The following is a 56427-nucleotide window of genomic DNA, read 5'->3' on the forward strand; positions in this document are numbered from 1 at the left end:
GGAGCACCGTTGGCGATCGTCCGCCAGTACATCGAGCAGCAAAAACGTCCGCTCTAACGTGCACGTCAGAGCAGTCCTGAGATGCATTCACCCCCGGCGTGAACGCCGGGGCTTTCTGCAAGAATCCCGGTAACTGGTGGAGGTGCCCAGGTAGACGACCTCCCCCACGGTGCCGCGGATACGGCTGGCGCTGTCGGCGTCGCCCGGCCCGGTGGTCAGGGTGATCTTCTCGGGCCGCACGGTGAGTTCGAGGGCCGTCCCCGGCCCCGACCCGCCGGGCAGCGGCACGGTGATGCGCTGGCCGTCGCCGAAGTCGATCACTCCGCTGTCCGCTTCGACGGCGGTCAGGTGCCCGCTGATCACATTGGAGGTGCCGATGAACCCGGCGACGAACGCGGTGGCCGGCCGTTCGTACACCTCGCGGGGCGTGCCGACCTGCTCGACCAGGCCGCCGTTCATCACCGCGATGCGGTCCGACATGGTCAGGGCCTCGGCCTGGTCGTGCGTGACGTAGACGAAGGTGATGCCGACCTCCCGCTGGATGCGTTTGAGCTCCAGCTGCATGGACTGCCGTAGTTTCAGGTCGAGGGCGCCCAGGGGTTCGTCCAGCAGCAGGGCGCGGGGCCGGTTGACCAGGGCGCGGGCCAGAGCCACGCGCTGCTGCTGGCCGCCGGAGAGCTGACGGGGGCGGCGGTCGGCCTTGTCGGCGAGCTCCACGGTGTGCAGGATCCGATCGACCCGGTCGCGTATCTCGCCCTTCGCCACACGCCGGCGGCGCAGTCCGAACGCCACATTGTCGGCGACGCTCAAGTGCGGGAACAGGGCGTAGGACTGGAAGACCATGTTGATGTCGCACTTGTTGGCCGGCACGCCGACCATGTCCCGTCCGTGCAGCAGGATCTGACCGCCGGTCGGTTCCTCGAAGCCGGCGATCATCCGCAAGGTGGTCGTCTTGCCGCAGCCCGAGGGCCCCAGCAGGGAGAAGAACTCCCCTTCCGCGATGGAGAGGTTGACGCCGCGTACGGCCGCGCCGCCGGGGGTGCCGCCGAAGTCCTTGACCACGTCGACGAGGGTGATGGCCGGGCCTGGGTCCGGTGGCGGAGCAAGGGTGTCGGTTGCCATCCGTGGAACCTCCGGTGTTCGGGGCGTGGGCTGAGCGGGCGACCGTGCGGGGATGCGGGACGGGGAGGCGGAGCCTGCCGTAGGACGGCGGGGCGGGCCCGTGGGCAAAGTTGATAACGTTACCAACCGAAGTGGCACGTACCTTACCCACGACCGGGCGTCACCCGTCAATGGTTGAATGGCGCTGAATTTCATCGACCCGTTCCGCAGCGTCCGCCGAGCCGTCACGAAGAGATCCGCCATGCCGAATGAGCCACGACCGCCTCGTCGCGTCACCATCCCGGACGTCGCCCGGCACGCCGGCGTGGGGCAGGCCACCGCCGCCCGGGTCCTGGGCGGCTACGGGTCGGCGAGCGCGGCCACCCGGGAACGGGTGCTGGCCGCCGCCGCCGAGCTCGGCTACAGCACCAACGCCGTGGCCCGCAGCATGATCAGTGGGCGGACGCACACCCTCGGGGTGGTGGTCGCCGACATCGAGAACGCCTACTTCGCCCGTGCGGTGCGCGGCGTCGCCGATGTGGCCGCCAAATCGGGGTTGCAGGTCATCCTGGCCAACAGCGACGAGGACGGCGACAAGGAGAAGGCCGCGGTGCAGCTGTTCATCGAGCGGCGCGTGGACGGACTGGTCGTGGCGCCCGCGGCGGCCGAGCACGAGCATCTCGACCGGGCCGTCTCCGCGGGCATCCCGGTGGTGCTCCTGGACCGGGCGCTGAGCGGCGCCGCGCTGGACACGGTCGTCGTGGACAACCGGGGCGCCGCCAAGGCGGCGGTGGCCCGGTTCACCGACGCGGGGCACACCCGCATCGCGGTCGTCTCGTCGGCCTCACCCGCCGACGACTCCGCGCGGCTGGCGCCGGGTGCCGACATCTGGACCACCACCGAGCGGCTCACCGGCTACCGTCAGGCACTGCGAGCCGCCGGTATCCCGCGCGAGGGGGAGCTGATCCGGCACACCGGCTACGACCGGGCCTGGGCGCGCTCCGCCGTCCTCGAGCTCATGACCTGCGACGACCGGCCCACCGCGCTGTTCACCACCGACAACGTCGCCACGCTCGGCACCCTGGACGCCTTGCTCGACCTGGAGGCCCGCATCCCCGAAGACGTCTCCGTCATCGGCTTCGACGACGCGGAATGGGCCACGCTGATCCGGCCCCGGCTCAGCGTGGTGAGCCAGCCGGTGCAGGAACTGGGCGGCCTGGCGGCGGACATCCTGGTCCGCCGTATCAACGGCGCCTCGCCCCGACCCCGGCGCCACACCCTCCGCACCGCCTACATCGCCCGCGAGTCGACCGGCCCGGTCCCCGCCTCCGTACGGCGGCTGCGGGCACCGCAGAGCTGAGGCGGGCGCCCCAAAGGTCGTTTCTTTTGGTGCTCGTGGTCGTTGCACTGCGCCCGCCGGGTCGCACGGCCGGCTCGACGTACGCCCCCCGGCCATCCAGGCGCTCCCCGCCTGACGACCGGCTCGGCGAACACAGCCGACAGCGCGTCCAGGGCCGGCTCGGTCACCCCGGGCCGGCCTTGGGCGTCGTCGCCACAGAAGCCGAACCGGGTTCGCCTCCGGCGAGTTCGGGTCCGGCCCGACGCCGAGGCGGCACGACACCCGGTGAGCCACATCCAGATCCGGCACTAACGCGCGAGGAACGGGCCCAGGACCGAGACGAGTTCGGCCGGCGCGTCCAGCGCGATGAGGTGGGCGGCGGTGCGGAACTCGACCAAGGTGGCACCGGGGATCCCGGCGGCGTACCGGCGGGCGATGTCCTGGAAGTCGGCGACATCGAGCTTGCCGATCCCGACCAGTGTGGGGACGCAGATGCCGGCGATGTCGCCGGTTGCGCCGCCCCGGGAGTGCTCTCCCACGATCTCCTGGTTCACCAGCGACGTTCGTATCGGGTCCCGGAGCCGGTCGGCCAGCCCGACAGCGACGTCCTCCCACTGCCGAGCCGGCCCGCGCAGCCACATGTCCAGGTTGATACGGACGGCGGCGTCCAGGTCGCCCGAAGCCAGTGCCGCTGTTTCCGCCTCGTCGTACGCGACCATGTCCGAAGACCAGTGGTATCCCCGCCATGGCGGGGCGAGCACTGCCAGGGAGCGCACTCGGGCGGGGTGGGTGAGAGCGAAGTCCAGGGCCACGCGGCCACCCCAGGAGGCGCCGACGAGCCGCACACGTTCGTAGCCGAGGTGGTCCAGGAGGCGGCGCAGATCGTCGGTCTCGCTGAACGGGCCGGCCGGGGGTGCGGACCGACCGAAGCCACGGAGGTCGTAGCGGATGACGGTGTGCCCCTTTGCCAGGTCGGGCACGACGGCGTCCCACATACGGTGGTCCGCGACTCCGGCGTGCACGAGTACGACGGGAGGTCCGTCGCCGGCGACGACGTATGAAAGGTGACCGCGATCATCGGTAAGAGTGAGCATCCGCAGATGTTTGCAGTACAACAGGCCACGTGCCACTCAATAGGGGAAGCCTCCGCTCTCGCCGCCATGTCATCCGACTCGGCTCATGGCCGGAGCCACACCCCTTGGCCCGGCGGGCCTCTTCGTGACAGCACTAGCCTGCTCTCCATGCCCGACAACGCCACGCACGCGCGACGCGACGACAGGCCCGAGGACTCCCGGCGGGTGCGTCTGAGCCGGACCTTCGACGAGGACGCGGAGCTGTACGACCGGGCCAGGCCCGGATATCCGCCGGAGCTGTACGACGACCTCGCGGAACTCGCGGGTGTCCGACCCGGCAGCCGCGTACTGGAAGTGGGCTGCGGCACCGGCCAGGCGACGGTGCCTCTGGCCGAACGGGGCTGCCGGATCACGGCCGTCGAGGCGGGACCGCACATGGCCGTGGTCGCCCGCCGCAACCTGGCCGGGGCCCCGGAGGTGGAGGTGGTGACGGCGGACTTCGAGAGCTGGCCGCTGCCCCGGGAGCCGTTCGACGCGGTCCTCTCGGCGACGGCGTTCCACTGGATCGACCCGGCGGTGCGGACGGCCAAGGCCGCCGACGCCCTGCGTCCCGGCGGGGCGCTCGCCGTGGTGCGCAACCAGCATGTGAGGGGCGGCACCGAGGAGTTCTTCGTCGAGGTCCAGCGCTGCTACGAGCGCTTCGACCCGGACACGCCGCCCGGGCTGCGGCCCCCTGCGGCCGCCGACATCGACGGCTCGGACCATGCGGAGGAGGTCGCGCGAAGCGGCCGGTTCGGCCCCACGGTCTTCCGCCGCTACGAGCGGGACCTCACGTACACCACGTCGGACTATCTGGAACTGCTGCGGACCTACTCCGGCCACCGGGCTCTTCCGGAAGCCGCCAGGAACGGCCTGCTGGAGTGCATCGCGGGCCTGATCGACGGGCGGTACGGCGGCCGGGTGACCAAGCGTCATCTCATCGAGTTGGGAGTGTCGCACAGGCGGTGACGCCGGCACAGGCGCCGCGGTACGCCGCGGCGCCTGTGCCGGCTTCGTCACCCCCGCAAGCGGTGCGGGTGCCGGTTGTCAGGCGCGCACTTGCGCCGGTCAGACCGGTGCGGCGGCGGGCTCGTCGGTGTCGGACAGCCGGTCCATGAGCGTGGCCCGGGCCCGCGCCACCCGCGAGCGAACCGTGCCCACCGGGCAGTGGCTCACCTCGGCGGCCTCCGCGTACGGCAGACCGAGCAGCTGGGTGAGGATGAACGCCTCCCGGCGCTCGTCCGGCAGCGAGGAGAGCAGGTCCAGCAGGACGATCCCGTCGTCGAAGCCGGGCAGGCCCTGCGGCTGGGCCAGTTCGACGGCCAGCTGCCAGTCCGCCGTATCGGACAGGCGCGGCCGGGCGGCGGCGTACCGATGGCTGTCGATCACCGCGCGGCGGGCGATGGACAGCAGCCACGCTCGAGCCGACGACCGCCCTTCGAAGCGGTGCAGACTGCCGAGGGCGCGCAGGAACGTGTCCTGCGCCAGGTCGTCGACCGCCTGCGGATCGCCGCACAGGTGGGCGACGTAGCGCAGGACGTCGCGGTGCAGAGCGCGCACGAAGCGCTCCACGGCGTCCGTGTCGCCGCTCCGGGCGGCCAGAGCCCAGGCAGTCGTCGACTCGTCGTCCGATACCGCTCTGTCACTGTCGTCCCGCGAGGTGGGCAGGGCAGGAGTAATCACCTGGAGTCCTTCTCGGTTCATCCGGGGTCCGGACCGCGGACCGCGAGAGTGCGGGCGGTCCGGCGGGTTCCGGCGATTCCGGCGAGTGGGGAGACGGCCCTGCAGCCCTACGGCGCTTTGGCGCTTCGGCGCGTCGGCACTTCGGCACTTCGGCGCTCAGGCGCACGGCTGGGCGTACGGCCGTGACCCGAGGCGCGTACGGCGGCCTCGGGAAACCAACTGTCTTTAGCCGACAGCCGTCCCCACAGGGGGGCCTCGATGGGTGATCGCGTGGACGAGAAGGAGGAGGCGCGGCGCCCGGTGCGAGCGACGGCGACGCACCCTGACGCGCGGGCGGTCCGGGGTGAGGGGCAGGGCGAGCAACAGCCGCAGCGGCGCGGCCAGTCGTCCGGCGACGGCCCGCAGGATGCGGAACGCGGCCTTCTCCCCGCACGCCAGCCACAGACCGCACAGCAGCGCGGCGAGCAGGTGGGCGGCCAGCATGCCCAAGGACGAGGTGCCGCCCGAGGAGTGGCCCAGGTGAGCCATGGGGCTCATGCCCATGGCCCGCATGTCCATCGAGTCCATGGGCATCGAGCCCATGTCCATGGACCCCATGTCGTCACCCGTGGAAGCCAGGGAACCCATGTCGAGGGAGGCCATACCTCCGAACTCCGGTCCCACACCCCCCGGCTGGGCGAGCGAGAACGCGGAGTGCAGCATGGCCTGGGCGGCGACCACGACGGCCACGATCAGGGGCAGCCCGCGCTCCCGGCCGGCCAGGCACCAGCCGACGGCGCCGGTCACGGCAGCACCCGCGGCCAGCGCCCACGCCGGGACGGGGCTGCCGGACATCGTGACGTGCCCAAGGGCGGCGAGCAGCACGCAGACGGCCGCGAACACCGCGGCCCGTATCGCGCGAGAACACCACCCGACCGTCATGGCGCCTCATCCTCGCATCCGGACATGGTTCGTCAGGCGTGGGTACGGAAAACGCCCCGGCTCTCCACTCAAGCAGAAGCGCGTGATCCAGGACACGGCGCGGGGCCGGGAACTGGCTTACGAGTCGGACGCGGACACCGTTCGGTTCCCGGCCCGCTCGCCGGAATCGAGGCACCGGAGGGGGCACAAGAGCACGCCTGCGGCCTCCGCGCCTCCACACGCACCCGGGTCGCGCGTCCCCGCCGTCTGTGCCGGGTATCCCCTGGACAATCCCCCCCGCGGCGGCTGGTGCCGGACACCCGGATGCCGAGGCGCCGCGATCCCACACACCGGAAGGTGGAGCACCATGTCCGAGATCAACGGCCTGGAACCCGTGGCGACGTTCTGCGGGAACTGCAAGTGCGGCTGTCCCCAACTGTTCGTCGACCCCAGCGCCACTGCCGACCGCCGGATCGTCCTGACCGACGACTTCGGTCAGCGCGTCCAGATGAGCGCCGACCAGTTCTCCTCACTCGTCGACGACGCCAAGGCGGGGAAGCTGGACGGCATCGCCCTGCCCTGACCCACCACCGCTGCCGCGCACCGCGGTCGCCCGGCATCGCAACGGATCGCTTCGGGTCGGTTCCCCTGCTCCGGAGGAGCCGCCCGTCGCCGCCTCTGCGGGCGCACCTGTCGTGTCCGATCACCTGTCCGGCCCGCTCGGGCCAGAGACCGCCGCAGCTCCGCGCCTGCGTACCCTGTTCCCCGTGTCAGCCTCCCGTCTGCGTCGTGTCGCCGTCCTGGTGCTCGAGGGCGCGAAGCCGCTTGACGTCGGTATCCCCGCACAGGTGTTCACGACCCGGGCGAGCATGCCGTACGAGGTGCGGGTGTGCGGCGCGGCACCAGGTCTCGTGACCGGCGGGGACGGTCTGTCGTACCACGTCGCCCACGGCCTCGACACGCTGGCGTGGGCCGACATCGTCTTCATCCCCGGTTACCGGTTCCCGGACCGCGAGGACCCTCCGAAGGCCGTCGTCGACGCGCTGATCAACGCCCACGCTCGGGGAACGCGGCTCGCCGCCATCTCGACGGGCGCCTTCGCGCTCGCCGCCACGGGCCTGCTCGACGGCAAGCGTGCCACGACCCACTGGCATTACACGCGGGCGTTCGCGGCGAAGCATCCGCTCGTCCAGGTCGACGAGAACGTCCTGTTCGTCGATGAGGGCAGCGTGCTGACGTCGGCCGGCGCCGCCTCGGGCATCGACCTGTGCCTGCACATTCTGCGCGGGGACCTCGGCGTGGCCGCCTCCAACCACGCCGCCCGGCGCCTGGTCGCGGCCCCCTACCGCAGCGGCGGTCAGGCGCAGTACGTGCCGCGCAGCGTGCCCGAGCCGCTCGGCGAGCGGTTCGCCGCCACCCGGGAATGGGCGCTGCACCGGCTCGACGAGCCCCTCACCCTTCATATGCTCGCCCGGCATGCGGCGGTGTCGCCGCGCACGTTCTCACGGCGCTTCGTCGAAGACACCGGGTACACGCCGATGCAGTGGGTGATGCGCGCCCGCATCGACCTGGCCCGCGAACTGCTCGAGCGTTCGGAGCGCAGCGTCGAGCAGATCGCCGCCGACGTCGGTCTGGGGACCGGCACGAATCTGCGGCTGCACTTCCAGCGCATCCTCGGCACCACGCCGAGCGAATACCGGCGCACCTTCGCCCAGGGCGAGTAGCCCCCCGCGGGTGGCGCGATCCTTGCGAACCGTGGCGATCGCGCCGCTGTCCCGGGCGGCTGTCGCACCGGCAACCTGGTGGCGGACCGAAGGGACACTTTCATGACTCGTATCGCCATCAACGGATTCGGCCGCATCGGACGCAATGTGCTGCGCGCCCTGCTCGAACGCGACAGCGACCTCGAGGTCGTCGCCGTCAACGACCTGACGGAACCCACCACGCTCGCGCGGCTGCTGGCCTACGACACGACGGCCGGCCGGCTCGGTCGACCGGTGACCGTCGACGGGGACGCCCTCGTCGTCGACGGCCGCCGCCTCACGGTGCTCGCCGAGCGGGAACCGGCGCAGCTGCCGTGGGCCGAGCTGGGCGTCGACATCGTGCTCGAGGCGACCGGCCGCTTCACCTCGGCCAAGGCCGCCCGCGCCCACCTGGATGCGGGCGCGAAGAAGGTGCTCGTCAGTGCGCCGTCGGACGGCGCGGACGTCACCCTGGCGTTCGGGGTCAACACCGACGCCTATGACCCGGCCGTACACACGATCGTCTCGAACGCCTCGTGCACGACCAACGCGCTGGCACCGCTCGCCGCGGTGCTGGACGAACTCGCCGGAATCGAGCACGGCTTCATGACGACGGTGCACGCCTATACACAGGAACAGAACCTGCAGGACGGTCCGCACCGCGACGCCCGCCGAGCCCGCGCCGCGGCTGTCAACATCGTGCCGACCACGACGGGCGCCGCCAAGGCGATCGGCCTGGTGCTGCCGAACCTCGACGGCAAGCTGTCCGGCGACTCGATCCGTGTGCCGGTCCCCGTCGGCTCGATCGTCGAACTCAACACGACCGTCGCCCGCGACGTGACGCGCGAGGACGTGCTGGCGGCGTACCGCACCGCGGCCGAGGGGCCGCTCGCCGGGATCCTCGAGTACTCGGAGGACCCGCTGGTGTCGTCCGACATCACGGGCAATCCCGCCTCGTCGATCTTCGACTCGGCCCTCACCCGGGTCGACGGCCGCCATGTCAAGGTCGTCGCCTGGTACGACAACGAGTGGGGCTTCTCCAACCGCGTGATCGACACACTCGAGCTCCTCGCCACCCGCTGACCGCATTCCCGGCGCCGAACCGTCGCTCAGGCCGGGGCGCGCCGCTGTCGACGCGTGCGAGGGCGCGAGTCCGGTGCCAGGCGGCCCCTGGATCGTCTCCGGGACGTTCCAGGGGCCGCTCGTCCGGCGGGGGTTCCGGGGTGCGGGTGTCTCAACTGGTGGTGAGCATGCCTTCGCGCAGCCGGGCGAGCGTGCGGGAGAGCAGGCGGGAGACGTGCATCTGGGAGACGCCGAGGCGCTCGCCGATCTGCGCCTGCGTGAGTTCCTCGACGAACCGCAGGTGAATGATCTGCCGGTCCCGCTCGCCGAGTTCGGCGATCATGGGGGCCAACGCCTGGAAGTCCTCCACCAGTTCCAGCGCCTGGTCGTCGGCGCCGATGAAGTCCGCGAGCGCGGTCTCACCGTCCTCGCTGCTGTTGATGGCGGCGTCCAGCGAGGAGGAGTTGTAGCCGTTGGCCGCCAGACGAGCCTCGATGACCTCCTCCTCGGACAGGCACATCAGCTCCGACAGCTCCTTGACCGTCGGAGCGCGGCCCAGGCGGCTGCGGAGCTCCTCGGTGGCGCGTGCGAGCTGCACCCGGGCCTCCTGCAGGCGCCGTGGCACGTGCACCGCCCAGGAGGTGTCGCGGAAGAACCGCTTGATCTCACCCACGATGTACGGAATCGCGAAGGAGGTGAACTCCACCTCCCGCGAGAGTTCGAACCGGTCGATCGCCTTGATCAGCCCGATCATGCCGACCTGGACGATGTCCTCCATCTCCTCCGGCCCGCGGCTGCGGAACCGGGCCGCCGCGAAGCGGACGAGGGACATGTTCATCTCGATCAGCGTGTTGCGCGCGTACTGATACTCGGGCGTACCTTCCTCCAGCACTGCCAACTGGTCGAAGAACAGCTTCGACAACGCACGGGCGTCCTTGGGTGCGACCCCGGACGGGTCGGCGAGCTGTGGCAGTCCGGCTATGTGCGCGGCCGTTGTCGCCGTGGTCGCTGCCGTCACGTGTTTCCCTCCCAGATCCAAGCAGGCCTCCCTGCCTGCGCGAGCTGACGAGGCCTCGTGTACCCCGGCATCCTCCGCACATGCCTGCGTTTCGACGCACGGCTTCCCACCGCGGCTCCCCCCTCCCGCGGCTTCCTCGTCACGGGAGGGGGAGCCCGGCGGCCGGGGTCGTGGGAGCGGGTCTTGGAGTGGGGTGAAGACAGTGTGGGGGCCGCCGCACCGCCGCGGCCCCCACTGACTGGGCGCACTCTCCGGGGATCACCGCGAGCAACGCGCGTGCGGCGCACTCTTGCGCGCCGCTCGGGCTACCCGGAGCGGCGCCGGGCTCCCGCGCGCCGCTTCAGCGCGCGGCGTTCGGTTTCGCTCGTACCGCCCCACACACCGATGGTCTGATTCGTCTCGAGCGCCCACTGCAGGCACTCCTCCTGCACGGGGCAGCGTCGGCAGACCGCCTTTGCCTGCTGAGTCTGCAGCAGCGCCGGACCCGTGGTGCCGATCGGGAAGAAGAGGTCGGGATCCTCGTGTCGGCACGCGGCGTGGTCTCGCCAGTTGTCCATGAAAAGTCACCTGCGATCGAAAATCGTCCGTGCCCTTGGGAAACGCGCACTTCGTGCATTTCGTGCACTTCATGTACTTCGTGTACTCGCTTCGGGTCACCTGCCGACGTGCGAATGAAACCGGGCGAAAAGCCGTGCACGGGTAAGCTTCGCGGAATCCTCACAAGTGTCCGCCCGGACCAGCCGACGTCGAAGCGACGAGGCGTCAGGGGACCTCACCTAAGGCCGACTTGCTATGACCACTGTCATAAAGCATCCTGACTATGACAGCCGTCATGGTCAACGCCATGAGCACCGGTCCGCCGGAGTGCCGAGAGGCCGGTTGGTGGTCGGCGTCCCTGCGCCTGCGGTTGCGGTCGCCGGCCAGAACGGCCGGAAAGGAGACACTCGGTGATTCTCGACAGCCGCCCTGTCCCCGTCGTCCTCGCTCCACTTGCCGGCGGTCCGTCCACCCCCGAACTCACGGCCGCGGTGTCCGAGGCGGGCGCGCTGGGATTTCTCGCCGGCGGCTATCTGAGTGCCACCTCCCTGGCCGAGCGGCTGACCGTGACGCGCCGTCTCACCAGCGAACCCTTCGGCGTCAACCTCTTCGTGCCGGGACGGCCGGCCCGGCAGGAGGAGGTGGTGCGATATGCCGCATCGCTCGCCGACACGGCCCGTCACGCCGGCGTCGAGCTCGGCGATCCCGTGTTCGAGGACGACGGCTGGGCAGCGAAACTCGCCGTCCTGCTCGACGAACCCGTTCCCGTGGTGTCGTTCACCTTCGGCTGCCCCAGTGCTGAGACCGTGGCCGACCTGCACGGCGTGGGCAGCGAGGTATGGGTGACGGTCGGCTCCCCGGACGAGGCCACCGAAGCCGCCACCGCGGGCGCCGACGTGCTCGTGGCACAGGGCAGCGAGGCGGGCGGCCACCGAGGCGGATCCCACGACGACACCGGCACCGGCCTGCTCAGCCTGCTGCAGCTTCTGGCGGCACACACCGACCTGCCCCTCGTCGCCACCGGCGGCATCGCCACCGGTGGCGCGGTGGCCGCCGCAGTCGCCGCGGGCGCCAAAGCCGCGGCGCTGGGCACCGCTTTCCTGTGCTGCCCCGAGGCCGGCACGGCCCAAGTGCACCGCCGAGCCCTGCACCGGCCCGGCACCACCGCCGTCACCCGGGCCTTCACCGGTCGTGCGGCACGCGGCATCCGCAACGAGTTCCTGGACAGGCACACCACGGATGCTCCCGCCGCCTATCCCGAGGTGCACCATCTGACCGCTCCGCTGCGTCAGGCGGGCCGCGCACGTGGCGAGGCGGACCTGGTCAACCTCTGGGCGGGGCAGACATATCCCTTGGTGCGCGACCTGCCGGCCGCCGAACTGGTCCGCCGCATCGACGCCGAGACCAGAACCGCACTGCGGGCGGCGCTGTCCGCCGTGAACCGCTTCGCCCCTCCGACCGCACAGCCGTAGCACTCAGCGGCGGCCCCCATGCCACCCACGACCACGGGATGCCGGTCACCGCCGCCTCGACGCTCCTGGCGTTCATCGGCGTCTTCGACGTGATGGGCACCATCGCCTCCGGCCGGCTCAGCGACCGCAGCGACGCTCGCCGTCTCCTCGGCGCCTGCTTCTTCCGGCGCGGCCTGGTCCTGGTGAGCCTGCGCTGATCATGACGGCCACGGTCGACCCGCCGATGACGGCCTTCGTCGTCGCCTTCGGCCTGCTCGACCTCGCGACGGTGCGGAGGCGGGGGCCCTAGTCCAACTCCTGATCCACAGTCAGGAGCAGAGCCGTCGGAGAAGGCCAGGAGCGAGCGTCGAAGATCGCTGGGTATAGTGCAGGCGCTTTGCCCCGATGACCCCTGTCGCCGAGGAGGCCGTCCCCATGGACCCCGTCACGCTGATCACCGGTGGCTCGACCGGAATCGGCGCCGCCACCGCCCGCGCCCTGCTCAAGCAGGGCCACCGCGTGGCCGTCACCGGACGCGACGCGGGCAAGCTGGCCGCCTTCGCCACCACCGCGGGGGCGGGCGAGCGGTTGCTGACGATCACCGGCGACGCCAGCGAAGCGGATGACGTCGCCGCTGCCGTCCGCCACGTGCTGGACACCTGGGGCCGGCTGGACAACGTCATAGCCAACGCTGGTTTCTCCCTGCCCGGCAACCTGGAGACCCATGCCCCTGAGGACATGCGCGCCATGATCCTCACCAACGTCCTGGGCCCCGCCCTGCTGATCCAGGAGACCCTGCCCCACCTGAGGACCTCCAAGGGCCGAATCGTGATCATCGGCTCGGTCGCCGGCGTCCGCCACACCCCCGGCAACCTCTACTCCGTCACCAAGTGGGCCGCCCACGCCCTCGCCGAGAACACCCGCCTCCTGGTCGGCCAGGACGGAGTCGGCGTCACCGTTGTCGCCCCCGGCATCGTGGACACCCCCTTCTGGCACGCCCGTGGCGGCACCCCCGAGGCAGCCGCCACGATGACCGCCGAGCAGATCGCGGACACGATTGTGTTCGCCATCAACCAGCCCGCGGGCGTGGACATCAACCACATCACGATGCGGCCGACGGGGCAGGTTGGCTGAGGTAGAGCTCCCAAGGGTCGTACGGGGAGGTGCCTTTGGCTCCGCCAAGCATGGTGTTGCGCGGGCCGGGGGCGCCTTCGGATCTGGGCCGCCACCCCGCGGCGTTCCTAAGCACCGTTACCGCCGTTGCCTTGATCATCTGGCTTTGGACTTGAGGTCATCTCACAACGCAAGGGGACGGTAGGCCAGAGCCTGATCGACCACCTCTGCCGCTGTCGGATTCCGGTTCTTGGGGCAGAAGATCAAGTCGCTCACATATCCGCTGGGACAGGCAAGGGCCCGGTCAAGCGCCTCCAATATGCCGCTGGCCTCGGCATCGTCGGCGTAATCCCCGTCCGTGATCTTCTGCACCATTGCGACGGCGGTTTCGGGTGCCATCACCGCCTCCTTCGAGAAGAAGTGGCAGCTTAACGACTTACGTGATCGACCGGACCCCTAGCGGGCGTTCGCCCTCTGGCGCCGGAAGGGAGTGGACCGGTTCGCGACGGTGGTGCCGCGGGCCGCGGCGCGGGCCGGGCCGTCGGGGACAGTGAAGGCGAAGACCGCGGTCACCGCGGCGATCACGGCCAGGGCCAGATAGGCGTGCTGGTAGACGGTGACGGGCGGGTTCGCCGCGGCCGCCGCGGGGGTGCTCATGACCAGGGCCATGGTCACCACCGCCGGTGCGAGGGCGCCTCCGGTCTGGCGTACGACGGTGTTCAGCGTGGACGCCTGGGCCAGGTCCGGCCGCGCGAGGGTCGCCAGTGAGGCCACCGTGGTCGGCATGAAGACGCCGCCCATGGCGAGCCCGAGCAGGAACATGTAGCCGCGGAAGGTCCACAGGCCGGTGTTCGCGTCGCAGGTGGCGAAGAGCAGCAGGACCGCGCTGACACCGGCCAGGCCGCAGCCGACGATGACGCGGGGGCCGATCCTCGCGTAGAGGGCCCCGGCGACCTGAACCGTCAGCAGGACGCCGAAGGCCTCGGGGAAGGTGCTGGTGCCGGACTCCAGGGCGGTGCGGCCCTGTCCCTGTTGGAGGAAGAGCGGTCCCAGGTACATGGCGCCCAGGATCGGCACCAGACCCACCAGATTGATGAGGTTGGTGTCCCTGAAGAGCCGGTCCGCGAAGAGGCGGAGCTTCAACAGGGGCTCGGCGGTGCGCAGTTCGAAGGCGATGGTGGCGGCGAGCAGGACGGCGCCGAGCACCAGGGCGGTGACCACGCCGGTGGAGGACCAGCCTCGGTTGGGGCCTTCGCTGACGCCGAACATGACGGCGCCCAGGGCCGCCGCGCTCAGCAGCAGTCCGAGCAGGTCGAAGCGGCCGGGCCGGGGGCCGCGGTGCCCGGACAGGAACAGCACCCCGAACAGCACAGCCGGCAGGCCCACCGGCAGGTTGACGTAGAAGACCCAGCGCCAGGACAGGTGGTCCACCAGCAGGCCGCCGAGTATGGGGGCGGCGGCCGGGGCGATCTGCTGGGGGATGATCATGTAGCGGGAGATCCGCACCTGCTCCGAGGAGTTGAAGGTGGAGAACAGCAAGGAGGCCGAGGCGGGGAAGAGGACTCCGGCGGACAGTCCCTGGAGCGCGCGGAAGGCGACGAGTTGACCGAGGCCGGCGGCCGCGCCGCACAGCAGTGAGGAGCCGAGAAAGCCGGTCAGTGCGGTGAGCAGGATGCGTTTGGCGCCGAATCGTTCGACGAGCCAGGCCGAGGCGGGGATGGCCATGGCCAGGCAGACCGGATAGGCCACGACCACTCCGTCCAGGGCGGCGGTGGTCAGCTGGAAGTGGCGGGCGATCGACGGGAGCGCCACCGTGGTGATGGCTCCGTCGACGATCGCGATGAACGTCACGCAGACGCACATGACCGGGACGACCAGGCGCTGGCCGGGACGGAGGGAGAGGCGGGGCAGGGCGGGGCGACGGCGAAGCGGAAGCACATGCTGAGCATACTCACTATGAGCGTGCTCATAGAATGATTATCGCGACGGAGCGGGGAAGCGACATGGCAGTGCAGGGCAGCAGCGACATCCTGATCGACGAGCTCTACGAGACGACGCACCAACTGCGCCGCTTCGTTGAGGCCCGGCTGCGGGCGGGTGGCGCCTCGGTCGCCCGGCTCCGCGCACTGCGGATGCTCGCACGGGCGGAACAGCCTCTGCGGATGCGGGACCTGAGCGAGATGACGGGGGTCGCGGCACGGACCGCGACCAGCATCGTCGACAGCCTGGAGCGCGACGGGCTGGTGGAGCGCTTGCGCCATCCGGAGGACCGCCGGGCCTTCCTGCTCCGCCTCACCGACAAGGGCCGGCGGTGTCACCGCGAAGCGGAGGAGGTGGACCGCCTCGCGCTCGCCGAAGCCACGGCCGCGCTGAGCGCGGAAGACCGCGCCGAACTGCGGGCCCTGCTCGCACGGATTCGCGAGGCCACGGCCTGACACGGGTTCGGCAGCCCCTGCTGCGCGGTGACACGGACCTCGACGTCAGTGCGCGGGATCGTGGTCGTGCGGCTCGTATCCGGGGATCGTTCCGTCCTTCGGCAACAAGGGCGGCGGCGACGAGCTGACCAAGGTCGAGGAGGGACTGCTCGGTAGGTGCTGCTCGAGTGGCCGGTGCAGATCCACAGTTGCTGCCATGCGGGCGGCGGGATGGCCTGGGACTCCAAGGGCGGGCGAGCCGCAACGGCTGGGACCATCCGATCAGCTGGTGCCGGGACTATGACGGCGGACGCATACGGATCCGCCGCAGCCGGGGACGAGTCCCCGGTCGTGAACGCCGGGATCGAGGCCAACGCCGACCTGGGGGCCGGCCAAGTACGACACCTTCGCGGTGATCACCAAGGCGGGCAACCGGGGCTGGCCGTACTGCATGGGCGACAAACAGCCCTACCGTGACCGCAACCTGCCCGATCCCTCCCAGCCGCTGGGCTGGTACGACTGCGACCACCCGAAGAACGAGTCCCCGAACAACGACGGCCTGGTCGACCTGCCACCCGTCACCGGCAACAACATCTGGTACTCGCCGCAGGGCGGAGCACCGGACTACCCGCGCGACGCGAACGGAATCCCCTCCTACAAGCAGGAGGAGGCAACCTACCGGCTGCCCTGGCTCAAGGGCGGCGGCCAGGCCGCGATGAACGGACCGGTGTACCGGTACGACGCAACGAACGCGAGCGAGAAGAAGTGGCCCGCGTACTGGGACGGCAAGTGGTTCGTCGGTGACTTCTACGACGCCGACCAGCCGCGCAACGCGGTGCTCATGGATCCGAGGACACAGGGGGACGGAGGTCTGCCCGTGCACTCGGAGTCGCTGAAGAAGATCGTGCCCACCGGCAACGACGGCATCAAGAACCTCATGGACTGGAAGTTCGGGGACGGCGCGCTGTACGTCCTCGACTACGGCCGCGGCTTCTTCACCTCGGACTCCAAGTCGGCACTGTGGCGCATCACCTACACCGGCGGCGGACCGACGCCAGCCGCCGACCAGCTGGCAAGGAGGACCGAGTGACACGGCAGTCGAGACTCTGGGCCGCGCTGCTGGCCGCACTGCTCACGATGCTCGGCCTGCAGACGACGTCCGCGGCCGGGCAGACGGCAGGTCGATCCGAGGCCCGGGCGGCCGAGCAGGTGCTGACCTGGACGGCCGGCGACGACATCACGAAGTACGCCTCGGCGCCCACGACCGCGTTGGCGGGGCCGGCGACGATCGTCTTCGAGAACAGCGCGGCCACCGGGAACACCACCGGCATGCCGCACACGCTGACGTTCGTGACCAGCGACCCCGAGTACAACAGCGACGTCCAGCTCAACATCCTGGCCAATCCGAACGACGACATGGGCGGCCACCACACCGCGCAGGTCACGCTCACGCCCGGCCGGTACTTCTACCACTGCACGATCCCCGGCCACGGACAGATGCAGGGTGTTCTGGTGGTCACCGAGGGCGGCGGCGCGGACACGACACCGCCCGAGACCTCCGCGCAGGTGACCGGCGCGCGGAACGCGCAGGGCGAGTACGTCGGCTCGGCGACGGTCACGATCGGCGCCACCGACGAGGGCGGCAGCGGCGTCGACCGGATCGAGTACGCGATCGGGGACGCGGGCGCCTGGCAGCCGTACACCGCGCCGGTCGTCGTCGACCAGGTCGGCAGCCACAAGGTCCGCCACCGTGCCCTGGACAAGGCGGGCAACGTCTCGGCCGAGAAGAGCGTCGAGTTCTCCGTCGTCGCGCCGCCTTCCGGCGACACCACACCACCGGAGACCTCGGCCACGGTCAGCGGCGAGCGGAACGCCGACGGGGCGTACATCGACATGGCCACCGTCACCGTCACCGCCTCGGACACCGGCTCCGGGGTCAACGCGATCGAGTACGCCGTCGGATCGGGCGCCTGGCAGCCGTACACCGGTCCCGTGATGGTGCACCAGCTGGGCACCCACGCCGTGCGCTACCGCGCCACCGACAAGGCGGGCAACGTCTCCGCCGAGACGAGCGTGGAGTTCACGGTCGTCGCGGCGCCGCCGCAGGACACCACCCCGCCGGTGACCGGCGTGACCGTCGAGGGCACGAAGAACTCCGACGGAGCCTACGTCGGCAGCGCCAGGGTGACGGTGAGTGCGACGGACGCGGGTGGCTCGGGTGCGGTGAGCGTGGAGTACTCGCTCGACGGCGGGCCCTACCTTGCGTACACCGCTCCCGTGGTGGTCGACCGCGTGGGCGCGCACACCATTGCCTACCGGGCGAGCGACAAGGCGGGCAACACCTCCGAACCGCGGACCGTGAGCTTCACCGTCGTGGCGGGAGGCGGTTCGCCTCCGGCTACATCGGACTGCAGGTGCACAGCACGACGGATGTGATCTCCTACCGGGACATCCGCGTCAAGGAGCTGTAGGCGGCTCCCCGCACGCCCGGTTCGGCTGTACCCGCCCGGGGCCTCGCGGCATCACCGGATGCACGGGCGGGTACGGCAGACCGTGCGTGCGGCCGCACGCGCTTCAGCCGGCGGACGACGACGGGAAGTGCACGGCGAGCAGGGCCCTGTCGTCGGGCATCTCCATGTCGGGCTGCTGATGGAGCAGCAGGGAACAGACGCCCTCGGCGTCGAGGCCCGCGGTCGAGCGCGCCGTCTGGACGAGGTGTGCCAGGCCGACGTCCAGGCTCTGGCCACGCCGCTCGATCAGACCGTCGGTGTAGAACACGAGGGTGGCGCCCGTGGGGACCCTGGTCTCCGCCTGCGGGTAGTCGGTGAACGGGACAGGGCCGAGCGGTGGGGCGAGCGCGCCCTCGAGGTACCGGCTCGATCCGTCGGCGTGGATCAGCAGGGGCGGAGGGTGGCCGGCCCGGGAGTAACGCAGGGTGTGGGTGCGGCGGTCGAAGGCGGCGTAGCAGGCCGTGGCCATCAGGCCGTGGTGGTAGGTGCCCAGGAAGTCGTTGAGCTCCGCCAGGACTGCGGGCGGACGGGTACCGCTGCGCCGGGCGATGCTGCGCAGCACGGTGGTGGTCTGGGCCATGGCGGTGGCCTCGGCGATGCCGTGGCCGGCGATGTCGCCGATGGTGAGGCCCACGGTTTCGTCGTCGAGGATGTGCACGTCGTACCAGTCGCCGCCGACGTCGACGAGCTGGGTACCGGGGGCGTAACCGCCGGCGATGTCCAGTCCCTCGACAGGTGGCAGGTTGGGCAGCAGGCTGCGCTGGAGGCGTTCGGCGAGCCGGTGTTCGTGCTCGAAGAGACCCGCCCTGCGCACCGCCTGGGCGATCTGCTGGCCGATGGCGACGGTGTGCTCGGCGTCCTGCTCGGCTCCTGGCGCGTAGTGGATGACCAGGGTGCCGAGGGTGACACCCTCGGTCTCGAGCGGAAGGCGCTGCTCGGCCTCGTACGACGGCACGGACACCGGTGCCGTGTGCAGCCGGTCGAGGTCCACCCAGGGGGCCGTGGTCACGGGCAGTGTGTCGGCCGGGCCGAGGGACGGCACGATGCGCCGCGGGTGCAGTTCGAGCGTCACGTTTGCGGCGTCGAGGGCCTGGGGTGCGCACTTGTACACGGCGTCGCAGACGTCCGTGAGGGTGGCGGCGGCCGCCAAGGCCGCCGTGAGCCGGTACAGGCGCTGCATCCGCGCCCTGGCCCGTTGTTCGGTGCGCAGCAGCTGGTCCCGCTGCTGGGCGATCGCATGCCGGTAGGCCATCTGCTGGTTCAGCAGGCTGACGCGCTGGCTGAGCGCCACGAAACGGTCGCTGACGTCGAGCCGGGACAGGTGCAGCTGGATGGCCGGCTCGGGGCCTTTCCACCAGGTGGCCCGGCCTCCGTGGCAACGCAGGCGCACCGGGGCGCCGGCACTGTCGCGCACGGTCATGACGCCCGGCAGCGGGGATCCGCTGCGCGCCCACTGTGCGATCCGCCGGTACAGGTCGGCGGGGTCCAGCACCAGGTCCGCGAGTTCCGCTTCGGGACGGAGCGTGTCCACCGTGCGGCTCGTGGCCGGATTGGCGGCCACCACTCGGCCGGAGGCGGTGCAGACCACGACGGCGTGGGGAAGCGCTCTGACGATGGCCTGGAACATCGCCAGGTCCATCTCAGCCACCCGTTCCGGTCCCTGCGTCGACCGCCTCCTCTTCGACGGACGCAGCGTCGCCGAAGTACTCACGGCCCGGTTCCTCGCCCAGGTCGAGGTCGGGTTCGAGGTGCACCACGACGCGGCAGCCGGTGGCGCCGCGGGCGATGGTCTCCTCCAGTTCGACGCGCGCGTATCCCAGGTTCTGCGCCGCGATGGTGCCGAAGACGTTGGACGTCATCATGCACATCGACTCCCGCCCGAGCACCTTCTCCGCGAACGGGCAGCTGCGGCTGCCCAGGACGATCCGGTGCTCGTCCTGGGAGATGAGATAGAAGTCGCCCTCGATGCGCTGTTTGAGGTCGACCAGCACGTCGGCGACCTGTTCGCGGGTCAGCTGCGGCAGGCCCATGGCCTCGGTGTAGGCCTCGTTGATCTGCAGCCCCACCGACTGGCCGACCAGGCTGATGTAGCCGGAGGCCTCCTCGAGTCCGACCACGGACTCCAGGGACGTCGCCAGCTCGCGGACGAGCCCACGCATGAACACGTCCCGGTCCAGAGCCACGTGGGCTTCCTTGGCGAGGTTCACGACGGCCCTCCTTGTCTCGGAGTACCGTGCGCACGGCCGGCGCGGATGTCGACTGACAGGTCCATCTGTCATCACACGGTCTGTTCGCGAGCATAGCGCCCCGATCAGCGGCGCACGATCCCCCGGTTCCGGGCACCACCGTATACCGGCGTTGACGCGGGCATTACGGCGCGGCGGGCCGTACCCGGACCGGTCACAGCAGCCGCCGGATGTCGCCGCGGACCCGGTAGAAGCCGCCGGCCGCAGCGTGCAGGGCGTCCACGACGTAGCGGGCGCCGGGCTCCCGTATCGCACGCGGGAACTGCACGTTCCAGGAGGAGTCGTAGCCCTCGGACACCACATGCACGCGGAGGCGGCCGCTCTCCTGGACGCATTCGACGACGACCGTCCCGGCAGGAGCGTGGGCGACGGTGGCCACCGAGCCCGCGGCCGTGGCCGGAGCGTAGGTCGGCAGCGCGGCGGCGAGCTTGACGTCCCGCGCCACCGGCACCGTCCCCTGCTGCGCCGCGGAGACGGCCGCATCGCTCGCGTCCACGCACACCAGCGAGCCGTCCGTGGTCACCACATACAGCCGCTCGCCGCGGTACTGCATCGACAGTGCCGAGCCGCCGCCCGTGCCGAGCTTCCAAAGGCGCGTGCCGTCGCGGTCGAAGCAGTACACGGACGAGGCGGCGTCACCGGCGAAGACGAACCGCCCGCCGGGCGATGTGGCGCACGAGTACACCGCGCTGTCGCATGCGTAGGTGGCCTCTATGGCGCCGGTCGACTTCGACAGCCGTTGGACCACGCGGTGCGCGGTTCCCGCGTAGACGGTGCCGTCCTCCTGCCAGCCGAACAGGACGCCACCCCGGGTGGGCGTGTGCCACAGCTCGCGGCCGCCGTCGGGCGCGTAGGCGGTGACGCCCCCGTGGTGGCCGTGGTAGACGGCCCGGTCGTCCGCGCGGACCATCCAGGCGTGCTCGCCCTGGCTGCGGCGGGCCCACTGGTGTTCGTCCTCGTGATCGATGACGGTCAGGCGGCCGTCACGGTCGGAGACGTTCAGGACGCCCTCGTGGATGTCCAGCCAGAAGATGTCGACGTCCGGCGCGATCTCGTACGCCGCGAACGGCAGTTTCGAGGACAGGTCGTACACCCTGCCGTCGTCACAGCCCGCGTAGATCCAGAAGTCGTCGGCCACGAGGCACTTGACGCCGTCCGGCAGGCTGAAGCGGGCGAGCACGCCACCGTCGTGGTCCAGGGTGTAGACGTCGCCCGCCTGGTTGCCGACCCAGCAGTGCTCGTCGTCGACATGGATACCGAACGCCGAGGAGCCGGTACGGAACCGCCACAGCACTGGCGCCACGGCGCGGGCGGTGGACGGGGCCGAGGCGACCTGACGCCGGGTCACCGCGCGCGGAGCCCGCTGCCCGGGAACGGCCGGGGCGTATCCCTTGCGGACCTTCTCCCCCACCTTCTTCGCGGCGGCGGCCCGTGCCTTGTCCGCCGTCGGGAAGGTCGTCGTCTGGGTCTGTCCGGCTGCGCCGATTCGTCCGTACCGGACCGTCACCACTTGGCCGTCGACGGCCACTTCGTAGAACTTGTGCGCACCGCCGTCTTCCTGCGACAGCTCCAGATACGTCGTCGACACCGCGGACCCGGCAGACATGACAGACAGACCCCTCCCCAAGAGCGGACCCGCGGCCTTTCCGGCGGGTCCCACTGCTCACACCGTAGGAGGGGCCACTGACAATGGCCCCGCACCGCGACGTGCGGACCGGATACGGCAGCCCGGGGTCAGGGGCCGAGCTCGGTGGAGACAATCGCCGGGCGGCGGGCCGGGAGGAGCGAGGAGTCACGGGATCGCGGCAGCCGTGCGGGCCGGCGTTCCCCTATGCCGCCGGCCCGCACGGACCCTGGTGGGCCACTCGCCATCGACCCCATGAGCCGGATCAGGCACCCCCCGGTCGCCTGATCCACTCCGCCGCAACCGCCCGGCGCCCGTGGGCCGGAGCGCGTCCGGGAACGTCGATGTCGCTTCGGTTGGAGTGTGGATCAGCGAGGGGCCGCACCGGTATGGGTAGAACTGCGTACGACGAACGACCGGATGAGCGGAGAGGGCACATGGCACAGGGGCTGGACGCGGCCTACGAACGCATGCTGTCGCTTGCCACGGCGGCGCTCCACGAACGCGAACCCGGACGGTTGTGGCCCCTGATGGCCGCCACGCTGCCGGATGTGTGCGGCGGCGAGGTCCTGATCTACAAGCTGGACGACTGGAGCGAGAGTGCCGGCACGATCGGTACGGCGCCCGAGGCGGCAGCGGCGTTGGACTTACTCGACGACGAGGCCTTGGGGCTGCTGCGCGCCGGGTTCCCCTTCGCGGCGCATTACGGGAGCGATCGCGAGCGCGCGCCGGTCACAGCCGGCCGGATGCTCGGTGCGGCCTGGTCCGCGAGTGCGACCGCACGTCTGGTCGACGATGCGCTCGACATGGACCATGTGCTGGCGATCCCGCTGCCCGAGGCGACCACTCCCATCACCGGGTGTCTCGTCTACCGCTCGGGATCGGACTTCACCGACGACCAGGTCGGCTTCGCCCGGCGGGTGCAGCCCCTGCTGGCGGCCGTCGACCAGCAGCGGCGACTCCTGGAACGCTGGCAGCGACTCGTTGCTCCTGGTGCTCCGCAGGACATGGCCGCGGACTGTGATCTCACTCCGCGGGAGGCGGCCGTCCTGCTGCTGCTCACGGAAGCGCTGACCGCCGCCGCCATCGGCCGCCGCCTCGGCATATCCGACCGGACGGTGCACAAGCACATCCAGAACGTCTACCGGAAACTGGGCACCCGGGACCGCATCAGCACGGTGCTCCGCGCCCAGCAACTCGGCCTGGTCCCCGCCCCGAACCCGTCCCACCGTCAGCGCGGCTAGCGGCTCTCGTTCGGATCATGCCGGGCTCGCGGGCCCGGCAGGTCCCTCCCGATGCCCGCCCGGGTCCGGCGGCATGCCGCCGGGCCCGGGTGTCGGCGAGGCGATCCGTCAGTCGACGGGGAGAGCGGGTCCCGGAGGGGCCGGCCCTCCGGGCATCGCCCGCGCACCTCCCCAGCCGGCCGTCACCCCTGTCCCGTCGGCAGCAGTCGGGCGATGGCCGGTTCCAGCCGGGGCAGCGCCCGTTGGCCCATCAGCGCGAGAGCGATCGCCGCGGCGACGCCCGCCCAGGCGAACGGTCCGAGCGGAGTGCAGCCGAACAGACGGCTGACGCCGGGCGTCTGGACGAGGGCGACGAGTGCGACGGCGGATCCGAGGGCCGTGACGCGGACCAGCGGGCTGTCGCGGCGGTCGGCCAGGGTCTGGGCCAGCTGGGTGCCGACCACCCCGCACAGCGCCATCGTGCCGGCGCGGCGAGCACTGCCCGGGGTGAAGCGGCCGATCAGCCAGGCCGCCACCGCACCCAGGCAGGTGGTCAGTGCGCGATGGCGGATCTGCCGGATCAGGGGCGCCCCGAGGACCCGTGGCACCCCGTCCACGAATGCGGCGTCGTCCTCCCCCTCCCCGTCCTGCTCCCCCGCCGAGGGCTCCTGCCGCTGCGGCGTCACCGCCACCGCCATGGCCGGGAACAGGTCCGTGAACAGGTTCACCAGCAGCATCTGACGCGTACTCAGCGGCGCGGTCCCCGACAGCAGGGTGCCGATGGCGCCGAAGCCGATCTCGCCCGCGTTCCCGCCGATGAGGATGGCGACGGCGTCGGCGACGCTGCGCCACAGGGCGCGGCCCTCGCGGACCGCCTCGACCAGGACGGAAAGATCGTCGTCGGTGAGCACCAGGTCGGCTGCGTTGCGGGCGGCGGCCGATCCCCGGGCGCTGATCCCCACGCCGACGTCGGCGGCGCGGATCGCCGCGGCGTCGTTCGCGCCGTCGCCCACCATCCCGACCACCTGGCCGGCGTCCCGCAGGGCCTCGACGACCTGGAGCTTCTGCTCCGGCGCGACCCGGGCCACGACGCCCGCGCCGGCCAGCATCCGGATCCTCACCGACCGGTCCGCGGCGGCGAGTTCGTCTCCGGTGACCACGACGGTGTCCTCGGGCCAGCCCAGTTCGGTGGCGATCGCCCGGGCGGTCTGCGGATGGTCACCAGTCAGCATGACCGGCCGCACGCCGGCGTCCCGCAGACCGCGGACCAGGGCCGTGGACGTCTCACGCGGCGCGTCGGAGAGCGCCAGCAGACCGGCGAACTCCAGTCGGTCCAGCGGTCGTTCGATGACGTCGGTCTCCTTCTCGTGCTCGCCCAGGGTGCGCCTGGCCACCGCCAGGACACGCAGGCCCTCGCCGGCGAGCGTCCGGGCCGTGGCGGACGCGTGGTCCGGCAGTGCGGAGCAGGCTGGCAGGACGGTCTCCGGGGCCCCTTTGACCACGAGCGTGCGCGGGCCGTCCGCGGCGCTGCCGACCGCCGCGGCATACCCACGGGCCGCCTCGAACGGCAGGCCCTCGGCCTGCTCCCACTGCGGGTCGGCACCGGCGGCGTCCAGGACGGCGGCGTCGGTGGCGTGCACCGGCCGCTCGGAGTCGCCCTTGAGCCGGGGGCAGGCACGCGCCGCGTCCCGCACGATGCCCGCGACCGCCGCCTCCGTCGCCCCGTGCACCCTGCCGTCGGCGTCGGCGACACGGGTCAGTCGCAGCCGGTTCTGCGTGAGGGTGCCGGTCTTGTCGAAGCAGACGGTGTCCATCCGGCCCAGGGCCTCCAGCGTGCGCGGGGTGCGCTCCAGGACGCCGCGGTGCCCGAGCCGCCGGGCGGCGGCGAGCTGCGCGACCGTGGCCACCAGGGGCAGGCCCTCGGGCACGGCGGCCACGGCGACGGCCACGCCGCCGCTGACCGCCTCCCGAACGGGCGTGCCGCGCAGCAGCGCCAGTCCGGTCACCGCCGCTCCGCCGCCCAGGGTGAGCGGCAGTGCCTTGCGGGTGAGTTCCTGCAGCCTGGCCTGCACCCCGGCGGAGGGCGGGGTGCGCGCGGCGAGCGTCACGGCGCGGGCCGCCTCGGTGCTCTCGCCCGTCTGCACCACGACGGCCCGCGCGTGTCCCGCCACCACGGTGGTGCCCTCGAAGACCATGCATCCGCGGTCGGCGACAGGGGCGCCCGGGGTCGGATCCACCTGCTTCACGACCGGCAGGGACTCCCCGGTCAGCGCCGACTCGTCGACCTCGAGGCCGTCCTGCCGGAGCAGGCGGGCGTCGGCGGGTACGACGTCGTCCGCCTTGAGCTCGATGACGTCGCCGGGCTTGAGCCGGGCGGCGTCCACCGTCCGCACGGGTTCCGCCGCGTCCTTGTGCGCGGGGGCCACGCGTGCCTTCTGCTTCTGCTCGGCGAGCAGGCCGGACAGCGCCCGTTCGGCCCGCAGCCGCTGGATGCCGCCGACCAGCGCGTTGAGGTCGAGCGCGCCGACGACGAGCGCCGCGTCGACGACGGAGCCGAGGATCGCGGAGGCGGCGGAGCCGACCGCCAGGACCGGCGTGAGCGGATCGTCGAGTTCACCTCGCACCGCCCGGGCGAGCTGGAAGGTCCAGCGCGCCGGGGCCAGAACGGGCAACCGTACGACGGCGCGCGTCGCCTTGCGCAGCCGGGAGGTGACCAGGTCGACCGGATCAGGTTCGCGGGCACGTTCGGTCGCCAGCCGGGCCTGCGCCTCCTGGGGCGGCAGTTCGTGCCAGGGCACGCGCGGACGGGGGTGCGGCGCGCGGGCCGCCGCGACGCCCAGCGCCGCCCGCGCTCCGGAAACCAGGGCCGTCGCCGCGCTCACGTCGACCGGAACGTGCCGAAGGCCGGGCAGCAGACCGCGCCGCCCCCGGCCGCCCTTGGACTCGCCCACGGCCACCAGCAGACCGGAGAGCGCGGCACCGGAGCGGGCCAGGGTCTGCGCGCGGCGCCCGACGGCGCGGGCTGCGGGGATCGCGACCAGCAGCCGCCACACGTCGGCGAGGCCGTGCACGGCCAGGACGTCCGCTCCCCATACGACGGCGGCGTCCCGATCCGTGAGGGCGACGGCGACGTCGCCGGCGAGCAGCCCGGCCAGCACGGTGCGTTCGTCGGCCGAGCCGAGCCGGGCGACCGTGACGACGCCGCCGGAGTCGCCGCGCAGCCCGTGGACCACGTCGTCCAGGGGCCGCCGCGCGTCCACGACCTGGTCGGCGAGGCCGGTGAACTCCTCCAGTGCGGGGTCGTCCACGACCACGACGCGCAGCCCGGCCCGGCGCGCCACGTCCAGTACCACCTCGGCCCAGGGATCCGCCTCGCCGCTCTCGGTGCGCAGCGCGCTCGGGTGCAGCACGACCGTGCCGGCCGTCTCCAGCTGCCGCAGCCGCTGCGGGTCGCGCACCAGCACGCCCTCCCGTGACAGCGCGCCGCTCAGGACGGCCTGGAAGGCGCCGGGTCCATAGCGCGCGGCTTTCGGCGATCCCGCCAGCACCGCCTCGGCGGCCTCGTTGACACTGCGCTTGACCAGCAGCGTCACCGCGGCTCCGATCAGGCTTCCGGTGGAGGCACGAGAGGCGTACTCCTGGGCCGGAGTCGTGCGCAGCGGCGGGCGTGGAACCTCGCCGGCGGGCACGCTGACCCGCTCCGGCGTGCAGACCTCGTCGTGGACCGCGTCGAAGGCGGCGGCGCGCGCCACCGTCTCCGCCAACTGGCACGACCGCAGCGCTCCGTCGAGCACCAGGGAAGTGGGTGTCTGGCCGGCGCCGTGTGCGGCCGCGTTCGCCCAGGCCAGCGCCAGGTCCATGCCGGTGCGGCCGAGCCGGGCGCGCAGCAGGTCGCGAACGCGCGGGTTCTCCCGCAGCAGTGTCACGGCCGCGGTCACCAGGCGCGGCGACGGCGGCAGGCGCAGGGCCGACCCGATCACAGCGGCCGCGGTGCCGGCCACGTCGGCCGCCAGCGCGGTCGCGGCGGCCCGTACCCCTGCGGGCCCGGCCGGATGCGGGAACTCCTCCGGCAGGTCGTCCGCCCGGACCAGCCCGTGGCGTTCCGCGAGGCCGGTCGCGTCCTCCACCACACGGTCGGTGACCGCGTCCTCGGTCGCGGCCACCACCAGGCGGGCCAACCCACCGTCCCAGTAAGCGAAGGCCACGTCCGGGTGTTCCGCCAGCGCCGCGGCCACCCGCCGCGCCCTCGTCGCGATTCCGTCCGCCCGCCGCTCCTCCCCCGGAACCGCCTGCCGCAGCGCGAGATGCGCCCGTGTGCCGGACCGCCAGGGACGGGGACGGCCCGGTAGCGCGTGCCGGGCGACACGGGCGACACGGACCGCGGCGTCCGCGCTCCGCACCCCCGCCCGCGCCGTCTGGGCCACGGCTCCCGCGGCCGCGCCCACGGCGGTCGGGGCCGACCGTTCGAACAGGTGGACCGCCGCCGGAACGATACGTCCAGCGGTGGTGGAAGGCCTCGTCAGCAGCGCAAGAACCATGACGCGCCCTCAGCCGGTGGTACGGGCGCGGCGCGTGCCGGAGCCACCGCGTCCGGAGGACGCCGAAGGCTTCTTCGATGGCTCGGGTGCGGGGGCCGAGGCCGTGGGCTTCTTCGCCCGGGACGCCCTTGGCCGGGTCGCGATGGAGGTTGTCCCCTCGCTCCCGGACACCCGGGCCGGAGTCTGCCCGGATGCCTGCGGCCGGGGCTGCGTGAGCCAGGCCACCGCCGCGCCGGTGAGGGCGAGGGGCCACTCGACCACGCCCACGGCGCCGAGCACTCCGGCCCCGGCGTAGACCGCCAGGCGCCGCCCCCGCGGCGACACGGCTCCGACCTTCTCGAGCGTTCCCTCGGCCGCCCTGCCCACCGTCCCGGCGCCGGGAAGCCGGCCCAGGGCCGAGGCCGCGCCGCGCACCGGCCGGGGAACGGCCCTCAGCGGCATCGGCAGGGACGGCGACTTCTGCTCTGCCATGACTCACCTCATCTGTGGTGACATCGCCTTCTTGCGGGGCCCGGGTTCCCGCGTCGACGCCGGCCATCCCCAGGTCTTGGTCATCTGCGATGTGCGCGGCAGCGCCGCGACGGGCCGGGTGAGCAGCAGCCGGCGACGGGTCAGGTGATGTGGCGCAGCAGCGCGGCGACGGCGGGAGGCGTCTGTCCCTGCGGGTGGACGACTCTCACCGTCCACGCCGGTGCCTGTCCGGCGAACGGGCGTACCGGCAGATCGGGGAACCGGGAGGCGAGCGACGGGGGCATGATGCACACGCCCAAGCCGTGCCGGACCAGGTCGGTCGCCGCCAGCACGTCGTTCACCTCGAAGGTGGTGGCGCGTTCGAGCGAGGCCGCCCGGAAGGCCTTGTCGACCTCGTGCCGGATCGCCCAGCCCGGGGGGAAGTCCACCAGCGGCAGGCGGGCTGCTTCGGCCAGGGTCACCGGCCGCCGGGGCAACGGGGCACCGGTGGCCGGCCCTGTCACCAGCACCATGTCCTCCTGGGCCAGCAACCGGGCTGTGAGTCCCCGCAGCCGGGGTGTGTCGAGGGCGACGACGGCAAGGTCCACGCTGCCGTCGCGCAGTGTCTGCGGGATGTCGCCGATGGGGGCCTGGCGCAGCCTGAGCGTCACCGCGGGGTACTCGCGGTGGAAGTCGGCCAGTGCCTGGGCAAGACCGGTGAACAGGCCCTGCATCACACCCACGGTGATCTCGCCGCGCAGTGCGTCCTTGAAGGGATCGACGGCCGTACGGGCCTGTTGGGCCGCTAGCAGGGTGGCGCGCGCGGCCGACAGGAATGCCTCGCCCGCGGGGGTCAGCGACACCCGGTGAGTGGTGCGTTGGAACAGCGGTGTGCCCAACTCGCGCTCCAGGGACTGCACCGTGGTGGACACCGCTGACTGCACCACGTGCAACCGCCGTGCCGCCGCGCTGAACCCTCCTTCTTCGGCGACCGCGACAACGACCTCCATCTGCCGGAGATCCATGGCCGCCTCCTCCCGTGTCAACCCGTTCGGTCAGCCTGTTCGGTCAGCCTCGGGCGTGACCGTCATATCAGGCATCGTGCCGCGCGGGTCGCCATCATCCCGAGCACCGTGGCGTGGCGGCCGCCGAGCGGCTGCCGCCTGGGCCGCGCCCCGGACGCCGGTACAGCATCTTCCCCTCGCCGCAGCGGTGTCGACGCAGGGTCAGGTGGCGGATGCTCGGTGAGCCTCGTGGGCGGACTGCTCGGTGGCGAGATAGATGCGGGTGGTCGTGCCGGCCGGGCCGGTGTGCAGGCGGACCAGGTCGGCGAGGATGTTCACCAGCAGCAGGCCCCGGCCGCCGGGCCGGGCGGAGGGCGGAGGGATGCGCCCGGCCAGCGGATCGGTGTGCACCCCGGCGTCGTTGACCTCGCACACCAACTGCCCGGCCTCCGCCCACAGGCGCAGGGTGCCCCGACCGCCGCCGTGCACCACGCTGTTCGTGGTCAGCTCGGCCACCGCCAGCTCCAGGTCCGCCGTCCGGTGCTTCGCCAGGCCCAGCACTGACGCCTGCTCGGTGGCGAAGTGGCGGGCGGCGGGCAGTGCCGCGGCGTCGAAGGGATACTCGGCGGCGCCGGACGGCGCGGGAGGCAGGGGCTGGTTGTACCGGCTGACGACCTGCTCGGGCGCGTAGGTGCCGCTGGCGCGCTCCTGGCCGCGCTCGATGACCGTCGGGTGGGTGGCGTGCGCGTCGGCGAGCACCGCGGAATCCAGCCGGGAGGTGTCGTACGGGCACAGGATGCTCACGGCCCGGCCGCGGAAGGCCGCGTTGATCAGGGCCTCGTGCTGCACACACGCGGGGTACTCGGTCGCGGTGCGTCCGGCCCAGATGGGCTCCCCGATGATCCGTACCCGGCCCGTGGGGTGGGCGTCCGCGAAGCCGCGCAGCACCCGGGGGATGATCCGTCCCGGATTGCGCCCGGCCTCGGTCATGTCCAGGAACTGGACGGCCTCGCCGCGTTCGCCGAGCGCGTCCCGCAGCAGACGCAGGTTGTCGCCCGGCACGGCCACGGCCACCGGCTCCCCGGCGGCCAGCCCTTCCTGAACGAACGACACGGTGCCGGCCAGGTACTCGTCGCGGCCGGAGTAGAACAGGGCGGGGTGCCAGAAACGGTCGTCCGCCTTCGTGCCAGTCATGACTGCGCCACCTCGATCACCGACAGCCCGGGCCAGAACAACTCCAGCGTTCGCCGCAGACTCGCCGGAGGCTGCCACAGCACGATGCGCCGCCCTTCCCCCAGAGCTTCGGCCGCCGCCGCGAGAGAGGCGGCGCCACGCACATCGATGAAGGTGACCCCGGAGAGCTCCAGATGGCACACCGGCTCGTCCCCGTCCACGAGTTCCTCCAGCAGAAGCTCCCACACCGGCTGCGTCGCCAGGCTGATTTCACCCGTCGCCCGCATCCCGGCCCGGTCCGGTAGCAGGCCGCCCTTCAACTCGGCCGTCGGCAGGAGCTGGGAGGCCGCCTGCCGCCTGCCCTGTGGTGTGTCCATGTCTCCACCTCGCGCGGCTGCTCCGGAACCCGGCCAGTATGGCCTACGGCCCGGCGACGGCACGCGGCGGTATACCGCGGGCGGCACACGGCGCGGGCCAAAACAGCCACGGCGGCGCTTGTCATCGCCCGGCCTCCGTGCCGGGCACGCCGCACGCCCGGGCACCGAGAGGGGCAATCGCCCCTGCGCCCCGCCCGGTGGCGGGCGCCGGTCAGCCGAGTGCCCGGTGGGCGACCGTGCCGGCTGCCCCGGTCGGCGTGTTCCCCGGACGCGGCACGCAAACGCCGCCGGTCGAGTGGCGGCTGATCGGGTGCCGTCCGTGGCCGGGAGACCGCGCGCCGCCGCGGGCTTCAGCGGCGTACGAGGCCTGCGCCGGGCGACCGAGCCGCACGAGCACAGGTGCCGCCGCCTCTCAACCGGGACGAGCGTCGCCGACGGCACCGCAGCGGGGCCCGGCGCGCGGTGGTAAGCGGAATGCATGAGACCCTCGCGTATCGCCGCCCGACTGTGCTCGCTCCTCACCGCCGTCTGCACCCTCACCGCAACTCCCGTGGCACACGCCGCGCCTCGGGGGTACGCCACCGGGTACGTCGCCCTCGGCGACTCCTACTCCGCCGGTGTCGGTGCCGGCAGCTATCTCACCTCCAGCACCGACTGTCTGCGCAGCAGCCACTCCTTCCCCGCGTTGTGGGCCGCGGCCCACGCGCCGTCCAGCTTCGACTTCACCGCCTGCAACGGCGCCCGCGCCCTCGACGTGCTGAGCCGTCAGCTCGGGTCGCTCAACGCCCGCACCGGGCTGGTCACCATCACCGTCGGCGGCAGTGACGCCGGCTTCTCCCATGTGATGACGACCTGTGTGCTGCACGGCTCGGGGACCTGCCTGGACGCCGTCAAGGAAGCGCTCGACCGCATCGACAGCGCCCTCCCCGGCGACCTCGACCGCCTCTACGCCGCCATCCGGGCCAAAGCCCCCCACGCCCATGTCGTCGTCCTCGGCTACCCGCACCTGTACCAGCTCAACGGCAGCTGCAAGGCGGGGCTGGCGGACACCACCCGCTCCGCCCTCAACGGTGCTGTCGACCGCCTCGACAAGGTCATCGACGAACGGGCCACGCACCACGGGTTCACCTACGTCGACGTCACCGGCGCCTTCACCGGCCACGAGATCTGCTCCTCCGCCCCATGGCTCCACAGCGTGAACTGGCTTGCCCCCACCGAGTCGTACCACCCCACCGAAAAGGGGCAGTCCCAGGCCTACCTCCCCGCCCTGAACCGCACCGCGTGAACCTCGCCCGGGCTCGCCCGCCCGGCGGGATCTGCGCGTCATCCGGTGGCCGGAACGTCCTCATCGCGCGGGGCAGCGGCCCGGAGCGCCGCCACGTGGAGGGGTACGGAGACGCCACGACCGCGAATAACGCAAAACTGGGTACATCCACCTGAATGGGGGAACTGTGTATGTAAGGAAAAAATCAATCCTCGTCGAGAGGCACAGCGATGTCGTATCCGCAGCACTCCAGTGGAATGGGCACGCATCCCGAGATAGCGGAGATGCGGGAACGGCTCGAGCGCACGGCGGCCAGCGGCGGGGCGATCGCCCTTGAAGGGATGATCCTCCTGGCGGGTGTCTACGCCGCGATATCACCCTGGGTCGTGCACTTCTCCGGTACGCCCTTCATCACCGTCAACAACCTGATCGTCGGCCTCGCCGTCGGCCTGATCGGGCTCTGTATGACCCTGGTGCCCGAGCGCATGCTCCGCCTGGCTTGGGTGGTCGCCCCGCTCGGTGTGTGGCTCATCATCTCCCCCTGGGTGGTCACCGCCACGCACAGCGCGCGGGCCGGCATCATCGCGAACAACGTCGCGGTGGGTGCGGTGACGGCTGCGCTGGGCCTGGCAGCCATGGGCCTGACCATCGGCGTCGCCCGCCGCGCTCCTCAGTGAGACCGCGGTACGGCACGGCCCACGGTGAGCGTGCCGGTGTACGTGACTCGCGCACCGGCACGCTTCCGGCTGTCTCGGCGCACGGCGCCCCGGTGGACGGCCCGCCTGGGCGCCTCACTCGTGTGAGGCGCCCAGGAGCTCCATCACCCGCGTCAGGACGTCCGCGCGGAACAGCGTGCGGGCGTGAGCGACGCGGCGGTCGCGGTCGGGACCGGGGGTCGTGAGGCGGTTCAGCGCATCGAGCAGCTCGGACTCCGTCGTGGCCACCTCCGTCAGACCGAGCGCGGCCATCCGGTGGACGCCTTCCTCACCGTGGCCCGGAAGTGGGCGGTATCCCACCACCGGCAGGCCCGCAGCGAGAGCCTGCACGGCAGTCTGGCCTGCGGCGTTGTCCACCAGGGCACCGGCCGCACGCATCAGGTCGGGCATGTCGGCGACCCAGCCGAGCGCGAGAACCCCAGGGATCTCGGCGAGGTGCTTGCGGAGCACCTCATTGCGGCCGCACAGCACGACCGGGAGAAAGCCGTGTGCGGCCAGTAGGCCGGCGGTGGAGGAGAGACGTGAGCCCGCCCCCCAGGCACCCGCGGAGAGGATCACCGGGGCCCGCCCCGGAGCAGACCGGGCGAGGCGCCCGGACCACTGTGCGGCGGCCGGAGCCGGACTGAGGAACTCGGGGGCCACGGCCGGTCCGGTCGTCTCGGCGGGGACGGCGATGTCCTCCCGTACCTCACGGGCGGCCTCGTCGGTGAGGCAGAAGTAGCGGTCGTTGCCCGGATGGAGCCACTGCCGGTGCACCGCGAAGTCGATCAGGAAGACGGCGCTCGGCACCCGCAGCCGGCCCCGGGACCTGAGGTGGCCGGTCAGTTGCGCCGCCAGGTGGAAGACAGGGAGGACGACATCCGCGCCCGTGCGGTCCACGAGGTCCGTCAGGCGGCTGCCCGCGAGGCGGGCCAGGGGGACACCGCTGGGGCGGCGGCCGGGGCCCCGACGCAGGAACGTGCGGTAGAGGAAGGCGTACACCCACGGGAAGTGCCGGACCGAGGACTGATAGAAGCGGCGCAGTCCCGCGCCGAGGCCGTACGGCAGGAGAGCGAGGACGTCGACGACGTCCGCCTCATGGCCGCGCCCCCGTGCGCGCCGCGCGAGTTCCCCGGCGACCGTGTCGTGCCCGGCGCCCATACTCGCGCTCACGATCAGGATCCGCCGGGAGCCGCCGGGGGACGGAGGCGGGGCCGCCGGGGCGGTGGCCGATCCCGCCGAACGGGCTACTTCGGCCGCCGGGCGGCGGGCATGCTTCATGGCCGCTCGCGTCGCTCGCCGTCGAGGCACGGGGGAAAATGCACGCACTGGTACTGATTGTCCCAAGCCGCATTTTCCAAACACGCCTTGCGGGTTTCGCGGTGCGGCGAGCGGGATACTCACCGTCCGCTCGTCCGCTTCAACCCTGTCGGCGCAGGAGTGCTCGAAGCCAGGAGCACCCGACCGACAGCCGTCGCCACCCGTTCCGTCCGGTGTTCGCCGTCGCAGCCGAGCCGAGGTCGCCGCCATGTCCCATGCTCCCTCCCCTCCTCGATCCGTCCCCGCCCTCTCCGCGGACGCTCCGTCCCCCTCCGCCGGCACCGCGCCCCGGCACACCGGTGACCGGGCGGCGCACCCTGGCACGGCACTGGTGACCGGCGCCTCCTCCGGTATCGGGGCAGCCGTCGCGCGCCGGCTGGCCGCCGAGGGCGGCTGGCGCCTGGTGCTGAACGGGCGGGACGCGACCCGTCTGGCGCAGGTCGCCGACCGCGCTGCGGCCATCGGCTACCCGGCGGATCTCAGCCGTCCCGGAGCCGGCCGGCAGCTGGCCGAGTTCGCCCTGGAGCGGATGGGCCGCGTGGACCTGCTGGTGGCGTGCGCCGGTATCGGCTGGGCCGGCGAGTTCAGCACCATGCCCCCACGCGCCATCGACGAGGTGATCGACGTCGATCTGCTCGCCACACTGCATCTGGTACGGCAGCTCGTCCCCCATATGGTCCAAGCGGGTTCCGGGCATGTGGTGATCGTCGGATCGCTTGCGGGTGCGGTCGGCGTGCGCGGTGAGGCCGTCTACTCCGCGGCCAAGGCGGCGCTGGCGGCGTTCGCCGACGCCCTGCGCTACGAACTGCGCGGTACCGGGGTGCGGGTCAGCCTCGTGGTCCCCGGTGTGGTGGACACCCCCTTCTTCGAGCGCCGGGGTGTGCCCTACCGCAGGTCCAGGCCGAGGCTGGTGCCGCCCGAGCGGGTGGCGGACGCCGTCTGGTGCGCGGTGAGCCGGGGCCGGGACGAGGTGTACGTGCCCCGCTGGCTGCGGCTGCCCGCCCGGATCCGTGGTGCGGCGCCCGGCCTGTACCGGCGGCTCGCCGCCACGTTCGGATGAGTGGCGGGTGAGCGCTCTCACCGTCGTACTCGCGCTGCTCACGGCGCTGTCCAACGCCTCGGCCTCCGTGCTGCAACGGCGTGCGGCGACGGACTCGCCCGTGGGCGGCCGCGGGGTGCGTCAGGCGGTGCGCTGGCTCGGTCATGTGCTGCGGCGTCCGTACTGGCTGGCGGGGGCCGGGCTGCTGGCACTGTCGACCGTGTTCCAGGCGGCCGCGTTGGCCGTGGGCAGTCTCGCCGTCGTACAGCCTCTGCTGGCCACCGAGTTGCTGTTCACCCTGGCCGTCGGCGGCGTCGTCTTCCGCGCTCGCCCGAGTCGGCGCACCTGGCTGGCGTTCACCGCCCTCGCCGCCGGCCTGGCGCTGTTCCTGGGGGTGGCGGCGCCCTCCTCCGGCCGGACCACGGCCCTGCCGGGGCGCTGGCTTCCGGCGGGGGTCGCCGTGGTGTGCGCCGTGGTGGCTCTGGTCGTCTCGGCCCGCGCGGTTCGGGGCGCACCGCGTGCCACGCTCCTGGGGCTGTCGAGCGCGGTGTCGTTCGCCGCCACGGCAGCGCTGCTGAAGGAGGTCATGGGACGGCTCCCGCAGGGCGTGGGGGCGGTGCTGACGCAGTGGCCGCCGTACGTGACGGCGCTGATCGGCGTGGTCAGCTTCCTGTTGTTGCAGAGCGCGTTCCGGGCCGGGTCGCTGACGGCGTCGCAGCCGGCTCTGACCCTCGGGGACGCGATGGTCGGGGTGGCGCTGGGATCGGCGCTGTTCGACGAGCAGATCGCCCTCGGGGTGCGGGTGCTGCCCGAGGTGCTCGGCTTCGCGCTCATCGGTGCGGGAAGTATCGGACTGGCGGGCGCCCCGTGGGCCGGCGGTGCCTGGGACACGGCACCGAACGGCCGGGACGGGCCGGGTCCCGAGGCCCGGAAGCGGGTGCCGGGGAGGCCGTCGGCCGCCGGCCAGGACCGGACCGGGAGCAGCCCGGCCCCTGACGACGATCCCGTCCCCCACGACGACGGCCCGGAACCCGGCGAAGCCCCGGGTGCCTGACGACAAGGAGGCAGTTGCCCGATGACTCGTCCTCACCGTCCCTCTGCCGGCGGGCGCGCTGCGGCCCTCCTGGCGCCGGTCGCGGCGGTCGCGGCCGCGCACATCGGCCCTGCCGCCACCTGGCTGCCCGGCCTGCGGAACCGCTTCCTCCCCGGGCTCGCCGGGGTGGGCCGCCCCGATCACATCGCTCTCACCTTCGACGACGGGCCCGATCCCGGCTCCACGCCGCACTTCCTCGACGCGCTGGACGACCTCGGCGTCCGGGCGACGTTCTTCGTGCTGGGCGAGAGTGTCGTGCGCTGTCCGGCGCTGACCCGTGAGATCGCGGAGCGGGGGCACGAGCTCGCCGTGCACGGCTGGAGCCACGGCAGGCCCTGGCTGCCGTCTCCGGCCCGTGACACGGCGGACCTGGTCCGGACGGTGGACACGGTCCACGACGCGGCGGACCGTCGGCCCCTGTGGTACCGGCCGCCGTACGGGATCCTCACGTCGGGACGCTGGGCGGCGGCCCGGCGGGCCGGCCTGCGACCGGTGCTGTGGACGGCCTGGGGCAAGGACTGGAGGGCCGACGCCACGCCTGCCTCCGTACGCGCCACGGCCGGTACGGAGTTGCGGGGTGGCGGCACCCTGCTGCTGCACGACTCGGACCACGCCGCAGCGGTCGGCTGCTGGCGTGCGACGCTCGGGGCGCTCCCCGGCATCGTGGACGACTGCCGTGCGGCGGGGCTGTCGGTGGGGCCGCTCCGCGAGCACGCTGTGGGAGCCGGCGCGGAGGAGTCCAGGGCGCGGCAGGCGGCGGGGCGCGTCCGCAGCGCCTGACGCCCGGAGGCCGCCTGCTCCGGGCGTCCGGGGGCATGCTGGAGGAGTGATCCTTCTCGCCGCGCTGTTCGCCGTCATGGGTGCCGCCAGCAATGCGGTCGGTACCGCGTTCCAGCGCAAGGCGGCGTCCACGGTCGCGCGCGGCGGCGGCCTGCGGCTGCTGATCGAGCTGGCCCACCGGCCGGCCTGGGTGATCGGCATCGGCGGTGTCGTCGGCGCCGCGTTGTTCCAGGCGCTCGCCCTGGTCAACGGGCCGATGGCACTGGTGCAGCCGCTGTTCGTGCTGGAGCTGCCGTTCGCACTGATGATCGCCGCTCCCCTGATGCAGCGACGGCTGCCGGCGGCGGCCTGGTGGGCGATCACCGGTGTCGTCATGGGCCTTGCCCTGGTCCTCGGCTCCGCCGCTCCCTCCGGAGTGGTGGACCAGGCGTCCATGGTGCGCTGGATCCCGGTCCTCGCGGCCTGCCTGGGTGCGATGGCCACCGCCGTCGTCATCGCCCGCCCGGGGCGCCCGCCGCTGTTCCGGGCCGCCGTGCTGGCCGCGGCCTCCGCTGTCGGCAACGCCCTGACCGCGGCGCTGCTGAAGTCCGCCACGGGCAGGTTCGCGGACGGCGGCATCGTCGCCTTCCTGCAGTCCTGGCAGACGTACGGCTTCGCGCTCACCGGTGTCAGCGCCATCCTGCTGCTGGAGAACGCGCTCCAGGCGGGCTGGCTGACCGCGTCCCAGCCGGCGCTCACCATCGGGGACGCCACGGTGAGCCTGCTGCTCGGCATCACCCTGTTCGACGAGCGGATCCGGACCGGCTGGTGGCTGCTGCCCGAGGCCATCGGCGTCGCCCTGATCGTATGGGCGGTGGTGAGACTGAGCCGCGTGGTGTCGAGGGTCCAGGCGGCGGAGGCCGACCCCCGGCAGGCGTTTGTGGGCGGGGGCCACGGGGACTCGGAGCCGCAGGAGGACGAGGGCTGGAACAGCCGGGGTCCGCGCACCCGGCCGGGACGGGGGCCCACGGGAGAGCGGCCCGAAAGCGAAGGCTGACCCGGTGGCGGGCCGCTAGGGAGGCATTCGTATGACGGTGGAAGACACGCGCTACGACCAGAGCGGCGACACGCCATTGGCGGGCTACGCGCTCCTCGCGACGACGTTCACGGCGGGTGCCGCGCTGTTCGCCGCGGTGGCACGCCGCCGGGGTCTGCGGCTGCCGCAGCAGGTGCCGCCGTGGGACGTCGCTCTGCTGGGAACGGCGACGTTCAAGGCGTCCCGGCTGCTGACCAAGGACAAGGTGACCAGCTTTCTGCGGGCGCCGTTCACCCGGCGGGAGTCCGACAGCACGGCCAACGAGGTGATGGACGAGGCGCGCGGCAGCGGTGTGCGGCGCGCGGTGGGCGACCTGCTGTCCTGCCCGTTCTGCACGTCCGCGTGGGTGGCCGGGGCGCTGGTGTGCTCCTACACCGCCGCGCCGAGGGCCACCCGGCTGGTGTGCGCGGGCCTCACCGCCGTCACGGTGTCGGACCTGCTGCAGTACGGGTGGAGCGCGACGGCCGAGGCGGCCGAGGGCTGACGCGGGCGCCTGTCCCGGCGTCAGCCGTGCCCCTCGGGATCCTCGGCCAGCCGTGCGGCGGTCTCCAGCAGCAGGGCGTGGACGAACGCCTGGGGGAGGTTGCCGCGCAGCTGCCGCTGGGCGATGTCGAACTCCTCCGCGTACAGGCCGGACGCCCCGCAGGCGGCACGGTTGCGTTCGAACCAGCGGTGGGCGTCGATCAGCCGGCCCTGCTGGTGCTCGGCGAGCGCCATCACGAACCCGCACAGCAGGAACGCCCCCTCGGCCTCCCCGAGGGGGCGTTCGTCGTGCCGGAAGCGGTAGATGTAGTGGTCCTGGGCCAGTCGGCGACGGCAGTCGGCCAGGGTGGCGCGGGTGCGGTCGTCGTCGGGGAGCAGGGCGCCGCGTACGGCCGGCAGCAGCAGGGCGGCGTCGGTCTCCGGGTCGTCGGGGGTGCGCTGCCAGCGGCCGTCGGGGTGCAGGCAGCGCTGCGCGGTGGTGTCGAGGAGGGTGTCGGCGAACCGGGCGCAGTGGTCGGAGAGCGGATGGCGGGGGGCCGCGGCGGCCAGGGCGCGCAGCCCGGCGACGCAGGTCAGTCGGCTGTGGGTCCACCACTGGGAGTCCAGTTCCCAGATCCCGGCGTCCGGCTCCCGCCAGCGCTCGGTGATGGCGCGCACCGCGATCTCGGCGGCCTTCCACCCGTCGGCGTCCAGCCGCTGCCGGCGTTCGGCCGCCGCGAACAGCAGAAGCGCCTCGCCGAAGCAGTCCAGCTGGAACTGTTCCCTGACGTGGTTGCCGACACGGCTGAAACCGCCGGGATAGCCGGGCAGGTCGAGTTCCCTCTGGCCGGGGACGGGGGTGCCGTGCACCGTGTAGGCGGGGGCCAGTCGCGGGCCGTCCTCCCGCAGCCGCTCACCGACGAAGCGCACGGCCCCGTCGAGGAGTTCGGGGGCGCCGGTGGCGGCCGCGGCCTGCCCGGCGTAGCTCTGGTCGCGGATCCACACGTAGCGGTAGTCGTAGTTGCGCCCCGCCTCGGCGCGTTCCGGCAGGCTGGTGGTGGCGGCCGCGACCATGCCGCCGCCGTGGGTGGTCAGGCCGCGCAGGACGGCGTAGGCGCGGCGGGCGTCGCGCGGGGCGATCGTGTGGTCGAGCGCGGGTACGGCCTCGCGCCAGGCCTGTTCCGTCGCGGCCCAGGCCTCGGCGGCCCGCGGCGCGGTGCGGGGCAGGGGTGAGGCGGAGCACTCGAGGACCAGGTCGTGGCGTTCGCCGGGCTTCAGCACGATCTCGGCCGTCAGGCCCTGGCCGCGGGCGACGGCGAACGGGGCGCCCTGCCAGCGCAGACGGTGGGCGCCCGAGGTGAGGTACCACACGCCGTCGTCGGTGCGGTGGGCGGAGGCCAGTGAGGAGCGGCCGTAGTCGCCGTGCGGCTCGAGCAGGACCCGTACGTGGGCCACCGTGTCGACGGCGTGCAGTTGCCGCAGCAGCACGAGGCGGCCGGCTTCGCCGGGAAAGGCGAGGGCCTCCCGGCACTCGACGAGGCCGTCGGTGGTGACCCAGCGGCTGCGCCAGATGAGGGTTCCCTCCTCGTAGTAGCCGCCGAAGACATGGCGGGCCGTGGGCGTGATGGCGTAGACACCGCCGCCGCCGATGAGCGAGGCGAAGACGGCGTCGTTGTGCCAGCCGGGTGAGCACAGCCAGCCGATGTCGCCGCAGGGGCCGATCAGCGCGCCGCGCTCCCCGTCGGCCAGCAACGCGTAGTCGTGCAGCGCGTGCGGCCGGAACAATGTGCTCATGGGTGCTGCCTCCTGGTTCGGCCGACTGTGGGCGCGCGGCCTGCGGGGTCGCAGGGACCTCAGGCCGTACGGCTACCCGGTTTGAGCTGCGGCATTGGCGCCGAGTGTGTGAGAAGCGTCCCCGGACGACGGGAGAAATCCGGTGGTTGGGCTGCGACCAGTGGGGAAACCGGTGCCGCATGTCAACGACCCGGCGACGTCCGCCGTCCCGTCCGGTGCCTCCGCTGCGCCCCGCCGCACCGCCACGGGCGCCCGTGGACGCGGCCACCGTGCCCGTCGGGGCGCGTGCATACCGCGGGTCCTCACCCTGTGTCACTCACTCGGATGACGTACACCACCGAGCCACCGGCGCCGCGGCGACGGACGCTGATCGGGGTACTCGACGGTCTTCCGCGACGTCAGCGGCCCGGCGCCCGGAACAGGTGCCCGACGAGCCGTCGCCGCGTAGGGAGGAGTTCTTCAATGGTCAGCCCTTTGTCACGGCACTGGGACCACGCCGTCGTCACCGGCGGCGCGGGTTTCGTCGGTTCCCACCTGTGCGCCGCCCTGCTGGACGCGGGCGCCTCGGTCACCTGCGTGGACGACTTCAGCACCGGCCGGCCGGAGAACGTGGCGCCCTTGCTCGACCGGCCCGGGTTCACGCTGGTGCGGGGCAATGTGGCGGAGGGGCTGACCGTCGACCGGAAGCCCGATCTCATACTCCACTTCGCCTCGCCCGCGTCGCCCGCGGACTATCTGCGCCTGCCCCTGCACACGATGGACACCGGCAGCCTGGGTACGCGCAACGCCCTCGACCTGGCGCACAGCTCGGGCGCGCGCTTCCTGCTCGCCTCGACCTCCGAGGTCTACGGGGACCCGCAGCAGAACCCGCAGGACGAGCGGTACTGGGGGCATGTGAACCCGGTCGGGCCGCGCAGCGTGTACGACGAGGCCAAGCGGTTCGGTGAGGCCCTGACCACCGCGCACTCCGAGGCGAAGGGCACCGACACCGGCATCGTTCGGCTGTTCAACACCTACGGTCCGCGGATGCGGGGGCACGACGGCCGCGCGGTTCCGACGTTCGTGCGGCAGGCGCTCGCCGGTGAGCCGCTGACGGTCACCGGTGACGGACGCCAGACGCGGTCCCTGTGCTACGTCGACGACACCGTCCGGGGCATTCTCGCGGCGGCGGCGCACGGTATGCGCGGCCCGGTGAACATCGGGAACCCCTCCGAGATCACCATGCTGGAGCTCGCCCGTCTGGTCATCCGCCTCACCGGATCGACGTCGGAGATCCGGTTCATCGAGCGGCCGACGGACGACCCGGCCGTGCGCTGCCCCGACATCACGCTGGCCCGCGACAAGCTCGGCTGGGAGCCGCAGGTGGACGCCGAGGAAGGCCTGCGCCGCACCATCGACTGGTTCCGCGCCACCTCCCGCGGCTGACCCGCGCGCCCGCCTGCCGGCCGCGCCCCGCGACAGCGGACACGCCCCGCCGTTCGAGCCCCGTACCGGACACGCCGCCCCGCGCCCGCCCCCTCACCACCCGCTTCCGTCCGGCTCTACCGCCGAAAGGCCTCGGAACCCCATGCGCATCCTCGGAATCAACGCTCTGTTCCACGACCCCGCCGCCGCCCTGGTGATCGACGGCCGGACCGTCGCCGCCGCCGAGGAGGAGCGGTTCTCCCGGCGCAAGCACGGCAAGCGGCCGGTGCCGTTCTCCGCCTGGGAACTGCCGGAGAAGGCCGCCGCGTGGTGCCTCGGGCGCGCCGGACTGCGCCCCCAGGACCTCGACGCCGTCGTCTACTCCTACGATCCGGATCTCGCCCGCCCGGCCGAGGCGATGGGTCTGGACGACCCCTGGGACCATCTGCGGCAGACGTACGCCCGCGAGGCTCCCGGTTTCCTGAAGGCCGCGCTGCCGGGCCTCGACCCCGGCATCGTCCGTTTCGTGCCGCACCACATGGCGCACGCCGCGTCCAGCGCCTTCGCCGCGCCCGACGCCGGGGACTCCTCCGTACTGGTCCTGGACGGCCGCGGGGAACGCGCCTCGCACCTGGCCGCGCGCCGGGTCGGGGACCGTCTCGAGCCCCTGTACGCGCAGGAACTGCCGCACTCCCTGGGGCTGGTCTACGAGGAGCTGACCGAACACCTCGGGTTCCTCAGGTCGTCCGACGAGTTCAAGGTGATGGCGCTCGCCTCGCACGGCCGTCCGCGCATGCTCGCCGAGTTGCGCCGCCATGTGTACCCCACGGGTGACGGCGGCTTCCACGCCACCGGGGTGCCCTGGCACGAGCTGTGCGCACCGCGCGGCCCGGACGAGCCGTGGACGCAGGACCACGCGGACGTGGCCGCGAGCGCCCAGGCCGTGCTGGAGGAGACGTTGCTCGACCTGGTGCGCTGGCTGCACGGCAGGACGCGCCACAACGTGCTCACGCTCGCCGGGGGCGTCGCGCTGAACTGCGTCGCGAACTCGCGGATCGCCCGCGAGGGGCCCTTCTCGCGGGTGTGGGTGCAGCCCGCGGCCGGTGACGCGGGCACGGCGCTGGGCGGGGCGCTGCTGCTGGCTGCCGGGCAGGGGGACGAGCCGGAGCCGATGCCGGGCGCCGATCTGGGCCGGGACTGGTCGGACGCGGAGCTCGGGGCATGGCTGAAGACGGCGGCGGTGCCCTTCGAGCGGCCTGCGGACATCGCCCGGACCGTCGCCGAGACCCTCGCGGACAACGGGATCGTGGCCTGGTTCCAGGGCCGTTCCGAGTACGGTCCCCGGGCGCTTGGGCACCGTTCGCTGCTGGCCCACCCAGGGCACGCGGGCAACCTGGAGCGGCTCAACGACGTCAAGGGCCGCGAGCAGTTCCGGCCGGTGGCGCCGATGGTGCTCGCCGACCGCGCCTCTGAGATCTTCGACGGTCCGCTGCCCAGCCCGTTCATGCTGTTCGTGCACGACGTGGCCGAGGTGTGGCGGGACCGCATCCCGGCGGTCGTGCACGTCGACGGCACGGCCCGCATCCAGACCGTCGACCCGGCCAAGGAGCCGCTGGTCGCCCGGATGCTCGATGAGTTCGAACGGCTCACCGGGCTGCCCGTGGTGGTCAACACCAGCCTCAACACGGCGGGCCGGCCCATGGTGGACGATCCGCGCGACGCGCTGGAGTGCTTCGGCTCCTCCCCCGTCGATCTCCTCGCCATCGGCCCGTACGCGGTGCGGCGAGGGGACTTCTTCCGCGGCGCCGACGCGAGGAGCACGTGATGGCGGAGCGCGGAGACGACATGGTGACCACCGTCCACGCCGACGACGCGTACGCGGTGGTGATACCGACGCTGGGACGGCCCAGCCTCAGTGCGTGCCTGCGGGCGCTGGCCGAGGCGTCCGGGCCGCGGCCGGTGCGGGTCGTCCTCGTCGACGACCGCCCCGGTGGCGAGGGCGAGCCGCTCACGGTCGACATTCCGGGGCCGCTGCACCCGGTCACCAGTGTGGTGCGCGGCCGTGCCCGGGGGCCGGCCGCGGCCCGCAACGACGGGTGGCGGGCGGCCGGGCGGATCCCCTGGATCGTGTTCCTCGACGACGACGTGGTGCCCGGCCGTACCTGGGGTGACGACCTCGCCCTGGATCTGGCGGAGGCGACGGAACTCACGGGCGCGATCACCGCCCGGATCGATGTGCCGCTGCCGTCCGACCGCCGGCCCACCGACTGGGAACGCAACACCGCCGGCCTCGCCACCGCGCGGTGGATCACCGCCGACATGGCCTACCGGCGTACGGCCCTGGAGGCCGTCGGCGGCTTCGACGAACGGTTCCGCCGGGCCTTCCGGGAGGACGCGGACCTCGCCCTGCGAGTGCAGGCCGCGGGGTGGACGGTGACCTCCGGGTCCCGGACGACCACGCACCCGGTGCGCCCGGCCGACCGCTGGGTCTCGGTGCGCCTGCAGGCGGGGAACACGGACGACGTGCTGATGACCCGGTTGCACGGCCCCGGGTGGTGGAGCAGGGCGGGAGCGCCACGAGGACGGCTGCCCGGTCATCTGGCGGTGACCGGAGCGGCGGTGTCGGCCCTCGCCTGCGCGGCCCTGCGCAGGCCCCGGGCCGCCGCGGTCTGTGCCGCCGGCTGGCTGGCCGGGACCGCCGAGTTCGCCCTGGCACGGATCGGCCCGGGGCCGCGAACCCCGGACGAGGTGGCCACCATGGCGCTGACCAGCGTGCTGATCCCGCCCGCCGCCACCTGGCACTGGCTGCGCGGTCACATCGTCCACCGTGGAGAGCCGCCGCACGACGCACACGACGCCGGCTCGCAACCGCCGGTGCGGAGCCGGTCGTTCGAGGAACGGGTGCACCCATGAGCGAACGCCCGCTGCCGCCGCGTCGCCCCGAGGCCGCCGTGCCGTCGGCGACCGGGCCGTGGCTGTTCGACGGCCCCCAGGGCGGCCGGCCGCGGGCTGGGGGCACCGGCGGCCGACCGCGGGCTGGGGGCACCCTGCCGGCGGCGGTGCTGTTCGACCGGGACGGCACCCTCGTGTCCGATGTGCCCTACAACGGTGACCCGGCACGGGTCGTGCCGATGCCGACGGCGCGGGAGGCGGTCGACGCCGTCCGTGCGCGAGGCATCCCCGTCGGGGTGGTCAGCAACCAGTCCGGCGTGGCCCGCGGTCTGCTGACGCGCACTCAGGTGGAGGCGGTGCGGCGGCGGGTGGAGGAACTGCTCGGCCCGTTCGACGTGTGGGCGGTGTGCCCGCACGGCCCGGGTGACGGCTGCGGCTGCCGCAAGCCGGCGCCGGGCCTGGTGGTGGCCGCCTGCGCACGGCTCCGCGTCCCGGTGGAGCGCGCCGTCGTCATCGGGGACATAGGCGCGGACATGGGGGCCGCCCGGGCGGCGGGCGCCCACGGCGTGCTGGTGCCGACCCCCGTCACCCTCCCGGAGGAGATCGAGGTCGCCGAGACCACGGCCGGCGACCTGCTGGCGGCGGTGCGCCTGGTGCTGGGTCCGGAGGACGGCCCCGGTCACGGGCCGTGCGCCGCCTCGATCGCGGGGGAGGCACGATGACGGACACCCGACGCCTTCCCCGCACCCTGGTGGTGCGCCTCGACAGCGCCGGCGACGTGCTGCTGGCCGGGCCCGCCGTGCGTGCCGTGGCGGCCGGTTCCTCGCACACGGCGATGCTGTGCGGTCCCCGCGGGGTGCAGGCGGCGAAGCTACTGCCGGGCGTGGACGAGGTACTGGAGTACGACGCCCCGTGGGTTGGCCTCGAACCGGCGCCGGTCTCCCGTGCGGCGACGCGGCGGCTCCTTCAGACGCTGACCGCGGGCTGCTTCGACCGCGCTCTGGTGCTCGTCTCGTACCACCAGAGTCCGCTGCCGATCGCGCTGCTGCTGAAGCTGGCCGGGGTCGGCTGGACGGCCGCCGACAGCGAGGACTATCCGGGCGCCCTGCTCGACCTGCGGCACCGCCGGCTGCCGCGGCGGCACGAGGCCCTGGCGACGCTGGACCTGGCGCGGGACGCCGGTTTCGCGCTGCCGCCCGGCGACGAGGGGGCGCTGCGGGTCACCACGCCGCCGGACACCACTCACCTCACCGGGTCGGAGCCGTACGTGGTGCTGCACCCCGGTGCAGCGGTGCCGGCCCGGGCGTGGAGCCCCGAGCGGGCGGCGCGGGCCGCGGCCGCCCTGGCCGCCGAGGGCTATCGGGTGGTGGTCACCGGGGACCGTGGGGAACGGGAGCTGACCGCGAAGGTGGCCGGATCGCACGGGCTGGACCTCGGCGGCCTCACCGATCTGCGGCAGTTGGCGGGTGTGCTGGCCCGGGCGCGGGTGGCGCTGGTCGGCAACACCGGGCCGGCGCATCTGGCGGCCGCGGTGGGCACCCCGGTCGCCTCCCTGTTCGCGCCGGTCGTACCTGCCGAGCGCTGGGCCCCGTACGGCGTCCCGCATGTCCTGCTCGGGGACCAGAGCGCGGCGTGCGCGGCGACCCGCGCCCGGGACTGCCCGGTGCCGGGACACCCGTGTCTCGACGGCGTGAGCGATGCCGAGGTGCTGGCCGCTGTGGCGGCGCTCTGTGAGAGAAGGCCCACGGCGATGCATGACGCGGACCGGACGCGGAAGACGGACCGAGCGGATCTCGCCACGGACGCGTCGCCCGGACCGCGTGACGCGTCCCGCCCGCAGGACGCGTCCGGCTCCGAGGACGTGGCAGGGCCCGGGGACGCGTGCGGCCCGGCGGAGGACGTGTCCGGTCCCGGCCGCGGTCCCGAGACGGAACGAGGAGCGACCGTATGAACATCCTGTTGTGGCATGTGCACGGCTCCTGGACGACGGCGTTCGTCCAGGGTCCCCACACCTACCTCGTTCCGGTGACACCCGGCCGTGACCCCGACGGACTGGGGCGGGCCCGCACGTTCTCCTGGCCGTCCTCGGTGCGCGAGGCGACCCCCGAACAGCTGCGCGACGCGGAGGTGGACCTGGTCGTCCTGCAACGGCCGCACGAACTGGAGCTGGCCGAGCGCTGGCTCGGCGGCCGCCGCCCCGGCCGCGACATACCCGCCGTCTACCTGGAGCACAACGCCCCGGACGGCGACGTGCCGAACACCCGGCACCCCTTCGCCGACCGGGGCGACCTGACGCTGGTTCACGTCACCCATTTCAACCGGCTGTTCTGGGACTGCGGCCGAACGCGCACCGAGGTCATCGAGCACGGCATCGTCGACCCGGGGCACCAGTACACCGGCCGTCTCGCCCGCGGGGCCGTCGTCGTCAACGAGCCGGTGCGGCGCGGCCGTTACACCGGTACGGACCTGCTGCCCGCGCTGGCGGAGGCGGCGCCGCTGGATGTGTTCGGGATGCGCACTGAGGGTCTGGCCGGCCATCTCGGGCTGCCCGAGGAGCAGTGCCGAAGTGCGGACCTGCCGCAGGCCGAGCTGCACCGGGCGATGGCGCAGCGCCGGTTCTATCTCCATCCGGTGCGCTGGACCTCCCTCGGCCTGTCGCTGCTGGAAGCCATGCACCTGGGCATGCCCGTCCTGGCGCTCGCCACCACCGAGGTGGTCGAGGCGGTCCCGCAGGGCGCGGGCGTGCTGTCCACCCGGCCCGACCTCCTGGCCCGGGCAGCCCGGCACTACCTGCACGAACCCGAGGCCGCGGCCGAGGCCGGCTCCCGTGCCCGCCAGGCGGCCCTCGGCCGGTACGGGCTGAAGCGCTTCCTGGACGACTGGGAGCGCGTGATGACGGAGGCGCGCTCATGACCTCATCCCTGCACCCCATCCAGCCCGGCACCGTCGACGCCGACGGCCCCGGTTCCCTGTCGATCGCACTGGTCTCGGAACACGCGAGTCCCCTCGCCACCCTGGGCGGGGTGGACGCCGGCGGGCAGAACGTCCACGTCGCCTGCCTGGCCGGGGCGCTGGCCGACCGGGGTCACCGGGTGACCGTGTACACCCGCCGCGACGACAAGGACCTGCCGGACCGGGTGCCGCTGCGCGAAGGGGTCGAGGTACGCCATGTGCCCGCGGGTCCGCCGGAGCCGCTGCCCAAGGACGAACTGCTGCCCTACATGGCCGACTTCGGGCGCTACCTGGCCGGAGTCTGGCGGGTGCGGGCGCCGGACGTGGTGCACTCGCACTTCTGGATGTCGGGGCTCGCGTCGCTGCGGGCCGTCCGCGAGCTGGGGCTGCCGCTGCTGCACACGTACCACGCGCTCGGCACCGTGAAGCGACGGCACCAGCAGCTGGCGGACACCAGCCCGCCGCGGCGGATCGCGTACGAGACGGAGGTGGGCCTCGGCTGCGACCGGGTGATCGCCACGTGCCGGGACGAGGTCGTCGAGCTGGGCAGGATGGGCATACCCGCCGGGAAGGTCAGCATCGTGCCGTGCGGGGTGGACGCCGAGCTGTTCACGCCGAAGGGTCCTGTCGCGCAGCGCGGCACCCGCCGGCACCGGCTGCTCCAGCTGGGCCGCCTGGTGCCGCGCAAGGGCGCGGCGGTGTCCGTGGCCGCGCTGGCCCTGCTGCCGGAGACGGAACTCGTCGTCGTCGGCGGGCCGTCGGCGGACCGGCTGGACGAGGACCCGGAGGTGCGCCGGCTGCGCCGCATCGCCGAGGAGCACGGCGTCGCCGACCGGGTGATCTTCAAGGGCGGTGTGGCGCCGCGCGATGTGCCGCCGCTGCTGCGCGCGGCCGACGTGGTGGTGTGCCCCGCGGACTACGAGCCGTTCGGCATCGTCCCGCTGGAGGCCATGGCCTGCGGCAGGCCGGTCGTGGCCAGCGCGGTGGGCGGCCAGCTGGACACCGTCTCCGACCCGACCACCGGGCGCCTGGTGCCGCCGCGCGACCCCGAGGCCCTCGCCCGGGCCGTCGGTGAACTCCTCGCCGACCCCGAGAAGCGGGAGGCGTGCGGCGCGGCGGGCCGCCGTCGGGTGCTGCGCAGGTACGGCTGGGGACGGGTCGCCGCGGCCACCGAGGCGACGTACTGCTCCGTCCTGGAGGCCCAGCCCGCCGCCACGGGGGTGGTGTGATCACGCACCGTCCGCCCGGCCCTCGACAGCGTTCCCGACCCACCGCGGAGCTCCGACGTCCGAAGGAGGTGCGGGTCCGGCCGCCGTCCCCGTGACGCGGTACGCCCGATCAGCATGACCGATTCTTCTGCATCCCTTGCACTCGATGCCGCGCACCTGCACTGCCGTTCACTGGAGCAGGCGCTCGTCCGCCTGCGCCGGGACGGCCTGCACCGGATCGCGGAGTGGGGCGGCCGACTCGCGATCGTCCTTCCAGCCGGCGGCCGGCTGCTGGCCGCCGGCAACGGCGGCAGCGCCGCCCAGGCCCAGCATCTGACCGCCGAGCTGGTGGGTCGTTACCGGCAGGAACGGCCGGCCTACTCGGCCATCTCGCTGCACGCGGAGACCTCCAGCGTGACCGCGATCGGCAACGACTACGGATTCGACCAGGTCTACGCCCGGCAGGTGGCCGCACACGGCCGCCCGGGTGACGTACTCGTGCTGCTGTCCACCTCCGGCCGCAGCGCCAACCTGATCAGCGCGGCCGTGACGGGCCGGGCGGCCGGGCTGCGCGTCTGGGCGCTCACCGGGCCCGGCCCGAACCCGCTGGCGGAGGCGGCCGACGAGGCCCTGTGCATCGGCGTCGGCAGCACCGCGACCGTTCAGGAGGCCCATCTGGTGGCCGTGCACCTGCTCTGCGAGAGCTTCGACGCGGCACTCGGCGTCGCCACCCGGCACACCGCCGCGCCACGTGCGGTCGGCGTGCACGGGAGGGCGTCGTGACGGGGCGGGCTCCGCTCGTGGTCGTCGGGGACGCCCTGCTCGACGAGGACATCGAAGGTGTCGCCACCCGGCTGTCCCCGGACGCCCCCGCCCCGGTCGTCGACGTCACCGAGGACCGGCGTCATCCCGGCGGGGCGGGGCTCGCCGCCGCGCTCGCGGCCCGCGGCGGGCGTGAGGTGGTGCTGGTGACCGCGCTCGGCGACGACTCGGCCAGCGAGGCCGTGCGCCGTGATCTGCGCGGCCGGGTGCGGCTGGTGGAGATCCCGCTGAAGGGCAGCCTGCCGGTGAAGACTCGGGTGCTGGCGAGCGGCCGGCCCCTGGTGCGGATCGACCGGGGCGGCGGCACGCCCGGCGAGCCGGACGCCGCGGTGCGGGAGGCGCTCGCGCAGGCGCACGCCGTGCTGGTCGCCGACTACGGACGGCACACCGCCGGTGCCGTGCGGGAGCACCTGAGGGCCGTCGTGCCGCGTACGCCGCTGGTGTGGGACCCCCACCCCCGGGGCGAGACTCCCGTGCCGGGGGCGCGACTCGTCACCCCGAACGCGGCGGAGGCATCCGCCCTGTGCCCCGGCGACGGCGACTCGCTGCGCGCGTACGCCGACCGGGCCGCTCGGCTCGCGGAGCGCTGGCAGGCGGCCGGTGTCGCCGTGACCCTCGGAGACCGCGGGGCGTTGCTGGCCAGGCCGGGCGACGGCACGCCGATGCTGGTGCCGCCGCCGTACCGGGCCAGCGGGGACCCCTGCGGTGCGGGCGACTGCTTCGCGGCCGCGACGGCGGCGGCGCTGGCGGACGGCGCACTGCCGGAGGAGGCCCTGCAGCGGGGCGTCGCGGAGGCCGCCGCGTTCGTCTCGGCGGGCGGGGCCGGGAATCCGGCGCTGTGGCGGACCTCGCCGCCTCCCGCTGCGCAGACTCCCCGCACCGACGCCTTCGCGGTCGCCGAGCGGGTCCGCGCGCGGGGCGGCACCGTGGTGGCCACCGGCGGCTGCTTCGATCTGCTGCACGCGGGGCACGTGGGCCTGCTCGAGAGTGCGCGGCGCATCGGCGACTGCCTGATCGTGTGCCTCAACTCGGACCCCTCGGTCGCCCGTCTGAAGGGGCCGGGGCGCCCGCTGAACACGGTGGCGGACCGGGTGCGGGTCCTCGAGGCGCTCGGCAGCGTGGACGCCGTCGCGGTCTTCGAGGAGGACACCCCGGAGACGGTCCTGAAGCGGCTGCAGCCGGATGTGTGGGTCAAGGGCGGCGACTACTCCGTCCAGGACCTGCCGGAGGCGGAGGCGCTGCGGGCCTGGGGCGGGCAGGCGGTCGTACTGCCCTATCTCGACGGCCGCTCCACGACGCTGCTGGCCCGCCGGGCGGCACGGGCCGCCGTGCCACCGGTGCCGCCGTCGTGATGACGGGCGAGGCGCACTCGCCTCGGGTGCTGGTGCTGCGGGCGCTCGGGCTCGGCGATCTGCTGGCGGCGGTGCCCGCGCTGCGGGCGCTGCGGCGGCATCTGCCCCGCCATGAGATCGTGCTGGCCACGCCCGGGCGGCTGGCGCAGGCAGCTGCGGCGACCGGCCTGGTGGACCGGGTGCTGCCCGCCTCCGCCCCCGGCCGGGCGGTGCCCACCGAGCTGGACTGGACCGGGCCCGCCCCCGATCTGGCCGTCGATCTGCACGGCAACGGCCCGCCGAGCCACCTCCTGCTGCAGCGACTCGGGCCGCGGCGACTGTTCGCCTATGCGCACCCGGACACTCCCGACATCCCCGGTCCGGTGTGGCGGGAGGACGAACACGAGCGGGAACGGTGGTGCCGTCTGCTCGCCTGGTACGGCGTCCGGGCGGACCCGGAGGACGTGTCGATCCCGGCGCCCGCGACGCCCTCCCCCGCACCCGGCGCGGTCGTGGTGCACCCCGGGGCCGACGCGGCCGCGCGGTGCTGGCCACCGGAGCGGTTCGCGGCCGTCGCCCGGGAGGTGCGCCGCTCGGGACACGACGTCGTGGTGACAGCGGGCGCCGGGGAGGGCACGCTGGCGCGGAACGTGGCGGCTCGGGCGGGGCTGCCGCCGGACGCGGTCATGGGAGGCGACGGCGACGTGCCGTTCGACCGGTTGGCCGCGCTGGTGGCCGGGGCCCGCTGCGTGGTGGTCGGCGACACCGGGCTCGCACATCTGGCCACGGCCCTCGGTACTCCCTCGGTGGTCCTGTTCGGCCCGGTCGCCCCTCGGCTGTGGGGGCCGCCGGCCGGCGCGCGGCACCGGGTGCTGTGGCACCCGGGGGACGACGATGGGCCGAGGCCGGGGGACGCGCACGGGAGGGTGCCGGACGAGCGGCTGCTGCGGATCACGGTGGCGGAGGTCGCCGAGGCGGTGCACGGCCTGCTGGAGCCGGGGCCGGGCCGTGGGGTGCGGCGTGAGGGCGCAGGAGCACTCACGACGGGTCTGCGGGCCCACGGCTGACGGAGGGCGGCGCCAGACCCGGTGAAGACCGCCGACCGATACCGCCGACCCTCGATCCCGGCCTTGGCCGGACTGCGACCACCTCGGCAGCACCGGAGCGACGGCCCAGTAACGGCGTGGAGGCCCGGACGGGGGGCGGCCCCGGGGACGGGCGGCGGCTGGGGGCCGTCCCCCACAGCGGGCGGCGGCACGGACGCCGGCCCGGGAAATGGGCGTCGACACGGACGCCAGCCCCGGTGGCCGATCGTCCGCCGTCCGGCGGCTCAGGCCGCGGTGCTCAGGTCCGGTACTCCGCAGCCCCCCGTGCGCAGCACCACCGGGGTGGTGCGGCGCCGGCGCAGGGCGAAGCCCGCTCCGATCGTGCCCGCGATGATCACGCCTCCGCCGACGAGGGCGCCGCGGGCCCCGGCCGTCTGCATGAGGAGGCCGAGTGCAGGCGGGCCGCCGAGGCCCCAGGCCGTGCTGATGGTCCGCCACACGCCGAGCACACGGCCGCGCAGGTGGGCCGGAGGATCGGTCTGCAGGACGGTCGTGCCGGCGGTGTCGGAGACGGACTCCACCACGGCCATGGGCAGGACGAGCACCAGCAGGAACGCGAGCGAGGGCGAGAGCCCCGCCACGACCTGGAGGAGTCCGCCCACGGCGGCCAGCGTGCCCACCACCCGCACGGAGGGCCGGCGCAGCCGGGCACCGAGGACCGCACCGACGATGCCTCCGACAGCGAGGACGGTGGACACCGTGCCGAACGCCCCGGCGCCGCCCGCGAGCGGGCCGGTGACGAGGACGGCCAGGGTGAGGCCGTAGTTGCGTCCGAAGATCGCGCTGATCCCGGTGATGCCCGCGAGGGCGACCAGCCGCGGGCGGCGCGCGAAGAACGCCAGGCCCTGCCGCACGGTCATGTCCCCGCCCGCGGGCCGACCGCCGCGCTGGGCCGGAATGGCCGGCGCACGGCGCACGGGAGCCCGTACGGCGCCGGGTGCCGGGCGGAGGAAGGGGATGACGGAGGCGACGAACAGGAAGGAGACCCCGTTCGCGGCGTACGCGGCGGCCGTGCCGAAGAAGCCGACCGCCACACCGGCGAGCGCCGTACCGGCGAGCCGGCCCGCGCTGTGCACCAGCGAGCCCACGCCTATCGCGGAGGGGACGTCCTCCTCGCGGACGAGGTCGTTGCCCAGCAGGGCGCACGCGGGCCCGTCGACGGTGGCGATCAGGCCGGTGACGGCGGCCAGCACCATCAGCACGGGCACGTCGAGGCGGCCGAGCGCGACGAGGACGGCCGTCGTGAAGGCGACGGCGCCGAGGAGCGCCTGGCTGACAGCAGCGGTCACCTTCCGGGGCAGGCGGTCGACGGCGGCGCCGCCCGCGAGGCTCACGAGGAGAGCGGGGGCAGCCTGGACGGAGATCGACAGACCGGTGGCGGCGGCGGACCCGGTGATCTTCAGGACCAGCAGGTTCTGCACCGTGAGCTGCATCCAGGTGCCGGCGTTAGAGACGAAGTTCGCCAGGGACCACCAGCGCATGCTGCGGTACTTCAGGGATCTCCAGGGCGAGGACGACTCGGCCGCCGGGGCCGCGGAGGCGGCGTCCGGCGCGGCAGCAGCCGGCATGGGGGCAGGAGAGGGCGCGGAAGCGACAGGGGAAGAAGGCACAGTGATCTTCGGGGAGGGGTCCCGGGGGACTCACACGGAACATCGGCGGGAGCTCGGTACACCGGCTGCGCTGCGCGGTCGCTCCCCCGGATCTTGCGGGTGCCGTGCCGCCGGTGAGCCGCGGTGCGAGTCCCGGGAGAACGACGTCGACCATCGTGGCAGACGGGACCGGCCAGTCGTCGTCGCGTGCTCCGGACGGGGTGCCGAACACACACCAAGTCCCCGATCGTGTCGGGGACTTGGTGCTCCTGTGTACTTGCTCACAGCGTTCGTGGCCGGCCGCCGTGACGTCGGTCCTCCGGCTACTCCTGGAGGGGCGTCTTCGGCGCGTCCCGCAAGTGATGCGACAGCCCGGGCGGGCTTGCCGCCCTCACGTGCCTGCTCGGCACCCTGTGCGGCCGTGTGCCCGAGGTCGGAGTCGGGACCCGCCCGCACCGACCGCGCCAGGTCGCCGCGGCTGGTCCACATGTGACACGAGCGCCCGCCTGCCACGGCTCTCCGTACTGGCACGGTCACTGGCCAACATGCCGGAAGGGACGGCCACGGCCTCCGCCCTCTAGGGGGACCCCGCGGCTCCGCCGTCACTGTCGATCGTCATCGGTCGGCCTCGTAGGGCTCCCGGCCACGCAACGATCACGCAGCCCCCACTGCTGCGGCCGGGACGTCTTGCCGCTCGACCGCCAACAGGGCCATGTCGTCCGTCACCACGCCGCCCGTATGCTCCTCCACGTCGGCGAGCAGGCTCTTTCCGGCCACGGCACTAGGCGGCCCCCGGGGGGCCGTCTCCCGCCGCCAGCTCCGCCCAGATGGTTTTCCCATGACGGCTTTGTCGCGTGCCCCAGCGCCGGGCGAGCTGAGCGACGATGAACAGGCCACGGCCGCCCTCGTCGAAGGTTCGCGCTCGTCGCAGATGTGGGGTGGTGGTGCTGCCGTCGGACACTTCGCAGATCACACTGTCGTCTTCGTGGATGAGGGAGAGCCGGACGGGGGGCTGCGCATAGCGGATCGCGTTGGTCACCAGCTCACTGACGATGAGCTCGGTCGTGAACGCCGCGTCGTGCAGCCGCCAGACAGCCAGTTGGCGGGCCGCCTGCTCACGGGCGTCGGCGACGACGGCAGGGTCCGCCGGAAGATCCCACCCGGCGACGTGGTCGGAGTGCAGAACCCGCGTGCGCGCCATGAGAAGGGCCACATCGTCGGTGGGCCGGCCGTCGAGAAGGGTGTCCAGAACGGCCCGGCAGCTCTCCTCCAACGAGGGCTCCGGCGTGCTCAGTGCGTGCAGAAGCTCCTGCAGTCCGCTGTCGGGGTCGCGGTGGTTCCCCCGGATGAGACCGTCGGTGTAGAGGACCAACAGGCTGCCCTCGGGCACCTGCACCTCCATCGCCTCGAAGGGCAGGCCTCCCAGCCCGAGGAGGGGGCCAGGGGGAACGTCGACGATCCGGGTGCTCCCGTCCGGCGCGACCATTGCGGGTGGGGGGTGACCTGCGCTGGCGAGCGTGCAGAGGCCTGCGACAGGATCGTAGATCGCGTACAGGCAGGTTGCTCCGATCTCTCCCTCGGCGTCGCCGACATCGAGGTCCGCCCTGGCGCCCCCGAGTGCGCTCTCGGTGCTCAGCCGTAGGACGACGTCGTCGAGGTGAGTGAGGAGTTCGTCGGGTTGCAGGTCGATGTCGGCCAGTGTGCGCACGGCGGTACGCAGCCGGGTCATGGTCGCCGAAGCGAGCAGCCCGTGCCCGACCACGTCACCGACGACCAGCGCGACACGGGCGCCGGACAGCGGTATCACGTCGAACCAGTCACCGCCCACTCCGGCGCCGTGGTGTGCCGGGAGGTACCGGCTCGCCACCTCCACCGCAGCGAGCTCGGGCATACGCCTGGGCAGGAGGTTCTGCTGCAGGATCCGGGACGTTTCGCGTTCGCGGAAGTACCGTCTGGCGTTCTCCAGGCACACTGCGGCCCTGGACCCCATTTCCTCGGCCAAGACAAGATCATCGCTGTCGAACGGGCGGGGATGCCGATGCCGCAGGAAGATCACCGTCCCTAGGATGCCCCCTCGGGCACACAACGGCACTGCGATCGCCGCGTACCCGTCGCCTCCGCCCGGCGCCAGGGCGGCGAGGCTCGGGTCCTGCGCCAGCCAGCCCTTCACGTCGACGTCATCGACGTATCCGGCTCGCGCAGGCGCACACGCGCTCAGGTAACGGGCCGGGAACGACACCTGTGGGTGCTCACCAGGCTTCAGCGCACCTCGGTGGACCCCCGGGCTTACGGGCTGCAGGGCCACCAGGCGCAACTCGACGGGCTCCCCCGGCGGCTCGGTCGGGGGCTCTCTGCCTCTTAGAACGCTCTCGAACACCCCCACGCTGACGACGTCCGCGAACCGCGGGACGGTGACTTCCGCCAGGTCGCGCGCCGTTTGCGTCACGTCCAGCGTACTGCCGAAGCGCTCGCTGGCGTCGCTGAGCAGGGCCAGCCGACGCCGGGCGATCATGATCCGTAGCCGGACTCGGCAGACCGCCAGGCCGACACCGCCCGCCACCGCCACGCCCACGAGGACCACGACACGACCGCCCGGGAGGACGTCGGGCAATGCGACGCCATAGATGAGGCCGACCGCCACGACGGAGAGCACGCCGACCACCAGGGTGAGACGGAACGACAACAACGCGGCGGCCACCAGCGGGGCGAACACCGCGTAGAGAGCCCACCGGACGTGACCAGCGCCCGAAATCTCGACCACCACGGCGGAGAACAACGCGATGTAGGCGAGGATCAGCACGAAAACACGTTCGCCGAAGCGAAGGGTAGCGGCCATACGCCATCTCCACCCGCTCGGAGCCTCGCCGAGAGCCCGACGGGGCGCAGGAGCGAAGATCCCCGGGATGGCAGCTGCCCCTTCATCCGCTTCCACCGCTGCCGCACGACTCCGCGGGGAGCTGCTGTCGAAGCGGGAACCCACTCTC

47 protein-coding genes and 2 pseudogenes (1 of these 49 only partly in view) are annotated in these 56427 nt (G+C 73.0%); 29 read left to right on the forward strand and 20 right to left on the reverse strand.

Annotated features, from left to right (window positions below; all coding sequences use genetic code 11):
• Positions 1–87: 87 nt before the first annotated feature.
• Complete coding sequence (locus tag ACFYZE_RS22275; protein WP_388996712.1) at positions 88–1122, reverse strand: ABC transporter ATP-binding protein; 1035 nt, start codon at positions 1120–1122, stop codon at positions 88–90.
• 241 nt (positions 1123–1363) lie between these two features.
• Here ACFYZE_RS22275 and ACFYZE_RS22280 point away from each other — a divergent pair, with 241 nt between their 5' ends.
• Complete coding sequence (locus tag ACFYZE_RS22280; protein ID WP_388996715.1) at positions 1364–2461, forward strand: LacI family DNA-binding transcriptional regulator; 1098 nt, start codon at positions 1364–1366, stop codon at positions 2459–2461.
• A gap of 287 nt (positions 2462–2748) precedes the next feature.
• On the opposite strand, the gene ACFYZE_RS22285 is transcribed toward ACFYZE_RS22280, so the two are convergent.
• The gene (locus ACFYZE_RS22285) at positions 2749–3534 is read right to left on the reverse strand and encodes an alpha/beta fold hydrolase (protein WP_388996718.1); all 786 of its coding nucleotides are present in this window, start codon (positions 3532–3534) and stop codon (positions 2749–2751) included.
• A 147-nt stretch (positions 3535–3681) separates the two neighbouring features.
• Between ACFYZE_RS22285 and ACFYZE_RS22290 the strand changes: the two genes are divergently transcribed.
• Positions 3682–4521, forward strand: coding sequence for a class I SAM-dependent methyltransferase (locus ACFYZE_RS22290; protein ID WP_388996721.1), 840 nt, complete (start codon positions 3682–3684; stop codon positions 4519–4521).
• A gap of 99 nt (positions 4522–4620) precedes the next feature.
• Here the strand turns inward: ACFYZE_RS22290 and ACFYZE_RS22295 are convergent, their stop codons facing one another.
• Positions 4621–5235 carry a sigma-70 family RNA polymerase sigma factor gene (locus tag ACFYZE_RS22295; protein ID WP_388996724.1) on the reverse strand — a complete coding sequence of 205 codons (615 nt, stop codon included), beginning with the start codon at positions 5233–5235 and terminating at the stop codon, positions 4621–4623.
• 225 nt (positions 5236–5460) lie between these two features.
• On the reverse strand, positions 5461–6156 hold the full coding sequence (locus ACFYZE_RS22300; protein ID WP_388996727.1) for a hypothetical protein: 696 nt from the start codon (positions 6154–6156) through the stop codon (positions 5461–5463).
• A gap of 346 nt (positions 6157–6502) precedes the next feature.
• On the opposite strand from ACFYZE_RS22300, the gene ACFYZE_RS22305 reads away from it, so the two are divergent.
• The 3 genes from ACFYZE_RS22305 to gap all read left to right on the forward strand — a co-directional run bounded on the left by ACFYZE_RS22305 (position 6503) and on the right by gap (position 8960).
• Positions 6503–6718, forward strand: a complete 216-nt coding sequence (locus ACFYZE_RS22305) for a hypothetical protein (RefSeq protein ID WP_388996729.1) — start codon at positions 6503–6505, stop codon at positions 6716–6718.
• A 184-nt stretch (positions 6719–6902) separates the two neighbouring features.
• Positions 6903–7859 carry a GlxA family transcriptional regulator gene (locus tag ACFYZE_RS22310; RefSeq protein WP_388996732.1) on the forward strand — a complete coding sequence of 319 codons (957 nt, stop codon included), beginning with the start codon at positions 6903–6905 and terminating at the stop codon, positions 7857–7859.
• A 102-nt stretch (positions 7860–7961) separates the two neighbouring features.
• Entirely contained in the window at positions 7962–8960 is a 999-nt protein-coding gene (gap, locus tag ACFYZE_RS22315) for a type I glyceraldehyde-3-phosphate dehydrogenase (protein WP_388996735.1), read from the forward strand.
• Positions 8961–9111: 151 nt separating this feature from the next.
• Here the strand turns inward: gap and ACFYZE_RS22320 are convergent, their stop codons facing one another.
• Both ACFYZE_RS22320 and ACFYZE_RS22325 read right to left on the reverse strand, forming a co-directional pair.
• Positions 9112–9957: an RNA polymerase sigma factor SigF gene (locus ACFYZE_RS22320; protein ID WP_388996738.1), complete on the reverse strand. Its 846-nt coding sequence runs from the start codon at positions 9955–9957 to the stop codon at positions 9112–9114.
• Positions 9958–10262: 305 nt separating this feature from the next.
• The gene (locus tag ACFYZE_RS22325; protein ID WP_103844681.1) at positions 10263–10514 is read right to left on the reverse strand and encodes a WhiB family transcriptional regulator; all 252 of its coding nucleotides are present in this window, start codon (positions 10512–10514) and stop codon (positions 10263–10265) included.
• A gap of 393 nt (positions 10515–10907) precedes the next feature.
• Between ACFYZE_RS22325 and ACFYZE_RS22330 the strand changes: the two genes are divergently transcribed.
• The 3 genes from ACFYZE_RS22330 (at position 10908) to ACFYZE_RS22340 (ending at position 13079) form a co-directional block, all read left to right on the forward strand.
• Positions 10908–11966, forward strand: coding sequence for a nitronate monooxygenase (locus ACFYZE_RS22330; RefSeq protein WP_388997238.1), 1059 nt, complete (start codon positions 10908–10910; stop codon positions 11964–11966).
• 38 nt (positions 11967–12004) lie between these two features.
• Complete coding sequence (locus ACFYZE_RS22335) at positions 12005–12163, forward strand: hypothetical protein (RefSeq protein WP_388996741.1); 159 nt, start codon at positions 12005–12007, stop codon at positions 12161–12163.
• 187 nt (positions 12164–12350) lie between these two features.
• Positions 12351–13079: an SDR family oxidoreductase gene (locus ACFYZE_RS22340; RefSeq protein ID WP_388996744.1), complete on the forward strand. Its 729-nt coding sequence runs from the start codon at positions 12351–12353 to the stop codon at positions 13077–13079.
• Between the two features lie 162 nt (positions 13080–13241).
• On the opposite strand, the gene ACFYZE_RS22345 is transcribed toward ACFYZE_RS22340, so the two are convergent.
• Together ACFYZE_RS22345 and ACFYZE_RS22350 are read right to left on the reverse strand one after the other, a co-directional pair.
• A complete protein-coding gene (locus ACFYZE_RS22345) occupies positions 13242–13457 on the reverse strand; it encodes an e9imm peptide (RefSeq protein WP_388996747.1) in 216 nt (71 codons plus the stop codon).
• A 57-nt stretch (positions 13458–13514) separates the two neighbouring features.
• Positions 13515–14921 (reverse strand): DHA2 family efflux MFS transporter permease subunit, encoded by a 1407-nt coding sequence (locus tag ACFYZE_RS22350; RefSeq protein ID WP_388997241.1) that lies wholly within the window; start codon positions 14919–14921, stop codon positions 13515–13517.
• Between the two features lie 140 nt (positions 14922–15061).
• On the opposite strand from ACFYZE_RS22350, the gene ACFYZE_RS22355 reads away from it, so the two are divergent.
• The 3 genes and pseudogenes from ACFYZE_RS22355 to ACFYZE_RS22365 form a co-directional block, all read left to right on the forward strand.
• Positions 15062–15493 (forward strand): MarR family winged helix-turn-helix transcriptional regulator, encoded by a 432-nt coding sequence (locus tag ACFYZE_RS22355; protein ID WP_388996750.1) that lies wholly within the window; start codon positions 15062–15064, stop codon positions 15491–15493.
• Between the two features lie 82 nt (positions 15494–15575).
• Positions 15576–16562 (forward strand): annotated as a pseudogene (locus ACFYZE_RS22360) (hypothetical protein); the annotation flags it as partial.
• Between the two features lie 47 nt (positions 16563–16609).
• Positions 16610–17866 (forward strand): annotated as a pseudogene (locus ACFYZE_RS22365) (OmpL47-type beta-barrel domain-containing protein); the annotation flags it as partial.
• Positions 17867–18046: 180 nt separating this feature from the next.
• On the opposite strand, the gene ACFYZE_RS22370 reads toward ACFYZE_RS22365, so the two are convergent.
• The 3 genes from ACFYZE_RS22370 to ACFYZE_RS22380 form a co-directional block, all read right to left on the reverse strand.
• Positions 18047–19621 carry a SpoIIE family protein phosphatase gene (locus ACFYZE_RS22370; RefSeq protein ID WP_388997244.1) on the reverse strand — a complete coding sequence of 525 codons (1575 nt, stop codon included), beginning with the start codon at positions 19619–19621 and terminating at the stop codon, positions 18047–18049.
• Between the two features lies 1 nt (position 19622).
• Positions 19623–20189, reverse strand: a complete 567-nt coding sequence (locus ACFYZE_RS22375; RefSeq protein WP_388996753.1) for a methanogen output domain 1-containing protein — start codon at positions 20187–20189, stop codon at positions 19623–19625.
• Positions 20190–20382: 193 nt separating this feature from the next.
• A complete protein-coding gene (locus ACFYZE_RS22380) occupies positions 20383–21834 on the reverse strand; it encodes a WGR domain-containing protein (protein ID WP_388996756.1) in 1452 nt (483 codons plus the stop codon).
• Positions 21835–22289: 455 nt separating this feature from the next.
• Between ACFYZE_RS22380 and ACFYZE_RS22385 the strand changes: the two genes are divergently transcribed.
• Positions 22290–23096 carry a LuxR C-terminal-related transcriptional regulator gene (locus ACFYZE_RS22385; RefSeq protein WP_388996759.1) on the forward strand — a complete coding sequence of 269 codons (807 nt, stop codon included), beginning with the start codon at positions 22290–22292 and terminating at the stop codon, positions 23094–23096.
• A 182-nt stretch (positions 23097–23278) separates the two neighbouring features.
• Here ACFYZE_RS22385 and ACFYZE_RS22390 read toward each other — a convergent pair whose 3' ends face one another.
• From ACFYZE_RS22390 to ACFYZE_RS22410, 5 genes are all read right to left on the reverse strand, one after another.
• Positions 23279–27613, reverse strand: coding sequence for an HAD-IC family P-type ATPase (locus ACFYZE_RS22390; RefSeq protein WP_388996762.1), 4335 nt, complete (start codon positions 27611–27613; stop codon positions 23279–23281).
• Between the two features lie 9 nt (positions 27614–27622).
• The gene (locus ACFYZE_RS22395) at positions 27623–28084 is read right to left on the reverse strand and encodes a hypothetical protein (protein WP_388996765.1); all 462 of its coding nucleotides are present in this window, start codon (positions 28082–28084) and stop codon (positions 27623–27625) included.
• A 140-nt stretch (positions 28085–28224) separates the two neighbouring features.
• Entirely contained in the window at positions 28225–29088 is an 864-nt protein-coding gene (locus ACFYZE_RS22400) for a LysR family transcriptional regulator (RefSeq protein ID WP_388996768.1), read from the reverse strand.
• 201 nt (positions 29089–29289) lie between these two features.
• Complete coding sequence (locus ACFYZE_RS22405) at positions 29290–30261, reverse strand: anti-sigma factor RsbA family regulatory protein (RefSeq protein WP_388996771.1); 972 nt, start codon at positions 30259–30261, stop codon at positions 29290–29292.
• Positions 30258–30617, reverse strand: a complete 360-nt coding sequence (locus ACFYZE_RS22410) for an STAS domain-containing protein (RefSeq protein WP_388996774.1) — start codon at positions 30615–30617, stop codon at positions 30258–30260. The genes ACFYZE_RS22405 and ACFYZE_RS22410 overlap by 4 nt, the downstream gene beginning before the upstream one ends.
• A 478-nt stretch (positions 30618–31095) precedes the next feature.
• Here ACFYZE_RS22410 and ACFYZE_RS22415 point away from each other — a divergent pair, with 478 nt between their 5' ends.
• Both ACFYZE_RS22415 and ACFYZE_RS22420 read left to right on the forward strand, forming a co-directional pair.
• Positions 31096–31902, forward strand: a complete 807-nt coding sequence (locus ACFYZE_RS22415) for an SGNH/GDSL hydrolase family protein (protein ID WP_388996777.1) — start codon at positions 31096–31098, stop codon at positions 31900–31902.
• Between the two features lie 209 nt (positions 31903–32111).
• Positions 32112–32558 (forward strand): SPW repeat protein, encoded by a 447-nt coding sequence (locus tag ACFYZE_RS22420; RefSeq protein ID WP_388996780.1) that lies wholly within the window; start codon positions 32112–32114, stop codon positions 32556–32558.
• Between the two features lie 114 nt (positions 32559–32672).
• On the opposite strand, the gene ACFYZE_RS22425 is transcribed toward ACFYZE_RS22420, so the two are convergent.
• A complete protein-coding gene (locus ACFYZE_RS22425; RefSeq protein WP_388997247.1) occupies positions 32673–33737 on the reverse strand; it encodes a galactosyldiacylglycerol synthase in 1065 nt (354 codons plus the stop codon).
• Positions 33738–34104: 367 nt separating this feature from the next.
• Here ACFYZE_RS22425 and ACFYZE_RS22430 point away from each other — a divergent pair, with 367 nt between their 5' ends.
• Genes ACFYZE_RS22430 through ACFYZE_RS22450 form a run of 5 tightly spaced genes read left to right on the forward strand, consistent with a single transcriptional unit; the run spans position 34105 to position 38367 of the window.
• The gene (locus tag ACFYZE_RS22430) at positions 34105–34956 is read left to right on the forward strand and encodes an SDR family NAD(P)-dependent oxidoreductase (RefSeq protein ID WP_388996782.1); all 852 of its coding nucleotides are present in this window, start codon (positions 34105–34107) and stop codon (positions 34954–34956) included.
• A 7-nt stretch (positions 34957–34963) separates the two neighbouring features.
• Positions 34964–35989 carry a DMT family transporter gene (locus ACFYZE_RS22435; RefSeq protein WP_388996785.1) on the forward strand — a complete coding sequence of 342 codons (1026 nt, stop codon included), beginning with the start codon at positions 34964–34966 and terminating at the stop codon, positions 35987–35989.
• A gap of 21 nt (positions 35990–36010) precedes the next feature.
• Positions 36011–36808, forward strand: a complete 798-nt coding sequence (locus tag ACFYZE_RS22440; RefSeq protein WP_388996788.1) for a polysaccharide deacetylase family protein — start codon at positions 36011–36013, stop codon at positions 36806–36808.
• Between the two features lie 46 nt (positions 36809–36854).
• Positions 36855–37844 (forward strand): DMT family transporter, encoded by a 990-nt coding sequence (locus tag ACFYZE_RS22445; protein ID WP_388996791.1) that lies wholly within the window; start codon positions 36855–36857, stop codon positions 37842–37844.
• A gap of 31 nt (positions 37845–37875) precedes the next feature.
• Entirely contained in the window at positions 37876–38367 is a 492-nt protein-coding gene (locus ACFYZE_RS22450; protein ID WP_388996794.1) for a DUF1360 domain-containing protein, read from the forward strand.
• Between the two features lie 20 nt (positions 38368–38387).
• Here ACFYZE_RS22450 and ACFYZE_RS22455 read toward each other — a convergent pair whose 3' ends face one another.
• A complete protein-coding gene (locus ACFYZE_RS22455) occupies positions 38388–40139 on the reverse strand; it encodes a glycoside hydrolase family 15 protein (protein ID WP_388996797.1) in 1752 nt (583 codons plus the stop codon).
• Between the two features lie 462 nt (positions 40140–40601).
• Here ACFYZE_RS22455 and ACFYZE_RS22460 point away from each other — a divergent pair, with 462 nt between their 5' ends.
• The 10 genes from ACFYZE_RS22460 (at position 40602) to ACFYZE_RS22505 (ending at position 51815) form a co-directional block, all read left to right on the forward strand.
• Positions 40602–41564 (forward strand): UDP-glucuronic acid decarboxylase family protein, encoded by a 963-nt coding sequence (locus ACFYZE_RS22460; protein ID WP_388996800.1) that lies wholly within the window; start codon positions 40602–40604, stop codon positions 41562–41564.
• 142 nt (positions 41565–41706) lie between these two features.
• Positions 41707–43368 (forward strand): carbamoyltransferase, encoded by a 1662-nt coding sequence (locus ACFYZE_RS22465; protein ID WP_388996803.1) that lies wholly within the window; start codon positions 41707–41709, stop codon positions 43366–43368.
• Positions 43368–44456 (forward strand): glycosyltransferase family 2 protein, encoded by a 1089-nt coding sequence (locus ACFYZE_RS22470; protein ID WP_388996806.1) that lies wholly within the window; start codon positions 43368–43370, stop codon positions 44454–44456. Before ACFYZE_RS22465 ends, ACFYZE_RS22470 begins: the two co-directional genes overlap by 1 nt.
• Positions 44453–45157, forward strand: a complete 705-nt coding sequence (locus ACFYZE_RS22475; protein ID WP_388996809.1) for a D-glycero-alpha-D-manno-heptose-1,7-bisphosphate 7-phosphatase — start codon at positions 44453–44455, stop codon at positions 45155–45157. The genes ACFYZE_RS22470 and ACFYZE_RS22475 overlap by 4 nt, the downstream gene beginning before the upstream one ends.
• Positions 45154–46386: a glycosyltransferase family 9 protein gene (locus ACFYZE_RS22480; protein ID WP_388996812.1), complete on the forward strand. Its 1233-nt coding sequence runs from the start codon at positions 45154–45156 to the stop codon at positions 46384–46386. Before ACFYZE_RS22475 ends, ACFYZE_RS22480 begins: the two co-directional genes overlap by 4 nt.
• Complete coding sequence (locus ACFYZE_RS22485) at positions 46383–47348, forward strand: glycosyltransferase (protein ID WP_388996815.1); 966 nt, start codon at positions 46383–46385, stop codon at positions 47346–47348. The genes ACFYZE_RS22480 and ACFYZE_RS22485 overlap by 4 nt, the downstream gene beginning before the upstream one ends.
• On the forward strand, positions 47345–48616 hold the full coding sequence (locus tag ACFYZE_RS22490) for a glycosyltransferase (protein ID WP_388996817.1): 1272 nt from the start codon (positions 47345–47347) through the stop codon (positions 48614–48616). Before ACFYZE_RS22485 ends, ACFYZE_RS22490 begins: the two co-directional genes overlap by 4 nt.
• A 114-nt stretch (positions 48617–48730) precedes the next feature.
• Complete coding sequence (locus ACFYZE_RS22495; protein WP_388996820.1) at positions 48731–49378, forward strand: SIS domain-containing protein; 648 nt, start codon at positions 48731–48733, stop codon at positions 49376–49378.
• Positions 49375–50769, forward strand: coding sequence for a D-glycero-beta-D-manno-heptose 1-phosphate adenylyltransferase (gene rfaE2 / locus ACFYZE_RS22500; protein WP_388996822.1), 1395 nt, complete (start codon positions 49375–49377; stop codon positions 50767–50769). The genes ACFYZE_RS22495 and rfaE2 overlap by 4 nt, the downstream gene beginning before the upstream one ends.
• Positions 50769–51815, forward strand: a complete 1047-nt coding sequence (locus tag ACFYZE_RS22505) for a glycosyltransferase family 9 protein (protein WP_388997250.1) — start codon at positions 50769–50771, stop codon at positions 51813–51815. Before rfaE2 ends, ACFYZE_RS22505 begins: the two co-directional genes overlap by 1 nt.
• A 263-nt stretch (positions 51816–52078) precedes the next feature.
• On the opposite strand, the gene ACFYZE_RS22510 is transcribed toward ACFYZE_RS22505, so the two are convergent.
• Together ACFYZE_RS22510 and ACFYZE_RS22515 are read right to left on the reverse strand one after the other, a co-directional pair.
• Positions 52079–53422, reverse strand: coding sequence for an MFS transporter (locus ACFYZE_RS22510; RefSeq protein ID WP_388996825.1), 1344 nt, complete (start codon positions 53420–53422; stop codon positions 52079–52081).
• A gap of 802 nt (positions 53423–54224) precedes the next feature.
• Positions 54225–56427 carry the 3' portion of a SpoIIE family protein phosphatase gene (locus ACFYZE_RS22515; protein ID WP_388996828.1) on the reverse strand. It continues 59 nt past the right edge of the window, so the window shows 2203 of its 2262 coding nt (coding positions 60–2262); its start codon lies beyond the right edge, outside the window — the gene reads right to left on this strand; the stop codon is at positions 54225–54227.

Origin of the sequence: Streptomyces sp. NPDC001796 (assembly GCF_042892355.1) — a bacterium.
GTDB lineage: Bacteria > Actinomycetota > Actinomycetes > Streptomycetales > Streptomycetaceae > Streptomyces.

Excerpts from the sequence above, each read along its gene's own strand:
- ACFYZE_RS22275 (WP_388996712.1), bottom strand. The coding sequence starts at position 1,122 with ATGGCAACCGACACCCTTGCTCCGCCACCGGACCCAGGCCCGGCCATC.
- ACFYZE_RS22280 (WP_388996715.1), top strand. The coding sequence starts at position 1,364 with ATGCCGAATGAGCCACGACCGCCTCGTCGCGTCACCATCCCGGACGTC.
- ACFYZE_RS22285 (WP_388996718.1), bottom strand. The coding sequence starts at position 3,534 with ATGCTCACTCTTACCGATGATCGCGGTCACCTTTCATACGTCGTCGCC.
- ACFYZE_RS22290 (WP_388996721.1), top strand. The coding sequence starts at position 3,682 with ATGCCCGACAACGCCACGCACGCGCGACGCGACGACAGGCCCGAGGAC.
- ACFYZE_RS22300 (WP_388996727.1), bottom strand. The coding sequence starts at position 6,156 with ATGACGGTCGGGTGGTGTTCTCGCGCGATACGGGCCGCGGTGTTCGCG.
- ACFYZE_RS22305 (WP_388996729.1), top strand. The coding sequence starts at position 6,503 with ATGTCCGAGATCAACGGCCTGGAACCCGTGGCGACGTTCTGCGGGAAC.
- gap (WP_388996735.1), top strand. The coding sequence starts at position 7,962 with ATGACTCGTATCGCCATCAACGGATTCGGCCGCATCGGACGCAATGTG.
- ACFYZE_RS22325 (WP_103844681.1), bottom strand. The coding sequence starts at position 10,514 with ATGGACAACTGGCGAGACCACGCCGCGTGCCGACACGAGGATCCCGAC.
- ACFYZE_RS22335 (WP_388996741.1), top strand. The coding sequence starts at position 12,005 with ATGCCGGTCACCGCCGCCTCGACGCTCCTGGCGTTCATCGGCGTCTTC.
- ACFYZE_RS22340 (WP_388996744.1), top strand. The coding sequence starts at position 12,351 with ATGACCCCTGTCGCCGAGGAGGCCGTCCCCATGGACCCCGTCACGCTG.
- ACFYZE_RS22345 (WP_388996747.1), bottom strand. The coding sequence starts at position 13,457 with ATGGCACCCGAAACCGCCGTCGCAATGGTGCAGAAGATCACGGACGGG.
- ACFYZE_RS22350 (WP_388997241.1), bottom strand. The coding sequence starts at position 14,921 with ATGTGCGTCTGCGTGACGTTCATCGCGATCGTCGACGGAGCCATCACC.
- ACFYZE_RS22355 (WP_388996750.1), top strand. The coding sequence starts at position 15,062 with ATGGCAGTGCAGGGCAGCAGCGACATCCTGATCGACGAGCTCTACGAG.
- ACFYZE_RS22370 (WP_388997244.1), bottom strand. The coding sequence starts at position 19,621 with ATGGACCTGGCGATGTTCCAGGCCATCGTCAGAGCGCTTCCCCACGCC.
- ACFYZE_RS22380 (WP_388996756.1), bottom strand. The coding sequence starts at position 21,834 with ATGTCTGCCGGGTCCGCGGTGTCGACGACGTATCTGGAGCTGTCGCAG.
- ACFYZE_RS22385 (WP_388996759.1), top strand. The coding sequence starts at position 22,290 with ATGGCACAGGGGCTGGACGCGGCCTACGAACGCATGCTGTCGCTTGCC.
- ACFYZE_RS22390 (WP_388996762.1), bottom strand. The coding sequence starts at position 27,613 with ATGGTTCTTGCGCTGCTGACGAGGCCTTCCACCACCGCTGGACGTATC.
- ACFYZE_RS22395 (WP_388996765.1), bottom strand. The coding sequence starts at position 28,084 with ATGGCAGAGCAGAAGTCGCCGTCCCTGCCGATGCCGCTGAGGGCCGTT.
- ACFYZE_RS22400 (WP_388996768.1), bottom strand. The coding sequence starts at position 29,088 with ATGGATCTCCGGCAGATGGAGGTCGTTGTCGCGGTCGCCGAAGAAGGA.
- ACFYZE_RS22405 (WP_388996771.1), bottom strand. The coding sequence starts at position 30,261 with ATGACTGGCACGAAGGCGGACGACCGTTTCTGGCACCCCGCCCTGTTC.
- ACFYZE_RS22410 (WP_388996774.1), bottom strand. The coding sequence starts at position 30,617 with ATGGACACACCACAGGGCAGGCGGCAGGCGGCCTCCCAGCTCCTGCCG.
- ACFYZE_RS22415 (WP_388996777.1), top strand. The coding sequence starts at position 31,096 with ATGAGACCCTCGCGTATCGCCGCCCGACTGTGCTCGCTCCTCACCGCC.
- ACFYZE_RS22420 (WP_388996780.1), top strand. The coding sequence starts at position 32,112 with ATGTCGTATCCGCAGCACTCCAGTGGAATGGGCACGCATCCCGAGATA.
- ACFYZE_RS22425 (WP_388997247.1), bottom strand. The coding sequence starts at position 33,737 with ATGGGCGCCGGGCACGACACGGTCGCCGGGGAACTCGCGCGGCGCGCA.
- ACFYZE_RS22430 (WP_388996782.1), top strand. The coding sequence starts at position 34,105 with ATGTCCCATGCTCCCTCCCCTCCTCGATCCGTCCCCGCCCTCTCCGCG.
- ACFYZE_RS22440 (WP_388996788.1), top strand. The coding sequence starts at position 36,011 with ATGACTCGTCCTCACCGTCCCTCTGCCGGCGGGCGCGCTGCGGCCCTC.
- ACFYZE_RS22450 (WP_388996794.1), top strand. The coding sequence starts at position 37,876 with ATGACGGTGGAAGACACGCGCTACGACCAGAGCGGCGACACGCCATTG.
- ACFYZE_RS22455 (WP_388996797.1), bottom strand. The coding sequence starts at position 40,139 with ATGAGCACATTGTTCCGGCCGCACGCGCTGCACGACTACGCGTTGCTG.
- ACFYZE_RS22460 (WP_388996800.1), top strand. The coding sequence starts at position 40,602 with ATGGTCAGCCCTTTGTCACGGCACTGGGACCACGCCGTCGTCACCGGC.
- ACFYZE_RS22465 (WP_388996803.1), top strand. The coding sequence starts at position 41,707 with ATGCGCATCCTCGGAATCAACGCTCTGTTCCACGACCCCGCCGCCGCC.
- ACFYZE_RS22470 (WP_388996806.1), top strand. The coding sequence starts at position 43,368 with ATGGCGGAGCGCGGAGACGACATGGTGACCACCGTCCACGCCGACGAC.
- ACFYZE_RS22475 (WP_388996809.1), top strand. The coding sequence starts at position 44,453 with ATGAGCGAACGCCCGCTGCCGCCGCGTCGCCCCGAGGCCGCCGTGCCG.
- ACFYZE_RS22480 (WP_388996812.1), top strand. The coding sequence starts at position 45,154 with ATGACGGACACCCGACGCCTTCCCCGCACCCTGGTGGTGCGCCTCGAC.
- ACFYZE_RS22485 (WP_388996815.1), top strand. The coding sequence starts at position 46,383 with ATGAACATCCTGTTGTGGCATGTGCACGGCTCCTGGACGACGGCGTTC.
- ACFYZE_RS22490 (WP_388996817.1), top strand. The coding sequence starts at position 47,345 with ATGACCTCATCCCTGCACCCCATCCAGCCCGGCACCGTCGACGCCGAC.
- ACFYZE_RS22495 (WP_388996820.1), top strand. The coding sequence starts at position 48,731 with ATGACCGATTCTTCTGCATCCCTTGCACTCGATGCCGCGCACCTGCAC.
- ACFYZE_RS22505 (WP_388997250.1), top strand. The coding sequence starts at position 50,769 with ATGACGGGCGAGGCGCACTCGCCTCGGGTGCTGGTGCTGCGGGCGCTC.
- ACFYZE_RS22510 (WP_388996825.1), bottom strand. The coding sequence starts at position 53,422 with ATGCCGGCTGCTGCCGCGCCGGACGCCGCCTCCGCGGCCCCGGCGGCC.